Annotated in this window: 50 protein-coding genes and 1 pseudogene (1 of these 51 running past the window's edge); 16 read left to right on the forward strand and 35 right to left on the reverse strand. The window is 49.1% G+C overall.

The window, feature by feature from the left end; all coding sequences use genetic code 11:
• Positions 1-228 (forward strand): annotated as a pseudogene (locus JNC77_RS11180) (DDE-type integrase/transposase/recombinase); the annotation flags it as partial.
• Here the strand turns inward: JNC77_RS11180 and JNC77_RS11185 are convergent.
• On the reverse strand, positions 213-935 hold the full coding sequence (locus JNC77_RS11185) for an MFS transporter (protein WP_374832481.1): 723 nt from the start codon (positions 933-935) through the stop codon (positions 213-215). The pseudogene JNC77_RS11180 and the gene JNC77_RS11185 sit on opposite strands and share 16 nt — an antisense overlap.
• 132 nt (positions 936-1,067) lie before the next feature.
• Here JNC77_RS11185 and JNC77_RS11190 point away from each other — a divergent pair, with 132 nt between their 5' ends.
• Entirely contained in the window at positions 1,068-1,976 is a 909-nt protein-coding gene (locus tag JNC77_RS11190; protein ID WP_374832483.1) for a LysR family transcriptional regulator, read from the forward strand.
• Positions 1,977-1,993: 17 nt separating this feature from the next.
• On the opposite strand, the gene JNC77_RS11195 is transcribed toward JNC77_RS11190, so the two are convergent.
• The gene (locus tag JNC77_RS11195) at positions 1,994-2,383 is read right to left on the reverse strand and encodes an amino acid-binding ACT domain-containing protein (protein WP_374832725.1); all 390 of its coding nucleotides are present in this window, start codon (positions 2,381-2,383) and stop codon (positions 1,994-1,996) included.
• A gap of 1 nt (position 2,384) precedes the next feature.
• On the reverse strand, positions 2,385-2,738 hold the full coding sequence (locus JNC77_RS11200; RefSeq protein WP_374832485.1) for an antibiotic biosynthesis monooxygenase family protein: 354 nt from the start codon (positions 2,736-2,738) through the stop codon (positions 2,385-2,387).
• Between the two features lie 71 nt (positions 2,739-2,809).
• Between JNC77_RS11200 and JNC77_RS11205 the strand changes: the two genes are divergently transcribed.
• Positions 2,810-3,490 (forward strand): ArsR/SmtB family transcription factor, encoded by a 681-nt coding sequence (locus JNC77_RS11205; RefSeq protein ID WP_374832487.1) that lies wholly within the window; start codon positions 2,810-2,812, stop codon positions 3,488-3,490.
• 30 nt (positions 3,491-3,520) lie between these two features.
• Here JNC77_RS11205 and JNC77_RS11210 read toward each other — a convergent pair whose 3' ends face one another.
• The 11 genes from JNC77_RS11210 to JNC77_RS11260 all read right to left on the reverse strand — a co-directional run bounded on the left by JNC77_RS11210 (position 3,521) and on the right by JNC77_RS11260 (position 21,406).
• Complete coding sequence (locus tag JNC77_RS11210; RefSeq protein ID WP_374832489.1) at positions 3,521-7,006, reverse strand: AAA family ATPase; 3,486 nt, start codon at positions 7,004-7,006, stop codon at positions 3,521-3,523.
• A gap of 3 nt (positions 7,007-7,009) precedes the next feature.
• Positions 7,010-8,278, reverse strand: a complete 1,269-nt coding sequence (locus JNC77_RS11215) for a metallophosphoesterase family protein (RefSeq protein WP_374832491.1) — start codon at positions 8,276-8,278, stop codon at positions 7,010-7,012.
• Positions 8,279-8,509: 231 nt separating this feature from the next.
• Positions 8,510-9,637: an LLM class flavin-dependent oxidoreductase gene (locus JNC77_RS11220; protein WP_374832493.1), complete on the reverse strand. Its 1,128-nt coding sequence runs from the start codon at positions 9,635-9,637 to the stop codon at positions 8,510-8,512.
• 262 nt (positions 9,638-9,899) lie between these two features.
• Positions 9,900-12,236, reverse strand: a complete 2,337-nt coding sequence (locus JNC77_RS11225; protein ID WP_374832495.1) for a penicillin acylase family protein — start codon at positions 12,234-12,236, stop codon at positions 9,900-9,902.
• A gap of 93 nt (positions 12,237-12,329) precedes the next feature.
• Positions 12,330-13,463 carry a M20/M25/M40 family metallo-hydrolase gene (locus tag JNC77_RS11230; RefSeq protein WP_374832497.1) on the reverse strand — a complete coding sequence of 378 codons (1,134 nt, stop codon included), beginning with the start codon at positions 13,461-13,463 and terminating at the stop codon, positions 12,330-12,332.
• Positions 13,460-14,641 carry a M20 aminoacylase family protein gene (locus tag JNC77_RS11235; RefSeq protein ID WP_374832499.1) on the reverse strand — a complete coding sequence of 394 codons (1,182 nt, stop codon included), beginning with the start codon at positions 14,639-14,641 and terminating at the stop codon, positions 13,460-13,462. The genes JNC77_RS11230 and JNC77_RS11235 overlap by 4 nt, the downstream gene beginning before the upstream one ends.
• Before the next feature lie 68 nt (positions 14,642-14,709).
• Positions 14,710-16,356 (reverse strand): ABC transporter ATP-binding protein, encoded by a 1,647-nt coding sequence (locus JNC77_RS11240; RefSeq protein ID WP_374832501.1) that lies wholly within the window; start codon positions 16,354-16,356, stop codon positions 14,710-14,712.
• Position 16,357: 1 nt separating this feature from the next.
• Positions 16,358-17,239, reverse strand: a complete 882-nt coding sequence (locus JNC77_RS11245) for an ABC transporter permease (protein ID WP_374832503.1) — start codon at positions 17,237-17,239, stop codon at positions 16,358-16,360.
• Positions 17,239-18,180, reverse strand: a complete 942-nt coding sequence (locus JNC77_RS11250) for an ABC transporter permease (RefSeq protein WP_374832505.1) — start codon at positions 18,178-18,180, stop codon at positions 17,239-17,241. Before JNC77_RS11250 ends, JNC77_RS11245 begins: the two co-directional genes overlap by 1 nt.
• Positions 18,181-18,272: 92 nt before the next feature.
• Positions 18,273-19,880, reverse strand: a complete 1,608-nt coding sequence (locus JNC77_RS11255; RefSeq protein WP_374832507.1) for an ABC transporter substrate-binding protein — start codon at positions 19,878-19,880, stop codon at positions 18,273-18,275.
• Positions 19,881-19,906: 26 nt separating this feature from the next.
• A complete protein-coding gene (locus JNC77_RS11260) occupies positions 19,907-21,406 on the reverse strand; it encodes a M81 family metallopeptidase (protein ID WP_374832509.1) in 1,500 nt (499 codons plus the stop codon).
• Positions 21,407-21,542: 136 nt separating this feature from the next.
• Between JNC77_RS11260 and JNC77_RS11265 the strand changes: the two genes are divergently transcribed.
• Positions 21,543-22,364: an IclR family transcriptional regulator gene (locus JNC77_RS11265; RefSeq protein WP_374832511.1), complete on the forward strand. Its 822-nt coding sequence runs from the start codon at positions 21,543-21,545 to the stop codon at positions 22,362-22,364.
• A 65-nt stretch (positions 22,365-22,429) separates the two neighbouring features.
• Here JNC77_RS11265 and JNC77_RS11270 read toward each other — a convergent pair whose 3' ends face one another.
• The 11 genes from JNC77_RS11270 to JNC77_RS11320 form a co-directional block, all read right to left on the reverse strand.
• Positions 22,430-23,716, reverse strand: a complete 1,287-nt coding sequence (locus tag JNC77_RS11270; RefSeq protein ID WP_374832513.1) for an acyl-CoA thioesterase/bile acid-CoA:amino acid N-acyltransferase family protein — start codon at positions 23,714-23,716, stop codon at positions 22,430-22,432.
• Between the two features lie 11 nt (positions 23,717-23,727).
• On the reverse strand, positions 23,728-25,296 hold the full coding sequence (locus JNC77_RS11275) for an ABC transporter substrate-binding protein (protein WP_374832515.1): 1,569 nt from the start codon (positions 25,294-25,296) through the stop codon (positions 23,728-23,730).
• A complete protein-coding gene (locus JNC77_RS11280) occupies positions 25,293-26,351 on the reverse strand; it encodes an ABC transporter ATP-binding protein (protein WP_374832517.1) in 1,059 nt (352 codons plus the stop codon). The genes JNC77_RS11275 and JNC77_RS11280 overlap by 4 nt, the downstream gene beginning before the upstream one ends.
• The gene (locus JNC77_RS11285) at positions 26,348-27,352 is read right to left on the reverse strand and encodes an ABC transporter ATP-binding protein (protein WP_374832519.1); all 1,005 of its coding nucleotides are present in this window, start codon (positions 27,350-27,352) and stop codon (positions 26,348-26,350) included. Before JNC77_RS11285 ends, JNC77_RS11280 begins: the two co-directional genes overlap by 4 nt.
• The gene (locus tag JNC77_RS11290; protein WP_374832521.1) at positions 27,349-28,248 is read right to left on the reverse strand and encodes an ABC transporter permease; all 900 of its coding nucleotides are present in this window, start codon (positions 28,246-28,248) and stop codon (positions 27,349-27,351) included. The genes JNC77_RS11285 and JNC77_RS11290 overlap by 4 nt, the downstream gene beginning before the upstream one ends.
• On the reverse strand, positions 28,245-29,225 hold the full coding sequence (locus tag JNC77_RS11295) for an ABC transporter permease (protein ID WP_374832523.1): 981 nt from the start codon (positions 29,223-29,225) through the stop codon (positions 28,245-28,247). Before JNC77_RS11295 ends, JNC77_RS11290 begins: the two co-directional genes overlap by 4 nt.
• Positions 29,222-30,679, reverse strand: a complete 1,458-nt coding sequence (locus tag JNC77_RS11300) for an NAD(P)-binding domain-containing protein (RefSeq protein ID WP_374832525.1) — start codon at positions 30,677-30,679, stop codon at positions 29,222-29,224. The genes JNC77_RS11295 and JNC77_RS11300 overlap by 4 nt, the downstream gene beginning before the upstream one ends.
• Positions 30,680-30,681: 2 nt before the next feature.
• Positions 30,682-31,668 carry a LysR family transcriptional regulator gene (locus tag JNC77_RS11305; RefSeq protein WP_374832527.1) on the reverse strand — a complete coding sequence of 329 codons (987 nt, stop codon included), beginning with the start codon at positions 31,666-31,668 and terminating at the stop codon, positions 30,682-30,684.
• 63 nt (positions 31,669-31,731) lie between these two features.
• Positions 31,732-32,304 carry a peroxidase-related enzyme gene (locus JNC77_RS11310; RefSeq protein WP_374832529.1) on the reverse strand — a complete coding sequence of 191 codons (573 nt, stop codon included), beginning with the start codon at positions 32,302-32,304 and terminating at the stop codon, positions 31,732-31,734.
• Positions 32,304-32,798, reverse strand: a complete 495-nt coding sequence (locus tag JNC77_RS11315) for a hypothetical protein (RefSeq protein ID WP_374832531.1) — start codon at positions 32,796-32,798, stop codon at positions 32,304-32,306. The genes JNC77_RS11310 and JNC77_RS11315 overlap by 1 nt, the downstream gene beginning before the upstream one ends.
• A 469-nt stretch (positions 32,799-33,267) precedes the next feature.
• On the reverse strand, positions 33,268-34,161 hold the full coding sequence (locus tag JNC77_RS11320) for a LysR substrate-binding domain-containing protein (protein ID WP_374832533.1): 894 nt from the start codon (positions 34,159-34,161) through the stop codon (positions 33,268-33,270).
• A gap of 189 nt (positions 34,162-34,350) precedes the next feature.
• Here JNC77_RS11320 and JNC77_RS11325 point away from each other — a divergent pair, with 189 nt between their 5' ends.
• The 8 genes from JNC77_RS11325 to JNC77_RS11360 all read left to right on the forward strand — a co-directional run bounded on the left by JNC77_RS11325 (position 34,351) and on the right by JNC77_RS11360 (position 40,849).
• Positions 34,351-35,046 (forward strand): ABC transporter permease, encoded by a 696-nt coding sequence (locus JNC77_RS11325; RefSeq protein ID WP_374832727.1) that lies wholly within the window; start codon positions 34,351-34,353, stop codon positions 35,044-35,046.
• Positions 35,043-35,786 (forward strand): ABC transporter permease, encoded by a 744-nt coding sequence (locus tag JNC77_RS11330; protein WP_374832535.1) that lies wholly within the window; start codon positions 35,043-35,045, stop codon positions 35,784-35,786. The genes JNC77_RS11325 and JNC77_RS11330 overlap by 4 nt, the downstream gene beginning before the upstream one ends.
• Positions 35,776-36,558, forward strand: coding sequence for an ABC transporter ATP-binding protein (locus tag JNC77_RS11335; RefSeq protein WP_374832537.1), 783 nt, complete (start codon positions 35,776-35,778; stop codon positions 36,556-36,558). The genes JNC77_RS11330 and JNC77_RS11335 overlap by 11 nt, the downstream gene beginning before the upstream one ends.
• Before the next feature lie 61 nt (positions 36,559-36,619).
• Positions 36,620-37,459, forward strand: coding sequence for a lysine/arginine/ornithine ABC transporter substrate-binding protein (locus JNC77_RS11340; RefSeq protein ID WP_374832539.1), 840 nt, complete (start codon positions 36,620-36,622; stop codon positions 37,457-37,459).
• 114 nt (positions 37,460-37,573) lie between these two features.
• Positions 37,574-38,698 (forward strand): NAD(P)/FAD-dependent oxidoreductase, encoded by a 1,125-nt coding sequence (locus JNC77_RS11345; RefSeq protein WP_374832541.1) that lies wholly within the window; start codon positions 37,574-37,576, stop codon positions 38,696-38,698.
• Complete coding sequence (locus JNC77_RS11350; RefSeq protein ID WP_374832543.1) at positions 38,679-38,984, forward strand: (2Fe-2S)-binding protein; 306 nt, start codon at positions 38,679-38,681, stop codon at positions 38,982-38,984. The genes JNC77_RS11345 and JNC77_RS11350 overlap by 20 nt, the downstream gene beginning before the upstream one ends.
• The gene (locus JNC77_RS11355) at positions 38,981-40,486 is read left to right on the forward strand and encodes an FAD-dependent oxidoreductase (RefSeq protein WP_374832545.1); all 1,506 of its coding nucleotides are present in this window, start codon (positions 38,981-38,983) and stop codon (positions 40,484-40,486) included. Before JNC77_RS11350 ends, JNC77_RS11355 begins: the two co-directional genes overlap by 4 nt.
• 18 nt (positions 40,487-40,504) lie before the next feature.
• A complete protein-coding gene (locus JNC77_RS11360; RefSeq protein WP_374832547.1) occupies positions 40,505-40,849 on the forward strand; it encodes a RidA family protein in 345 nt (114 codons plus the stop codon).
• Between the two features lie 137 nt (positions 40,850-40,986).
• Here the strand turns inward: JNC77_RS11360 and phnN are convergent, their stop codons facing one another.
• Complete coding sequence (gene phnN, locus JNC77_RS11365; protein ID WP_374832549.1) at positions 40,987-41,559, reverse strand: phosphonate metabolism protein/1,5-bisphosphokinase (PRPP-forming) PhnN; 573 nt, start codon at positions 41,557-41,559, stop codon at positions 40,987-40,989.
• 439 nt (positions 41,560-41,998) lie between these two features.
• Between phnN and JNC77_RS11370 the strand changes: the two genes are divergently transcribed.
• The gene (locus JNC77_RS11370; protein ID WP_374832729.1) at positions 41,999-42,610 is read left to right on the forward strand and encodes a glycosyltransferase family 29 protein; all 612 of its coding nucleotides are present in this window, start codon (positions 41,999-42,001) and stop codon (positions 42,608-42,610) included.
• An 8-nt stretch (positions 42,611-42,618) separates the two neighbouring features.
• On the opposite strand, the gene JNC77_RS11375 is transcribed toward JNC77_RS11370, so the two are convergent.
• Entirely contained in the window at positions 42,619-44,040 is a 1,422-nt protein-coding gene (locus JNC77_RS11375; RefSeq protein ID WP_374832551.1) for a helix-turn-helix domain-containing protein, read from the reverse strand.
• A gap of 129 nt (positions 44,041-44,169) precedes the next feature.
• On the opposite strand from JNC77_RS11375, the gene JNC77_RS11380 reads away from it, so the two are divergent.
• The 3 genes from JNC77_RS11380 to scpA are packed head-to-tail and all read left to right on the forward strand — an operon-like array spanning position 44,170 to position 49,895.
• A complete protein-coding gene (locus JNC77_RS11380; protein WP_374832553.1) occupies positions 44,170-45,702 on the forward strand; it encodes an acyl-CoA carboxylase subunit beta in 1,533 nt (510 codons plus the stop codon).
• Between the two features lie 45 nt (positions 45,703-45,747).
• Positions 45,748-47,751, forward strand: coding sequence for an acetyl-CoA carboxylase biotin carboxylase subunit (locus JNC77_RS11385; RefSeq protein ID WP_374832555.1), 2,004 nt, complete (start codon positions 45,748-45,750; stop codon positions 47,749-47,751).
• The gene (gene scpA, locus JNC77_RS11390) at positions 47,751-49,895 is read left to right on the forward strand and encodes a methylmalonyl-CoA mutase (protein WP_374832557.1); all 2,145 of its coding nucleotides are present in this window, start codon (positions 47,751-47,753) and stop codon (positions 49,893-49,895) included. The genes JNC77_RS11385 and scpA overlap by 1 nt, the downstream gene beginning before the upstream one ends.
• Positions 49,896-49,942: 47 nt before the next feature.
• Here scpA and JNC77_RS11395 read toward each other — a convergent pair whose 3' ends face one another.
• The 8 genes from JNC77_RS11395 to dctP all read right to left on the reverse strand — a co-directional run.
• Positions 49,943-50,710, reverse strand: coding sequence for a TSUP family transporter (locus JNC77_RS11395; RefSeq protein ID WP_374832559.1), 768 nt, complete (start codon positions 50,708-50,710; stop codon positions 49,943-49,945).
• Between the two features lie 166 nt (positions 50,711-50,876).
• Complete coding sequence (locus tag JNC77_RS11400; RefSeq protein WP_374832561.1) at positions 50,877-52,505, reverse strand: NTP transferase domain-containing protein; 1,629 nt, start codon at positions 52,503-52,505, stop codon at positions 50,877-50,879.
• A 4-nt stretch (positions 52,506-52,509) separates the two neighbouring features.
• Entirely contained in the window at positions 52,510-53,514 is a 1,005-nt protein-coding gene (locus tag JNC77_RS11405) for an XdhC family protein (protein WP_374832563.1), read from the reverse strand.
• A gap of 32 nt (positions 53,515-53,546) precedes the next feature.
• Complete coding sequence (locus JNC77_RS11410; RefSeq protein ID WP_374832565.1) at positions 53,547-54,164, reverse strand: SRPBCC family protein; 618 nt, start codon at positions 54,162-54,164, stop codon at positions 53,547-53,549.
• A 13-nt stretch (positions 54,165-54,177) separates the two neighbouring features.
• On the reverse strand, positions 54,178-55,449 hold the full coding sequence (locus JNC77_RS11415) for an ArgE/DapE family deacylase (RefSeq protein WP_374832567.1): 1,272 nt from the start codon (positions 55,447-55,449) through the stop codon (positions 54,178-54,180).
• Positions 55,450-55,517: 68 nt separating this feature from the next.
• Complete coding sequence (locus JNC77_RS11420) at positions 55,518-56,831, reverse strand: TRAP transporter large permease (RefSeq protein ID WP_374832569.1); 1,314 nt, start codon at positions 56,829-56,831, stop codon at positions 55,518-55,520.
• Between the two features lies 1 nt (position 56,832).
• A complete protein-coding gene (locus tag JNC77_RS11425) occupies positions 56,833-57,345 on the reverse strand; it encodes a TRAP transporter small permease (RefSeq protein WP_374832571.1) in 513 nt (170 codons plus the stop codon).
• A gap of 71 nt (positions 57,346-57,416) precedes the next feature.
• On the reverse strand, positions 57,417-57,671 hold the final stretch of the coding sequence (gene dctP / locus JNC77_RS11430; protein ID WP_374832573.1) for a TRAP transporter substrate-binding protein DctP. The gene runs 756 nt beyond the window's last position; only the last 255 of its 1,011 coding nucleotides appear in the window; the start codon falls outside the window, past its right edge — the gene reads right to left on this strand; its stop codon occupies positions 57,417-57,419.

Raw genomic sequence — 57,671 nt, forward strand, 5'->3', positions numbered from 1 at the left:
TTATTCTCCAGACGTATTGTTGGATGGGCGACGAGTGACAGGCTCAAAAAAGATCTGGCGTTGACGGCTTTAAGCAGAGCAATTGCTCTTCGCAGACCACCTCCTGGCTTGATCCACCATTCGGATCGCGGCAGTCAATATTGCTCATATGACTATCAAACGTTATTGGGTAAGTACCACATCCTCATATCAATGAGCGGTAAAGGTAATTGTTATGACAATGTCATGGCAAGCGAATAGGCCGCCAAAGTTGCTGCAAGCAGAACAGTTCCTGTCCAGTCAAAATTGCGTAGTGATGCTGATTGCTTGGGCGCATCAACTGAGGCAGGCAGATAAGCATGCACCAGAAAATATGCCAGCACGCATAGCGGGATATTGATCCAGAACATCGCCTGCCAACCAATACTGGCCAGCAAAAATGCACCCAAAGAAGGCCCAAGCGCAATGCCGAATGAAACCATGGTTGATAAAACGCCCATCGCAAAACCAGTGCGGTTTTTCGGGAAAACCTCCCCGACAAAAGCGAAAGACAAAGCTATCAAAATGGCTCCGCCAACGCCTTGAAGTGCACGGCCGACAATCAGCATTGGCAAATTTACAGAGAGAGCACAAATGGCAGAAGCCATCATAAAAATACCAAGCCCCCAAAGGTAAAGGCGCTTTTTGCCAAGCTGATCACCAAAACGACCAACACCGACGATTAAGGCCGTCACGACCAGCAGATAACTGACCACCACCCATTGAATGGCACCGAAAGTTGTATCAAATTCACTGACCAACTGCGGCAATGCAACATTGATAATATTCGTGCCTAATTGCGACAAGAGAATTGCCAGAGAAAGCCCCGTCAGTACCATGCCTGAACGTATCGGCTGAATTGGTGACTCGCTTGGTGGCTCGCTTGGCAAAATTCCTGTTTGAGAAATTTGTGTCATTATATTTTTTCCGTTTCAAAAGCCTTGGGAGAAGGCTCTTCTGGGAAAAAACATAAACCTGCAATTGAATTGTTTACAGTGCAATGATGGAATTATATAATTGCACCAAATGCAATCTGGATTATAATTCACATGTCCGACAAACGCCTTTCGCAAATCGATATGAATCTGCTCATCACGCTCGATGCCCTGCTGTCTGAAGGCAGCGTCGCAGGTGCGGCACAACGCATGAATCTCAGCGCACCGGCAATGAGTCGCCAGCTGACACGTATCCGCGAATTATTTGACGATCCCATTCTTGTGCGAGCCGGCCGTGGCCTTGTGCCAACACCAAGGGCAGAAGAATTGCGTGAGCGTTTGCGCCAATTTGTGCTTAGCGCGGAAATGTTGGTGCGTGGTGAGCGCGACATTGACCCGCAGCAATTGGAGCGCACTTTTACAGTGCGTTCCAATGATGGTTTTGTCGGTGCTTATGGTGCCGCCATTGCCCAAGCCGTTTTTAAGGAAGCCGCCAAAGTCCGGCTTTATTTTGCCCCGCAGGGCAATGAAGATGTTGAAGCCTTGCGTGAAGGCAAGGTTGATCTTGATATTGGCGTTATTGGCGCAATGGGCCCTGAAGTGCGGTTGCAGGCTTTATTTCATGACCGGTTTATAGGTGTTGTGCGTCACGATCACCCAATAGCCAAGGCGGGCGCATCTTTAGAAAATTTTGTCGCTTATCCGCATGTATCCGTCTCGCGGCGCGGACGTTTTGATGGCCCAATCGACAAAGCACTGGCGACACATGGCATGAGCCGCACTGTCAGTCTGGCGGTTGCCAGCTTTTCCGAGAGTTTGGAGATTGTTCGCCGCAGTGATTATATCGCGGCGATGCCTGATCACCTCACTTATAATGCTAGACGCGATTTGTTTTCATTTCCTCTGCCGGTGGATGCGGATGCCCTTGCGATATCGCAAGCCTGGCATCCGCGCATTGACGCAGATCCGGCACATCGCTGGCTCAGAGCCCTCATCCGACGAATTTGCACGGTGCCGGTTTGAGAGAGTATCATTATACTTTAAACGGCAATCGCCCATTCGCGCGTGGCAATATCGGCCTTTTCAAAATCGTCACAAATGAGTATCAGGCGATTATAATGGTCTGAATATTGCGTTAAAATCTCAACGCTTTGTTGACGCAGCGCTCTGGCAATCGCACCTAACTGACCAGGCGTACCTTGTTTTAGCTTTCGGATTAACGGGCGTTTTATTGCAACAGCACGAATATTGGCAGCCTTTGCTGCTGCCCAGGCACCCTCACCGTCTTTAAACAGAAAATGAGCCGTTATTTTATCACCACTCTTAAAAACACCCCCACCCTCAAACGGAATAGCAGCACGTCCCATCGCTTCGCCAAGCCTTGCCAAACCATCGGGATCGTTGGTTAAATCAAACTCGATATCAAACACTTTATACAACCTTTTCATGAACTCTACGGCTGTCGGACGGCGCTTCATCCCGTTCATTCATGCCGTAATCACGCAAAACACATGCAACGCGTAGGCGGTAATGATTGAAAACATGATCACGCCCCGCTGCCTGCACCTGACGATGCAGCGAAAGGTTACGCCAGTTCTTAACCGCCTCTTCATCGCGCCAAAAAGACAAAGATAAAACCTTATCGGGTATAGTCAGACTCCGGAAACGCTCAATTGAAATAAAGCCCTCGATATCATTCAAAAGCGGGCGCAATTGTGCAGCCAAGTCCAGATATTCATTTTGTTTATCTTGCGACATCTCCACCTCAAAAATAACGGCAATCATGGATTTTCCTTTCTCGTTGTAAGTCAGTTTAGCCAATTGACCAATAAAGATGGTTCGATTAACGTCGAATTATGACCGAAGGCCCCAACATTGCCCGTATTGCTGCCCTTGTGGCTGATCCTGCCCGCAGTTCCATGCTGCTGGGGCTAATGGATGGGCGTGCGTTAACTGCGACAGAACTTGCGCACATTGCCGGCGTTACAAAGCAAACAGCAAGTAGCCATCTTGCCAAGTTGGTTGAAGGAGGCGTGGTCACTGTCGAAGCGCAAGGTCGCCATCGCTATTTCAGATTAATGGGTGAACATGTCGCTACTCTGCTTGAAGCTTTAATGGTTTTTACGCATGAAAATACTGCGCTAAAACCTGCTCGAACCATACGAACCGGCCCCAGTGATTTAAGTCTACGTAAGGCACGTATTTGTTATGATCACTTGGCTGGTGAAATGGGTGTCACACTCTATGATCATATGATTGCACAAAATTGGCTCAATGAAGATTTGACTATATCTCCAAAGGGCTGGGAAAAGCTTGCCCTCATAGGCATCCATGAAAGCGCCCTGCCTCCGAGTAACAGGTCGCTATGCCGTGCTTGTCTGGACTGGAGCCAGCGGCGCCATCATCTGGCCGGCCGGATCGGAAAAACAATATTGGAGCGTTTGATTGCCCAGACATGGGCAAGGCGTTTGCCTCAATCCCGCATCGTCAGCTTCTCGCCTGAAGGCGAAAGACGGTTTTTAGCTTGGTTACAATAAAACCTGCAAATACTGTTCACCAGATAATGCTCATCCTTGCAGATTATGCAAACTAACCGACGGACAAATATCTTTGGCTATTTCGCATAAATGACGGTGATGGGTCAGATATATTACCTGCCCCGCCTCAGCCATTTGGGAAAAAATTCGTAAAGTCTCTTCGGCGCGGAAATCATCAAAGCTTTCCATAATATCATCCGCAATAAATGGCAGCGCCGGACGCTCACGCACAAATTCATAGTAACCGGCCACTCGTAATGCCAGATAAAGCTGGAAGCGCGTACCTTTTGATAATTCCTGTGCTTCGCGTGAACTGCCATCGGCAGCGCGCGCGATCAAAATTTCACCCTCTTTACCCGGTTGAGTTGCAAGTCCTGAATAATCGCCACGGCTGATCGTACTGAAAGCTTCAGATGCACGCTCCATCATCGAAGAGCGATGCTTGTCACGATAAGCTTTCAAACCTTCTTCAGCAGCGGCTATACCAATACGCAATTGCAGATAATTGCGCGCCCCCTCTTCAATTTCCAATAAAATGGTGCGACGCCGCTCTTCAATGGCAGCAATCTTGTTATCGCCGCCAACAGCTGCAATTTTATCTTCTGCTTGATTTTTAGCGAGATAAAGTTCCTGACAACGCCCATCAATGTCTTCACTTTTTGCTCTTAATTCCGTCAATTCTGCTTCAACGATATCACGCACCAACAACTCAAGTTGTTGTTCAGCAGCTTGTGCATTTTCACAACCAAGCATCGAAATCAGCTCGGATTCAGCATCCTCAATATAGGATTTAAGCTCCGCACGCTCTTGCACTTGTGCAAGCTTTTCCAATAATGCTTCCAGCGTCTCGACATGAAAGACTTTTGTTTTTTCAACCTTGGTCGCCAATAGAATAGCTTGGGAGGACGAAATTTCCCTCTCTCGCTGCGCCGCTTCTTCTAATGCTTCCAACAATTTTCGCCGACGTTCATCGGCATTCACGGCCGTTTTATTGGCTTCTTGCAATTGGTGCGCGAGATCGAGCGGTTCAAAATTTTCATCGTCAAATCCAGCCTGAAGGCTCAAATTTTGTACCTGCAAGCGGAATTGTTTTTGATCTTCTTCCATCTTGTCGATGCGGTCAGCAAGCGAAGATTGCTTTTCCAGCACGGCTTCCAGATCACGCATCAGCGGCAGTATTTCACGCACAAATGCCAGTTCAACCGGGTCACCATTCTGCTCCAACCAACAGGATGCACATGTCTCAAGCCATTGTTTTTGCCACGCCTGATCATCTTGCTGCGCTAGATTTAATGCCTGCACGCGGCGGTGTAACTCTTCTTCCGATTTGCTGCGCGCAAGTTGCAGTTTTTGCCACTCACTTTCGCGTTCAATCAGAACGGAGGCGCGCGCAATCAAATTTTGCAATGACAGATTTTCAGCGCTATCGAAGGAAAGTCCAGCCTGTGCCAGGACGTTTTTCATCCGCTCAACAGCTTCGATTTCTTCGTCATTCACAGCCTTTAGCTTGCGCTCCGCAGTCAATAGCTGCGTGTGGGTTTCCAAAGCCTGTTCTCTCTTTGCCAACCAATCATCAAGATTATCAATCGTTAAATATCCAACAAGCTGTGGCGACATTTTTTCAAGCAGAACATCCATCCATTGCTGAAGCGAGCCAAACTCTTTTCCCGCTGTTTGAAGTGTACTTTCTGCGCGTTTTAATTCGTCATCGGTAAGTTTATGATCATGGGTTAATTGCTGTAGCCTCGTCAAATCGCTGATCTGCGAAATCCGGCTTGATTGAACCTGATCATCTTGGCGTAAAACATGCTCAAACTTGTCCGCAGAGACCTGATCCAATTGCCGGCGATGGTTTGCCCATGCCTCTTCTCTTTCGCGCCGGATTGCAAGTGCCACATGATCATCGACCAAGCCCTGTGCGAGCCTCAGCGCATCTTTTTCACTTTGCAACTGCGCCAAACGACTATTCAAGCGGGCAACATCCTGTTTACATTGCTTGATATGATCTTTTTGCGCCGATATTTCTGCTTTATGGCGCTGCACAACTGCCCTATCAGGCACAATCATAACCGCTAAGTGCTCGGCTCCCTCGTCATAAGGACGAAGCCGATCAAGACGCGATAGAAGCGCCGCTTGTAATTCGGCTAAATTTTCTTTTAAATTTTGCTGACGCACATGATGATCGGACAATCGTGATCGCGCCACCAAATCTTGCAATTCATGCAGCACCGAGCTATCAAATTCAAATGTCTGATCGTCATCCAAACCGTCTTTATGTTGTATCTTTAAAAGCTTTGCCTGCTGCTCGGCATTCACCAGTTCTGACTGTGCAGCTTTCAATGCAATATCAAGGCCGGAGCGCGCCTCAAGCAGAGTGCTGAATTGACCTGCGACACGAGCAGAAAGCACCAGATTTTGCGGGTTTTTCTCATTTTCACGATCTAAGCGTCGTAAAATTCCCTGCAATATGCCTTGCAATTCCCGCGCTTCCAAGCGTCGTTCAGGCAGATCTTTGACCGCGGTTAAAAAGCGCGCCCGTAAATCTTCCAGTGCCTCAAGGCGTCCTGTCAATTGCAGCGCATTCTCATCCACTTCGATTGCTTCGATCTGACTGCGCAAACGCTCCATTTCACCAGTTAAAGATTGCATCTGCACACGCAACTCAATCTCTTGCCGGTGCAATTGCTGCACATCTGCCGTCCAGTCTTGTGGTGGTTGCGGCAAATCTAGCAACGGTGCCAAACGTTCACGCAAACGTTTTAAGCTCGCCAATCGCGGCAAAGCATTAAGCTGTTTTTCGAGCGCTGCAATACGCAATCGGATCGTATTGCGCTCAGCATTCACCTCTTGATATTGATTGGTTGCCTGATCACGGTTTTTGATCAGTTGCGCAAAATCAGCAGCAAAAACATCAAATTGCTCACGCTCGGCTTTTAAATCAGCCAACTGTGCTTTCAATGCCTGCAATTGGCTGTTGCGACCACGAAATTTATAAAACAAATCCGCTTCACTGCGCAGTTCCGTCAGTCTATTGCTTAATTGTGCCAAGCCTGCACTGGCAGAGAAAAGCAACTCGCCCAGATCACCTTTACTGGCCAGAATATTCTCGCCGCCTTGCTCCAGCGTTTCATCATTCAATGAAAACATTGTACGGTAACTGTCGCGTTCAATTGCGCCAATATCAGCGCGTATCGCACTTTCCGGCAATGGCCGGCCTTGCGCGTCCAGCAAACTATTATTCGGCCGCTTGATACGGACAAACTCTTTTGTCTCACCATTAACCTCAAGCAACCCGCCAAGTTGCATCGTGTTATAGGGATGAATAAAATTATAAGAACTTTGCGCGCCTATACCGAAAATCAGATCCAGCAGACCGGAAAAAAGCGTTGATTTTCCTGCTTCATTCGGCCCGTAAATGATGTGAAAGTCCGGTTTTTTGTCTGTTTTTGTACCAAATTCAATCTGTTTATCAGTAAATTTGCCATAACGGGTGAGGTCAAAACGTTGTAATCGCATTTTTTAAGCCTCACTCTCATCAGATTGAAGCCGTGCGATAACATTTTCCGCACCCACTTTAACCAGACCATCAATGATGGCTTGAAACTCCCCCTCGTCCTGCCCGAATATGTCTCGACATTCCGGTGGCAATTGCGCTTTCAGTTCATCCGCCATTTTTTGTGCATTGAGCTGAAAAGAAGGCGTTGTTAAAATATCCTGCTTCACGAGTTGATAAAGATCATACAACGGGTCGCTATTATCCTTTGTATGATCTTTTAACGGCTGGCAGGCAACTTCCAGTTTTTCAACCCATGTCCTTCCAATAGAAGCCGCTTTCGCTTCCAATTCCGCCAACAGCAAATCCGCATCACGGCGTATGCGCCATGCTAAAGCCGTGTGGCCGGTCAAATACACACGAAACACGCCATGTTCAGCCTGTACTTGTGCCGTTTTTTTATGTAGCTCATCACCGATAAATTGAACCAGTTGTGGCCATTCAGACAAGTCACTAACATTGACATCTAACCGCTCAAACTGTGCAATACTGGTAACATGCTCAACAATTTCAACAGAGCGATCATTGTTGACGGTTACGAGGCTTACCGATTTTGCACCAGCCTCATTAATGTCACGTCCCTGCGGCATGCCGGGCATCACGATTGCACAAACACCTTCAACAAGACTGCGCTTATGAATATGCCCTAAAGCCCAATATTGAAAACCGCTTTCCTGCAAATCCTTGATACTGCATGGCGCATAAAGATCATGGCCTTCGCTTCCGGCCAAACTTGTATGTAAAAGCCCGATATTAAATGCGCCAATCTGCGGCTGCTTATATTTAGGAAGCAAACTATCCGGCGCATGAGCCTGCGCAAAACTCAAGCCATGAATGCAAATCGGAAAAGACGTTCCATCATGGTCAATTTCCACCATTTCCGCACGTCCGCCAAAGAGTTTTACACTCTCAGGCAGCACCAATTCTTTGGTGATACGCGACAAAGCATCATGATTGCCACGAATAATGAAAGTGCTGATTTGAGCATCATTCAGCCGTCTTAATTGTTCATGCAAAAAACGCGCGGTTTTCATCGATGTCTGATCTCCGTCATAAAGATCACCGGCAATCAGCAATGCATCTACTTGTTGTTCAAGACATAGATCAATTATGCGTACAAAAGCCTGCCGCGTTGCATTACCGATCAGTTCTGCCAATTCGCTATTGCGCAATGCAAGCGAGCGCAGCGGCGAATCCAAATGAATGTCGGCAGCATGTACAAAACGAAAAGTCACAACAATTCCAACACGTTCAAATTAATCAACGCCAGTGCAAAGATTGCGCCAGCGTCCCATTTTTTCTTATTCCTTTGGAGCAGAAAAAACACCATTTAGCAATGACGGCTTGTCGTTTGTCCAATCAGGCCAGCGGCTTTATTCCAAACCGCCAGCCTGACGGCTGAAATCACTTCAGACCTTTTCCTGCCCGTCACGATTAATATTGGAAGATTGATCTGTATCAGCCCATCAACCTGCTTTTTCGCTCGTTTCAACCGGAATAACCTTGCGGTGCTTTCCGTCAGGGCCTTGTGCCTTCAAACTGGCATGGCTTGGCGGATCACTTGGAATATGAGCCGGACGGCGCGCCTCAAACTCTTTACGGAGCACCGGCACCACTTCCGTTCCCAAAAGTTCGATTTGCTCCAGCACCATTTCTTCCGGCAAACCAGCATGGTCCACAAGAAAAAGCTGACGCTGATAATGACCGGCATAATCGGCAAAGCTCAATGTCCGCTCAATCACCTGCTCCGGTGAGCCGACGGTCAGCGGGGTCATTTGCGTGAACTCTTCCAGCGAAGGGCCATGGCCATAGACCGGAGCCTTATCAAAGTAAGGACGGAATTTCGCAACCGCGTCCTGACTGTTTTTCTGCATAAACACATGACCACCCAGACCAACAATCGCCTGATCGGCACTGCCGTGGCCGTAATGTTCAAAACGCGAGCGATAAAGATTGATCATCTGCTCGGTATGTTCTTTGTTCCAGAAGATATTATTGGCGAAAAATCCATCGCCATAGAATGCAGCCTGTTCGGCAATTTCGGTGCTGCGGATAGAACCATGCCAGACAAATGGCGGCGTATCATCAAGCGGTGCCGGTGCCAGTGTAAAACCACGCAATGGCGTACGGAACTGACCTTCCCAATCCACAATCCTTTCCCGCCATAAACGGCGCAGCAAATGATAATTTTCAATGGCCATCGGAATACCCTGACGGATATCTTTGCCGAACCACGGATAAACCGGCCCCGTATTGCCGCGTCCCATCATCAGATCTACACGGCCATCGGCCAGATGCTGGAGTACTGAAAAATCTTCGGCAATTTTCACCGGATCATTGGTGGTAATCAACGTTGTTGCGGTGGTCAGCTGAATCTTGCTGGTTTTAGCCGCAATCCAACCCAGCATCGTTGTCGGCGATGAAGGCACAAATGGCGGATTATGATGTTCGCCGGTAGCGAACACATCCAAACCAACCTCTTCTGCCTTCAAAGCATATTTCATCATGGCCTTAAGACGCTGATGCTCGGTTGGTGTATGATTGTTGGTTGGATCAGTTGTCAGATCACCGACAGTAAAAATTCCAAACTGCATAATAACACCCGTATAATGATAGCTGCGTCAACGCAGTCAAATATAAAGTGAGCGCCATAACGCTCTTGTCAGGTTCTATATAATGCAGTTGTCGGGGAATTAACCCATCAACGTTAGAGACAGATTGTCAACAAATCGGCATCGATGCAAAGCTTTTACAATAAACATCGCCAATTAAGCACCGCATCAACTATTCAAAGTCTCAGGGGCAGCCTGAAAGATCATTTCAGCTGCCTCTGAATATCCGGCAATTATCTTTAATTTACTTGGAAACCAGCTTGATTTGCGTAGCAGTTACCTTTTCGACCGCAATTTGCGAATAAACAAGCGGAACATGTTTTGCCTGATGCCAGTTTTGTAACAGATCACCATAATGATCCGACATCGGCACACCAGATTGCCCCGGATTGTTCACAAATAAGCTATTATCCCATTCACCGACATCAATAACCATCCGAACCGAAGGACCGGATGTAACCGAAAAATCGCTCAAACGATAATTTGCCAAATTCAGCGTTGAACTAGAACCGCCTACAGGCACAGTTGCCATCGACCAATCTTTATCAGTCAATGATTGCAACGGATGACGCAGGCTTAAATTGTGGATTTTACCCCAGTTCCATTCATTGAGATCATTGCCCAGCAATTGGCGGCATTCTATCATCGCATCCGCCAGACTTTGCGCCAATTGTGTTGTGAGCTCATGTGTTACTTCGGCATTTTCCAGCCAAGCCACGACATTTTGCGAGTCAAACGGCATCAGCATGGCCATAATTTGTTCAGTCGCACCTGACTTTTGTGCAACCAGCTTGCCCAAATGCTTGCTGAACCAAACTTCAAAAAGTGCGGCTGCGCCCGAAGAAGCAGCCAAATTACCATCAAAATCATGCAAGATTTGCCATGCTTCATTGGCATTTTCTTCATTGAAAAATACTTGCAGACGTTTAATTGCACGCGCAGCTATCGGTGAAAAAGTCGACACCTGCAAATTGACGCAATCAGCCAATGAGATTGGTTTAGTGCGTGATAATTCACGATATAATGTATCCTGACGGCTGCTATCTGCCCATTCATAACCGATAGCCGGATTGTTGGCCGTCCATTCTGGCGGAATATTCAAAGCATTGGCTGTGGCGACGAAACCGCAGGACGGATTAACCGCAACAGGGCCAGCATCAGGCGCCAGATAACCATTCCACTCATATTGACCATTGCCAAGAACCGGCAGAAGGCCATCCCAATTGTCACGAATTGGTGTTGCTCCTGATGGTTTCCAGACAATTGTATTCGCCGTATCAGCATAAATATGATTGACCGACGGACAGCCCCATCCTTCAAGCGCCTTAAAATAGTCCGGATAATTTTTGGCCTTCATCACCGAAAGGCTTGCCATATAAGGCGCCATACCGGCATCCATCCATACGGTTCGAAGGGCGAAGGCACGATTATTATCTTTATCCTGATAAAGAACTGGGCCATGACGGGTAAACTTAAATTCCACCTCCTGATCCGGATAACCCTTCACCGGAATAGTTTCTTTAATGGTGGTCATTTCTTCCCAACCATCAGCATATGCATATTGATCGGGCGCGTTTTCATGCGTGTCATAGACATAAATATCTTCTTGATCAGCACCGAAGATCGTCAGACCAAAGGCTGCGGTTCCGTTATGTCCCATGGAAATTCCAGGCACCATCGGTTCCCCTGCACCAATGACATCCAAGCCCGGCATAGTCAGATGAACCACATAACGGATCGACGGCAATACATGGGTGCGATGCGGATCAAGCGATAAAATCGGACGGCCAGTGCTGGTTTTATCCGCAGAAATTGCCCAATTGTTGGAGCCTTCTTCAAAAGGTGCACGATCAATTTCACCTGCAGGCGTCACAGCCGTCCAAAACCGTGCTTCATCAAGTGTTGCCTCAAGGCGCTCTTTGGAAAAATTAACCGGACTGACGGCCAGACGGAAATCACGTAATACCCTGTCTGTCACAACAGCCGGATCCAAGCCTTCAACCGGTTGCGGCACATTGCCAAGCACCAGTTGTTTGCGCAATAAATCAAGCTTCGCGCCAAGCTCTTTGCCGGCTGCGGCCATAATTTTTGCGCGCAATAATTCTGATGTCGCATTCATCACCAGCGAGTGACTGCGCACCCGCACGACATCTTCTGCTGCCCAATGATCGGGCTTGGTACCAAGCAGCTCAAATTCAGGCGGCAGCGCAATTTCACCGCTCAGACAGCCGTCAACATAAGCATTTATCCCTTTGGCAAAAGCTGTGCAGATTTCCTGTGAATCCTCACCGTAAGCCTGCCATTCAGGTTTCATATCTTCGCGATACAAAAACAAACGTGCGGCTTTATCCTGCTCCAGATAGCCGGGGCCAAAATCGCGCGCCAACAAACCAAGTCCGCGTTTTCGCGCCAGATCAACTTGCCATAAACGATCGCGTGCGGCATTCCATCCTTGTGCAAAAAACAAATCATGCAGATTTTCTGCTCTGATATGTGCAACACCCCAATGATCAATATTGATCGTGACGTCTTTTTCTAAACCCGTCACACGGGTTGCAGCTAAATTGATTGCCCCGGACATAGATATTCTCCAATTATTTCCAAGCAAGTCATTGTTCGGAAATAGTAAAAAAACGGTTCGGATTTTCATAATCCGAACCGTTGTTATCAGACTTTATTCGAGGTTTAAAAACAAGCCCGCATGGAGACGCGCGCGTTCAACCAGACTATCTTCGAAAATATGCTCGCCCAATGTGTGTAACCCGGCACCACGCACACCGATGGAATCCAGTGTCGGCACGCCCAAAGCACCGGTGAAATTACCATCTGAGCCGCCGCCAAAGCTTTGATGGCTCATGGTGAACCCGATTTCTTTGGCAATTTCATTGGCAAAATGGAATAGCTTCATGTCCTGCGGTTGATCCGGTTCCCAAACCGGTCTTGTCACACCACGCGTAACAATCAATTCCACATCGTTTCGGGTGCCCGCCAAAGCCATGATACGGGCAACACCGTCATCGAGACTTTGCTGGGTTTTGGACATGCTCAATGCTTCAGCCTTGCAATTGGAAGAAACGCAGTTGACCCATTGTCCGGCCTGAATAACCCCGACCGAAAATGTGCAGTCGTCATTGGTCAGGTCTTCAATCTCCACGATCTTTTCAGCCATCAAACGTATGGCAGAACGGCCATCTTTCAAATAAGCACCGGCATGGTTCGGGCGACCGATCGTCTCCAAATTATAGCGTGCAATGGCATAACGACCAACAACTGCGCCGCCATCTTCACGCGCTGGCTCCGGCACCAATACATATTTATTTTTCAATGCCTCCTGTTCAATGAGATCACGCGTTGAAGGTGTTCCGACCTCTTCATCGGGTGTCAGCAAAAACGTCACCGGCAATTTGGTTGTTAATCCGCTTCTTGCAATCTGACGCATAGCTTCAAGTGCTACAAAATTACCGCCCTTCATATCCTGAATACCGGGACCGTAAATTTTGCCGCCTTCACGGCGATATGGGTTGATATCAATCACACCCAACGGGTGAACCGTATCCAGATGACCGGAAACCATAATGCCGGGCTTACCTTGATCGGAATGCGGAAATTTAGCCCGCAAAGAGCCGCCATACCCCATCCTTCCGGGAATAAATTCAATAGCCGCACCAGCAGCGGCAAAATCATAAGCTGCCGCTTCAACCATGCGATTAACCGCACTTGCATCGAAAGTCGGGCTTTCTGTTTCAATCCAAACCCGCAATCGGGCAATCATATCATCGAGATCAAATGTTAACTTACCGGCACTCATGCTGCTAATTCCTTGATGACTGGCAAACGTGTTTCGACAATGCGTGCATAGATGGAAGAGCCGATCGGCAAGGTTGCCGGATCGAGCATAAAGGCGGGATTATGCAAGGCTGCTTGTCCGGCATGCATCACATTGATGTAAGCGCCCGGCACTTGTGCCAGCATATCGGCAAAGTCTTCACTGCCCATAAATGCCGGACAATCATCGCTGACATTTTCCTCACCCAACACATCGCGTGCTGCCGCCAGATAAGCATCCGACAATTCATGATCGTTACGCAAAACATCAAAAACATTGCGAAGATCAACATCCACTTTAATACCGTAGCTAATTGCAACACCTGCGCAAAGTTCACGCATACGCTGCTCGGCAAGCGCGCAAACCTGCTTGTCAAAATAGCGGATTGTGCCGGTAATGGTGGCAACTTCCGGCACAATATTATAGGCACTGCCGGTATGAAACTGGGTGCAGGAAAGCACGCAAGCGTCCGTTGCCGAAATGTTGCGTGAAACAATGGTCTGCAATTGACCAATCAGATCAGCACCAATCACCAATACGTCACGCGCATTATGGGGCTGTGCTGCATGGCTGCCCTTGCCGGTCAGTTTAATGTCAAAAAAGCTGGCGCCAGCCATAGCCGCACCTTTACGAAGGGCGGCTTTGCCGAGTTGCCCCATTGGCTGATTATGCATACCGTAAATTTCATCGCATGGAAAACGTTGAAACAACCCTTCATCAATCATACGACGCGCTCCGCCCAATCCCTCTTCGGCAGGTTGGAAAATAAAGACAACAGTACCTTCAAAATTGCGTGTTGCCGCCAAATATTGCGCAGCACCCAACAGCATTGTCGTGTGGCCATCATGGCCGCAAGCATGCATGCGCCCCGGATTTTGCGATGTATAAGAAACACCCGAAATTTCATCAATCGGCAATGCATCCATATCAGCACGCAAACCAATACGGCGATTGCTATGGTGACGGCCTTTCAAAATACCGACAACGCCTGTCGCGGCAATATCGGTATGAACTTCATCAAAACCCCATTCTTCCAACAGTTTTTTGACCACGCCTGCGGCATGTTGCTCTTCAAAACCGATTTGCGGATGGCGATGCAAATCCTCAAAAACCGCACGCATTTGGTCGGCTTTTTCTTCGATAAAAGGTATAATGCCCATAATTGCATTCCTGTCTGACAAAGGATGATAATTTCGATAAAGGCGCAGGCTCCCCCTACGTCTTTACATCAGGCTGCAGGTCGTCCTGCTGCAAAATCCCAGAAACGTCCGGGCGCTGCCTCAATGAGGGAGCGTGTATATTCATGAGATGGACGACCAAGCACATCGGCGGCTTTGCCCTGCTCAACCACTTGACCACGCTGCATCACCAGCACTTCATCACAAATTTGTGCGGCGACCCGCAAATCATGGGTAATGAAAATAATGGCAATGTCCGTTTCTTTTTGCAGCTCCGCCAGCAAATCCAAGACTTGCGCCTGCACTGAAACATCCAGCGCCGAAACTGCTTCATCCGCCACCAGAATATCCGGCCTCAAGGCTACCGCCCGGGCAATGGCAATACGTTGGCGCTGACCACCGGAAAACTGATGCGGATAGCGCTTCAATGAATCTTCCGGCAGTGACACAATTTTCAACAGGCGCTTGGCTTCGCGGACTGCTTCATCATAAGGAACCCCGTAATTGAGCGGCCCTTCCGTCAAGCTTTGCTCGATTGTCCAGCGCGGATTGAGCGAACGGAACGGATCTTGAAACACCACTTGAAGCTTTTGGCGAAACGGTTTCATTTCGCGCCGGCCAAGATGTGCAATATTACGGCCATCAATGATAATTTCGCCTTCTGTCGGCTCAATCAACCGCATGATAGAACGGGCAACTGTTGTTTTGCCGGAACCGGATTCACCAACAATACCAAGTGTTTTTCCCGGTTGCAGATCAAAGCTGACATCACGAGAAGCTCGCGTTCCCGCTTTCATGCGAAACAGACCGCCAACCTTATAGGTCATGCCGAGATCACGTACCTTAATAACAGCTTCGCTTGTCACCTCTTCACGTGCTTCCCGCGGATTGAGGCTTGGCACCGAGGCAAGCAGATCTTTGGTATATTGTTGCTGCGGATTTGTTAAAACATCACGGATTGTCCCGTATTCAACAATTTCACCGCTTCGCATCACACAAACCCGATCAGCAATTTCGGCGACCACTCCCATATCATGGGTAATAAACAACACCGCCGTTCCGTGCTTTTCCTGCAATTCGGCAATCAGTGCCAGAATTTGCTTTTGTGTTGTTACATCCAATGCGGTTGTCGGTTCATCGGCAATCAGCACAGCAGGCTCCAGAATGAGCGCCATCGCGATCATGATACGTTGACGCTGACCACCGGAAAGCTGATGTGGATAACTTTGATAAATACGCTCCACATCCGGCAGATGAACCTGCTCCATAATATTGATCACCTTCGCTCGCTTTTCGGCGGCCGAAAGATTGGTATGAACATCCAGCACTTCAGTGATCTGCTCACCTACCCTGATAACCGGATTAAGCGCTGTCATCGGCTCCTGAAAGATCATAGAAACACGGGTCGCGCGCATTTTCTTCATCTCGGCAACCGATAACTTCAAAAGATCGGTTCCATCCAGCTTGATCGAGCCACTTTTTACCAAAAGCGCGCCTTTCGGCAAAAGCCCCATCACGGTCAAGGATGTCACCGATTTGCCGGAACCGGATTCACCCACCAAACAAAGGGTTTCACCTTTACGGATATTAAAGCTCACACTGCCCAAAACAGGCGTGCCACTTGGAAGACCGATCATCAGATCTTCCACTTCCAGCACAACAGGCTCGCCGGAGAAATCACGATTTCTTAATTCCATGTCAGCCCTCCCGTTTTTTCAAACGCGGATCAAGCATATCGCGCGCGGTATCGCCCAACAGATTGATCGACAAAACACATAAAGTGAGCAGCAAACCCGGCCACAAAACAATAGATGGTTTGATGCGGAAAAACTGACGCCCTTCAGCCATAATATTGCCCCAGGTCGGAATTTCCGTGCTGATACCAGCGCCCAAAAAGGACAAAATCGCTTCAGTCAAAATCGCCGAGGCCACAATATAAGTGCCCTGTACAATCAGCGGTGCCATAGTGTTTGGCAACAAATGACGAAACAAGATTTTCGGTGTACTAGAGCCAAGAGCAAGGGCGGCTTCCACATATGGCTCTTCGCGCGCTGTCAAAATGACCGCGCGCACCAAACGCACCACGCGCGGCACTTCCGGTATGGTAATAGCGACAATCACCGAACCGATTGAAGGGCCATTAAGCGCCACCAATGCGATAGCAATCAAAATGGACGGCATTGCCATCAAAGCATCCATCATGCGCATGATGATTGCATCTGCGGGGCGGAAAAACCCTGCAATCAGGCCGATAAAGGCACCTGCAATAATTGAAGCAACAGCTGCCAGAACACCAATCAAGAGCGATATGCGCCCGCCTAAAATCATACGGGAGAAAAGATCACGACCGTAATTATCCGTGCCGAGAATATACTCATCCGATGGCGGCTTAAGCCGCATCAAAGGGTTCATCGCCAGCGGGTCATGCGGTGCGATCCACGGCGAAATCAATGTTACAAAGATAATTGCAGCTAATAAGAAAGCGGCAATCAGCGGCCCGATACCAACGCGTGCGACGCGTGGCAACGAGAAAAAGCGCAGCATCCAATGCATGCCGGCTGATGTCTGTTCTGTACGCATCAATAACGGATCCTCGGGTCAAACAATGTGTATGAAAGGTCAATCAGCAGATTGACAAAAACATAAAGCGCGCTGGTTAAAAGGATCATCGCCTGAATAACCGGATAATCGCGTGCCAAAACGGCATCTACAGTCAAACGCCCAATACCCGGAATATTGAAGATGCTCTCCGTTACCACTACACCGGAAATCAACAGTGCAAAGCCGGTACCAACGATTGTGACGACTGGAACGGCTGCATTTTTCAAAGCATGCACAAAAAGAAGCCTGCGATCGCTTACACCTTTTGCCCGTGCGGTGCGGATATAATCCTCCCCCAGCACATCAAGCATGGCGGCACGGGTCATACGTGCAATCAACGCAATGTAGATGGATGCAAGTGTCAGAGCCGGCAAAATAGCACGCTCCAGAAAACCACCCAGCCCCGACGAAATCGGCCTGAACCCTTGCACCGGCAACCAGCCAAGATTGACCGAGAAAATCAATAGCAAGACATAACCGACCAAGAAAACGGGTACAGAAAAACCAAGGACTGAAAAGCTCATCACCAGATAATCAACCCATGTGCGGTGACGCCATGCAGCAATCACGCCCATAGGTATTGCAACTAGAATAGCAATGATGATGGTGAGGATGGCGATTGATATTGTTGGGCCAATACGCGATGAAACCATATCCAATACGGGAATACCAGAAATCAACGATGTACCCAAATCACCCTGGAAAATCTTGCCCATCCATGTGAAATATTGCGTCAAAATCGGCTCATTCAGCCCCATCGCTTCACGAATACGATCAAGCTGTTCGGTCGTTGCGGCATCGCCTGCCAAAATAGCAGCCGGGTCACCTGGAGTGAGACGCAGGAGAAGGAATACAAAAATCGATACCAGCAACAATACCGGTATGAGAGAGAGAATTCTTTTTAACAGATAAACAGCCATATGCGGATCCCGCTTGAGGCGAAGCCGGTTTAATCCGGCTTCGCATGGAACTGGAAATTATCGTTTTAAGAAAAACGAAACGCTAAGGCAGCTTATTCTTCCGCTTTCTTTAAATTCCAGAAAACCGGAACCGGTGCGCCAATCATGTCGACCACATTGGAGCGACGTGCCTGTGGCGGGTTATATTCACCGAGCGGAATATAGAGAACATTCGCAAATGTGTGATCTTGAATTTTCTCGATAATTGCTTTCTGTTCTTCCGGTGTTTTTGCTGCAATATACTCTTTTTTCAGCGCTTCGATCTTGTCATCCTGCGGCCAGCCAAACCAGCCCTGATCACCACGGCCATTGAGCATCACCGAATTCAAAGGTGTAGCAATTTCCGGAATCTGCCAATTGGTGAAGAACATGTTCCAACCACCCTTTGACGGCTCATCTTTGGAAGCGCGACGCCCGACCAAAGTCTGCCAATCCATCGGTTGCATATCCACTTTGAAACCAGCAGCGCGCAATTGCTGCGCAGCTACGACCGGCTGCGGGCTCAAACTGCTCACATCAGTCGGCTGCATCAAAACAACAGGCGTTCCATCATAACCGGCTTTTTCAAGAAGCTTTTTGGCTTCTTCAACATTACCGGCACCAACAAGACTTTCAGAACCTATATCGGTTGCATTTGGTGTGCCGCATCCAAAAATTGCCCCGCATGTGTGGTAGTAATTAGGATCCGCCATCAAAGCAGCCAGAACAGGCTCTTGTGACATCGCCAATAAGGCTGCACGGCGAATATCGGGATTATCAAAAGGTGCATGTTTGAAATTCAAACGCCCCATTGTCTGATATCCAAGCGGATCACGCTGCTCGAGCACGACGCTGTCATCACCATCAAAGAGCGGCACCAGATCAACCGGCACCTGTTCGATATAATCGATCTCCCCGCTCATCAGTGCATTGGCCGCTGTTTGGGCGTCCGTCATTGTCACCCAACGTACCTTGTCGACATTGACAACTTTACCGCCTGCCATCCAGCTTGCCGGTTCTTCGCGCGGAACATAATCCTCAAACTTGGCATATGTGACACCGACGCCCGGCTGAAACTCTTCCGCCACAAATTTAAAAGGACCGGAACCGATATGTTCGGTAATGGCCGTATCGGCAGAGGTCGCAGCAATACGTGCAGGCATAATGAATGGCGGCAGTGCCGACTGCTTGGCCAATGTATCAAGGAAAGGTGCAAATGGTTCTTTCAGTGTCCAGACAATGGTTTTGTCATCACCAGCCTTCAAATTATCGGTGATATCCATCACCAGCTGACCACCGGAATCGCGCTTTGCCCAACGCTCCAAGGATGCAACCACATCTGCGGATGTCACCGGCGCACCATCATGGAACTTCAAACCGTCACGAAGGGTGAAAGTATAGACTTTCCCATCGTCTGAGACTTCCCAATCAGCCATCTGCGGCTGAGGTTTGAAGTTTTCATCGACAGCAACCAATACGTCATAAATCATATAGGCATGGTCGCGGGTAATATGCGCGGTCGTGATAACCGGATCAAGCATGCGCAAATCAGAATGCATAACAGCGGTCAGTGTTGTTTCCGACCATGCATGGCTCGCACTCAACGCAATAAAGGATGCGGCAAGACCATATTTAAACTTACGGAGAATAGGCCTAGATTGTGTTGGTTTAAAAAACTGCATCTATATGGTTCCCCTAAAGATTGTTATTATGACGTGAATTCTGCTCCCAGCGGCTCAAGGCGAAGGCCTGAACGTAGTTTTCTCCATGATAATTGTGCAGGACTGAGCGGCATGGCGCCCGGAGCTGTGCAAACCAGTAGTTTTTCTGCAATCGGCGCGAAATCTGCACGAAAATGCACCGAACTTTTATTGACCAAAATGGCCTGTTGTTCCGGCTCGATCCCGACCATGCGATAAAGTTCACGATCGGCCATCTGTGCCAGATTTGTGGTGACGACAATTCGGGTACCGCCCAGCCGCAAGCAGGCAGACAACCCCATATCCAGCCATGCCCCGCCGTAATAAGGGCCAGTTGCATGAGCTTTACCGTCTGATAATTTTTCGACAACAAAACGCGCTATGAAAGGCTCGTCACCTTCAATGCCCGATTTACCGCCGAGTGAAATTTCAATCTCTTCTCCTTCACCTGCTTCATGCGCAGCCTTTGCAGCAGCTGCATCATGAATACAGCCAATGGCTGCTCGTTCCGCTCCGCATTGAACAAGTGCCCGCAACATGCCGGTTGTATCAGAACTGCCGCCCGCGCCCGGATTATCTTGCGTATCAGCAATCACAATAGGACGGCTGGCATTTTGAGCCAGTTCCATGGCTTTTTTAACGCCTTCCACCGGCTTATAGGCTGTACCTGCAAAAGCAGACTCGGCATCGACCAGTGCCTTGGCGATAATGTCTGCTTGTTGTTTGACGACTTGCTCATTCCAGCCATAAGCAAAAACGGAAGAACCGCATTCCGCAAAATCGGCTGCCGGAAAGCCCATAAAAAGCGAGGCCGTTTCCACGTCGGCAGGCAAATTGTCCGTCATGTTATAAAGATTTTTAGCAGGCTGTTCATCCGTACACTGCCATGCAATGGGTATCAGATAGTCGCCTTGCCGCATTGTTTTATGCCAGTTATTTTTGCCCTTCAGCATCAGTGCATCAAGCGCTTTTGCCGAACGATAACCTGTCTCGGCCATATCAATATGCGGATAGGTACGAAACCCCACCATCACATCCGCATGTTCAAACATTTTTTTGGTAATATTGCCATGAAGATCAAGCGCAACTGCAAGCGGTTCATGCGGGCGCACCGCGCGTACACGCGCCAATAATTCGCCCTCACCATCATCAATATGCTCGGCAACCATTGCACCATGCAAATCAATGAAAATACCATCGAGATCGCCACAATCACGTAAGCCTTCGATAATTTCGGTCACGATCGTTTCATAGGCATCTTTTGTAACAGGCGCTGACGGAATAGCGCCCGCCCATAAAATCGGCACTACGTCCCAACTTGCCTCTTTGGCATATTTTAAAGCGCCAGCAATGCCGAGATTAATATCGACTGCATTTTTTAATATATCTTTCCCACGTGACAGCGGAATATATCCACCGCCCTGCTCAAACGCCGCCATATTTGCAGGATTAGCTGCAAATGTATTGGTTTCATGTAAGAAGCCGGCAACAGCAACGCGTTTGGACACGTATATTCCTCCGTTTTTTATAAGTGTCCCCTCAGACACATGGTGTATCTCTTAGCGATACACTTGTATTGTTTTTAATCCTAAGTGATAATTTTGATACTTGTCAATCAATGAATCTGCATTAATGGTTTTGCACATGAACAGATTTAGAGACCTACGCGGTATATCGACATTCAGCCCCGAAGATGCGGATGCTTTCAAAGATGACCCATTGTTTTTGCGCTCGGTTGCAAGAACAGTGGCCGTTATGATGGCGTTTCAAAATGCCCGCCATCCTTTGTCACTGTCTCAGGTGGCTGCTGAGGCAGGCATTGACCGCAGTGCAGCGCAACGCATTATTCACTCATTGATGAAACTCGACATGCTAAGCCGCGACCCTGAAGATCGCGGTTATCTGCCCGGCATGCGCGTGTTGGACATGACCCATGACCTCTTGCGCCTCAATCCCATGTTGCAACGGGCCAATCCGGTTCTATTGCAGCTTAGACGACGGGTCAGGGAGCGTGTGGATCTCTCACTTTTTGATGATGTACGGGTGATTTATGCCTTGCGTATGCCATCCAAACACGAAACATTCAATGCGACCATCGTCGGCAATACAGTGCCGACCTATTGCACCGCGGGCGGCATCGCCGTGCTTGCCCGCTTGCCCGATGAAAAGATTGCAGACATTGTCGGCCGCTCTGACTTAACACCTTTTACCCAACATACTTTGCGTGATCTCGACGGTGTCATGCAGTATGTGAACGCAACACGAAAACGCGGTCATTCCATTTTATTGCGACAACTTTTAAACCACGAAATTGCTATGGGTGCAGCAATTACCGATGCCAAAGGAATACCCGTTGGCGCCATCCATGTGGCTGGTAATTTGCAGGAATGGACAGAAGAGGAATTCAGCAATAATTTCGGGCTGCTGCTGCAAACAGCGGCCAAAACCATTTCCGAACACGCCTGAATGTCATGATTATTAACATTCAGGCCGTCTATAACTTAAAAAACGGCCTGAATGATTTTTTCCATTTAGTTTTTATCAGCCGTTGCTTGTTGCAGGAACTGTAATACTGCCTGCCATGAACCTTCATTGGCTTGTGCATTATGCTTGGCATCTCCGCCCATTGTCGTCAGATTGCCGTTGACCGGATGCGCGTGGACGATCTGTGTCGCAGGCACATAAGGAAACAGGATCGAATGGCCTGCTTCCGGCAGATTATACCATTCCACTGGAAAAGCATGTTGAGCGGCCAGCAAGCTCGATTGCACCAGCAGAGAATAATAATCTGACGGCCATGCGCCATCATCACCACCGGAAATCAGCATGACCGGGCCTGCAATTTTCTCAACCGGAATACGTGCAATACGCATTGCCTCCGGATCAGCCAATGCGGTGCGCATGGCAAGGCTGTTGCGGCGCGGCTGCTCGCCGTCATCATAAGGCTTCCAGCTGGCAAAACGGTTATTATCCCAGATATGGGTCAGCGGTTTGCCCTGATAAAGCCAGCATGGACCATCGCGCCCCAAAGCAGGATCAGCTGCGGCCTGTCCGCCATGCACAAAAGCACTTGGAACATAGCCAATAACGGCCGACACTTTTTCAGGAAAGGTTGCGCCCAGCAGCAAGACAAGTTCGCCGCCGCGTGACTGGCCGCTGATCGCAACAAAATCATCCTTCGGTTTGACGGCTTCACGCAGCCAATCAAGACCTTCTTCAAAATATTCCAACGGGGTGTTGGAAATATATTTCGGCAAGCCTTCCGCACCAAAATAACCAAGTGCCAAAGCATGATAACCACGAGACGCATAAAGAGCTGCGCGTGGTTCATTAATGCCGCCGCCCGAGCCATTCATGATCATGACAGCAGGAGCTGGTTTGTCACCGGCCGCACGGTAAAGCGTGCCGACAAGGCCATTGACCCGTACCTCTTCGCGCGTGACACCGTCCGCCATTAATGTTTGAATGAGACGCGCATCAGCGCTTTCACCACCATCATATGCGCTGATTTTGGTTTCGAGCGGCTGCGAAAGATCTTTATTGAACTGCGGCAGCATGCCTTCGCGGCCATGATGCTGCGACCAGATCAGCCCCATCGCCGACACGCCCTGATAATCACCCGTAAGCGGTGCATCACGGGTGAGATCAACAGTGCCTTGCGCATCCGCTTCAAAAACGGCTTCGCTTGTCCAGTCAAAGCCTGCACGATTGGTCAGGCTCTGAATCGTGATTTTGGCCAGAGGCGTTGCGCCGGATATAATAATCCGGCGCTCCACATCAATCAGCGCAACCTCTGGTTCAACTGATATTTTCAACATTATGCTTTTCCTTAGTCAGCTTTGATTTTGCTGACCTGCATGGCAACGGTGCGGTCACTGTTCCAAGGCACAACATTGAGATCATCGCGCGCTGCCCAGATGTTTTTGTAGTGGAACAGCGGAATGATGCCGACATCTTTGGCCACGATTTTAACGGCGTCGCGAATGATTTCCTCACGTTTGGCATTGTCAAACTCTGAAGTGACATCAGCCAGTGCTTTGTCAAATTCAGCGCTGCTATAGTTACCCCAATTGGAAGCGCCTAAGCCTTTTTCTTTATCAGGTGTTGCCAGAATGGAGGTCATCGCATAGGTACCTTCACCGGTACCATTGCCCCAACCAATCATGGTCATGGCATATTCGCCTTTATTGGCGCTGCCCGAGTAAACTGAAAAGGGTACAACTTCGACCTTTGTTTCAACGCCGACGCGTGTCCAGAACTGCGCCAAAGCCTGCGCGGTTTCAGGACCTTGCGGATAACGGTCGCTTGGCACGTGAATGGTCAGTTTGAAACCATCCGGATAGCCGGCTTCTGCCAATAATTCTTTGGCTTTTGCGGCATCGAACGGGATGTCTTTGGTGTCCGGATCATAGCCGAATGTACCTTCAGGCATCCACTGATTAGCCGCCGTTGCACCATTTTGCATGATGCGGCTGATGAGGCCATCACGATTGATTGCCACATTCAGTGCTTCACGCACTTTCTGGTTCAAAAGCGGATTTTCCTTCAAAGGATTTCCGGCTTTGTCGGTGATATATTTTGAAGGCTCCGGATTAAAGCTTGGCTGCATGATCAGCGCGCGCAAGCCCGGATAAGCATAAACCTTAACGCCGTCTGATTTTTCCAGCTTGGCAATATCGGCAACTGATACTTTATCAATCACGTCCACATCTTTAGCAAGCAATGCAGCAGTACGTGCAGGGCCATTATTGATGAAGCGATAAGTGACATTTTCCCATTCAGGCTTGTCGCCCCAATAGGCATCATTGCGTTTCATCAACACGCGGTCACCCGGTGTGTAGCCTGCATAATTGTATGGCCCATTGGTCACCATCGCCTTGCCGCTGTTGTAATCTTCGGTGGTTGATTTTTCACCGACATGCTTACTGACGATATAAAGGCTGGAGAGTGTCACCGGTAGCAAAGGATCAGGCACAGTGGTCTTGATGATAAGGTGATGATCATCGACAATTTCCACTTTATCAACGGTGCGGATAAAACCTTTAACGGTTGCAACACTGCCCGGAACATCACGGGCGCGTTCATAGGAAAAAGCCACATCTTCCGCAACAATCGGCTGACCATCCGACCAAACGGCATTTTCATGCAATGTAAATTCCCATGTCAGCGGGTCGACATTGCGCCACGATTTAGCAACGCCTGGCTGCATATTGACCACGTCTTTACCGGTCAACGGATGCCAGAAATGCTGGGCAACAGAGTGATCACCCGCATGGTTGTTCAATTGCGGGTCAATTGAAGAAAGCGGATCGGCAAAACCGATGCGCAAATCTTCTGCCATTGCACTGGCAGAAAATAAAAAGGTCGTCATTGCAAGGGCACTGAACAAATTTTTCATGCGTTTAACTCCAGTTGAGCCATAGGACTAGGGGATTGGGGGGTATCATTGAGATGACAGGCGCTGACGTGCTTTTCGCCCACTGTTTGCAGTGCAGGACGCTCAACACGGCAACGGTCAAAAGCCATCGGACAGCGCGGATGGAAATGGCAGCCTTTCGGCGGGTTGATCGGGCTTGGAATTTCGCCCTTGATCGCCGAATAGGATTTGCTGCGCTGCGCCAGATCAGGCACTTCGGAAAGCAACATTTTGGTATAAGGATGGTTGGGACGGGCAAAGAATTCCTTCGCTGGTGCATCTTCCACCACCCGGCCCAGATACATTATCAATACACGGTCGCAAACATGGCGCACTGCACGCAAATCATGGCTGATAAATAGATAGGTCAAATCCAGTTCTTTGCGCAAATCCATAAACAGATTGAGGATTTGTGCCTGAATGGAAACGTCCAGTGCAGCAATGGATTCATCACAAACCAAAAAACGCGGATTGAGCGACAATGCGCGCGCAATACTGATACGCTGACGCTGCCCGCCGGAAAACTGATGCGGAAAGCGCGTGCGAATAGCTGGATCAAGCCCGACACGCTGCAATTGCCGGCTGACATAATCATCAAATTCCGCGCGGCTGGTCAGACCATGCACCAGTGGTGCTTCGCCGATTGCTTTATCAATACGCTTGCGCGGATTGAGGCTTGCCTGCGGATCCTGAAAGATCATCTGCACATCAAGATGCGTTTTATTCTCGCGTGATGGTTCTTTGCCATAGACTTTGACCTCGCCGCTGCTCGGCCTCATCAAACCCGCAGCAATACGGCCAAGAGTGGATTTTCCAGAACCGGACTCACCCACCAGTCCAACAAATTCACCGGCGCGAATGGTTACATTCACCCCGTCCAACGCATGCACAACAGGACGCGGACGTGTGAGCCCCATCCGATCAGTCAAAGCAGAACCACCACCGCCAAAGCGTTTTTCAATATTCTGCATTTGCAGAACGATTGGTTGCTCGCTGCTGGAGATTTCAGGCGTTTTTGCATTCATGTTTTCACTCATGGCCGCAACTCCTGCATGCTGTTATTCATCGCAGGCACGCCACCAACCGGATGGAAGCAACGATAACGATGATGATCCGAGCCGGTAAATTCCGGCTGCACTTGGCAAGCCTCTGTCGCGTAGCCGCAACGTGCCGCAAATGCGCAACCCTTTGGCGGCTGGAACATATTCGGTGCCAAGCCCGGAATTTGCTGCAATCGTGTGCCCGGCTCCGCATTGCCCGGCAGACTACCGATCAGCCCGTGGGTATAAGGATGGCGCGGATCATCCAGCACATCGCCAACATTGCCGGTTTCAACAATGCGCCCAGCATACATGACAGATAATGTATCCGCTATGCCTGCAACGACAGACAAATCATGGGTAATCCAGATCAGCGCCATATTGGTGGCTTTAACGAGCCCTTGCACTTCAGCCAAAATTTGCGACTGGATCGACACATCAAGAGCCGTTGTCGGCTCATCGGCAATAATCAAATCCGGCTTGTTGAGCATCGCAATAGCAAGTGCCACACGCTGGCGCATACCGCCCGACAATTGATGCGGATAGGCATCCAGACGGCTTTCAGGGCTTGGAACCCCTGTAGCACCCAACACATCACGCGCACGAATACGGGCATCGGCATAAGAGATTTTCTCATGCGCCTGTAAGGCTTCGATCATTTGCTCCGAGATACGCAACACCGGATTGAGCGTCATCATCGGATCCTGAAACACCATCGCAATGCGGTTTCCCTGCAAATGCCGAAGTTGTTTTTTGGAATATTTGGTAATGTCTTCGCCTTTAAAGCGCACTTCACCCGAAACAATACGTCCCGGACGATCAACCAATCCCAGCACGGAAAAACCAGTGACAGACTTACCTGAACCCGATTCACCCACCAGCCCCATAGTTTGACCTGCGCGCAAGGTGAAAGAAACATCTTCCACTGCATGAAGAACACCGGTTTGTGTGTAAAATCGCGTGCACAGATTGCGTACATCCAGCAAGAGATCACTCATGATAAAGCCCTCGGATTAAACACATCACGCAGGCGGTCGGCCACGAGATTGATCGCCACAATAGAGATCAGCAATGCCAAACCTGGGAAAAAACTGATCCAGTAATCACCCGACAGCATATATTGAAAACCATTGGAAACGAGAAGACCAAGTGACGGCTCCGTCACCGGCACACCAAGCCCCAAAAAGCTTAGTGTTGCTTCCAAGGTAATGGCGCGCGCAATCTGCAATGTGCCAATAACCAGCAAGGGCGGCATGCAGTTTGGCAAAATATGACCAAGCAAAATTCTGATCGGCGAAAGACCGAGACCACGGGCAGATTCCACATAATCGCGCTGGCTTTCGACCATCGCCTGACCACGGGCGGTACGGGCATAATAAGCCCATTCAAGCAATACCAATGTGATCACCACATTGCCGACACCACGCCCAAAAAAGGCCAGCATCAACAGTGCCACCAAAATGGACGGAAGCGACATGACCAGATCAACAAGACGCATCAAAAGCGCATCGGTTTTGCCACCGGCATAGGCTGCAATCAGCCCGAGCACGATACCAATGACGCCGGCGATGGTAGCAGATCCGATGCCAACCACCAGACTGGTACGTAAGCCATATAGGATGGCGGAAAACAGATCGCGCCCCTGCCCGTCCGTGCCGAGCAGATAGGTGTAACCTTCATTCATGTTGGTTTCACCCGGCGCAAGACGCGCATCCATGACGTCGATTGCCATCATGTCATATGGGTCTTGCGGCGCGATAAAGGGCGCAAAAATAGCAGCCAGTGCAATCAGCACACAAAGCACAAGACCAAAGACTGCCAGCGGCGAGCGCAAGAACATCCGGATATTTTCCGCAACCGGAGAGCGTGGGGGTTTTGCGAGAGCCAAGGTCATGCCGCAGCCTCCGTTCTAACGCGAGGATCAAGCACACGGTAAAGAATATCGACTACAAGGTTGATCGTCACAAACAGCGTCACCACCACCATCAGATAGGCAACAACCACAGGGCGGTCGAGCGCATTGATACTGTCGAGAATGAGTTTACCGGCACCAGGCCACGAGAAAATATTTTCAGTTACCACTGCAAAAGCAACGGTCGAACCAAATTCAATGCCAAGCACAGTAACGAGAGGGATCATCACATTGCGCAAAATATGACGGCGCACGATACGAAAAGGCGACAGACCTTTGGCACGGGCAAACCGCACATAATCAAGCGATTTCACCTCGCGCACACCGGCATTGGTCAGGCGGATCACCAGCGACACTTTAAACATCGCCAGATTGATGGCAGGCAACAACATATGACGCAGACCATCAAGGGTCAGAAATGACCACTCAACACCGAAAAAGCGCACTGTTGTACCGCGTCCGCTGGCAGGCAACAGCCCAAGCGAAACACTGAATGTCATAATCAGCAGCAAGCCAACCCAAAACGTTGGCAAAGAAAAGCCTAAAATACTTCCCGTAGTGATTAATTTGGCAAATGGATTTTCAGGTTTCATTCCTGCGAAAAGACCAAGCGGAATACCGATGAACACCGCAAAAATCATGGCCAATACGGCCAGTTCCAAGGTGGCAGGCATGCGTTGCAAGATGAGGATCACGGCAGGCGTATTATAGACAAAACTATTGCCCAGATCGCCCTGCAACGCGCTTTTCAAAAACAGCCAATATTGCTGCCAGACCGGCAGGTCGAGGCCGAGACGTTCAATGAGCTCTGCACGATCAACTTGGGTTGCATCCGGTGCCAACAGAATATCTGCCGGATTACCGACCATATGCAGCCCAAGAAAAACAACTACCGACATAATCAGCAGCACAACAGCGGCCTGAGCTAATCGTTTGATGAGCCAGACAGTAAAATTCATGCCAGCTCCTCAAGATCAGTTTGATTATAATTATCTGCTTCCGTCCATTCGTCGCCGAAAACCTCCGGTTCGTCATAGCTGCGCGCATTGGCAAAATGCTGCTCAATATCCTCATGATAAAGCGTTGCAACAATGCCTTGTGACAAACGCTGCGCCCCTTCACTGATCGACGGAATATCGCCCGACACGCCGCCATGAGACATCATCGCCGGATAGCAGAAGCAATGAATGCGCGAGAGACCTTCGGCTTCAACACCCGATTTCGGCAAAAATTCGAATGCAGGCCCCAAATCAGGCGCTTCGATTAGCGAGCGGTCTTCATTGCCGCTGAGCGGCGCCAAGCGCTCTTCCCAAGTGCGGGCTTTGCTGGCAATTTCCGACAAAAACGCTTTTTGACGCCAATCAATCTGGAAACCGGTTGAAGCAATGACAAAATCAAACTGGCGACGGCCTTTCGGCGTGGTAATTTCAATCTTGTCACCTTCGACGGTAATTTTATCAAGCGATGCGCCTAGCTGGAAAAATGCGTTTTTATGACGGCTGACACGCAAAACACTGGCGCGCGGAGGCGGTACTTGTTCGGCACCGACATAGCTGTAAATGGCTAATTTTGCGCGGCCATCCAGATTCTGCATACCATAGACAGAGCCCGGATTACCCATACCCTTGCCGCGGTTGATGCGCGGAATATCCTTGCGGCGAATAAGCAGATCAACGCGTGCAGCGCCCGCCTCCAGCGCTGTTCCTGCACTATCCATTGCAGAGGCACCAGCACCGATCACGGCAATGTTTTTGCCTCTCAAAGTGCTATAATCATATTCATCCGAAGAATGAGCCCAAAAATGACGTGGCAGATTGCGGATAATGTCCGGCACATAAGGCCCGCCCAAACCATCACGCCCTGTGGCAAGCACCACATGACGCGCGAATATGGTGCGGCTGCCTTCCGGTGTTTCCATTTCCAAAACTGTGTAATCGACCTGCGGTTTGATGAGTGTAATGCGGTGACCATTACGCACCTCCACATCAAGTACATCACGAAACCAGCGCAGATAGTCCATCCATTGCAGACGCGGAATTTTATCCAGTTCTTCCCATTTGGTCTCGCCAAACTGCGCAGTAAACCAAGCACGGAAAGTAAGGGACGGAATGCCAAGAGCAGGGCCAGTCAGGCTTTTAGGCGAGCGCAAAGTTTCCATGCGGGCTGTTGTTGCCCAAGGACCTTCAAAACCTTTTGGCCGCGCGTCAAAAATAACAGCGCGGATGCCTAAATGTTTGAGCGATGCCGCCGCAGACAAACCCGCCATGCCGCCGCCAATCACCGCCACATCCAGCAATGTCTGACCTTCAACTTGTTTGACCGGCACCCACTCTTTGGCAGGGATCGTCAGATATTCGAGATCGCGGGCAACCAGTTGATCTAATTCTTCAAGGGATGATGGAAAATTTTTCATAATCAGTCCTCCAGCAATGCAAGCTGGGTAATCAGCGATTGATGTTCTTCAGGCGAATAATTTTTGAAACCGGGAACAAGTTTATGTGCGGCTTGTTCGAGGGCAGAAATCAGCTCCAAAGCCGTTTCACCCAGTTGCACGCCATTATGGCTGATGACGCCAAAGCAATAAGGAATATCAAGCTCCAACGGCAGCAATGTAATCCCGTCCATCGGTGTCCCCGCAGAGGTCACTGGCTCAACAATACCAACTGTGCCGCAAGGCCCGCCCGCACCGGCACGGATCAGTGCCAATGCATTCATGGTCGAGTTGGTACGAATACGACCACCCGTTTCAATTTTATGGCTTTTCAATGTCTGACGGATGCGAGCCGGAAGCCCCCGCACATTCGACATTTCCACCAATGTGCGGCTTTTAATAACCGAAAGTGGCAAGCCGCCGGTTTCTTTGGCCAACGGATCATCCGAACGCACAGCCAAAACGCAAGGCGCGCAGCCAAACCAATGGGTGGTCTGGTCACGATGTTGTAATGGCAATGATGTCGCGCCGATATCGGCATCATGGGACAGCACAAAGCTGCGTACCCGTTCCGGTGTATCGGTTTGAATAGTGATGCGTTTACCACCTTCAACACCAATGGTCTGGTTCAACGACGCCCAAGCATGGGGCACCAAACCAAAAGCCAAAGCTGAAATGCAGGAAATACGCACCGGACGGGTTCTTAAATTCGCCACCTCCTGCGCCCGTTCCCAAACTTCGGCAACACCTGCCAATGCGCGTTCCACATCATCGCGCAACAACATGCCTTGTTGCGTCAGTACCAGACGCTGGCCAACACGGACAAAAAGCTTTTGTCCCAGCTCGCGCTCCAGATCCTGAATGATGCGGCTGACGGAAGGCTGTGAAAGTTGCAATCTTTTGGCTGCAGCCGTTACGCTGCCCAAAGTTGCCACTTCCAGATAGGCCTCCAAAGCCTTTAAATTACGCATAAATTCTCCCTGTCTGCCGGTTTAGGGGCAGCGAATGCTCGAATAAAAACAGCGTTTAAATGTTTATTTGACCGGATCGCCCAACACATGCATCAGGCGGTTTGCCCAACCAAACATGGCTGTCGAGAGCACCAGATCAACGGCTTCTTCTTTGTTCAGGCCAGCATCCTGCAAACGCTGTGCGTCAGCACCATCTGTTTTGGGCGGGAATTGCGAAAGTTTCAGCGCAAAATCAAAAATCGCTTGGTTTTTCGGATCAAGCTTCGCTTTTTCACCTTCCAGGAAAAGCTTATCAGTCACGCTTTCATCACGGCTGAGCTGTGCATGACGTTGCGCATGAACGGCGGCACAATAAATGCACTGGTTGACGACAGAGGCACCAAGTGCGCCTAATTCACGTTCCGCGCGGCCCAAACCACCTTTGCCATACATCACCGTGTTAAAAAGCGGCGAGCGAACATTGAGGCTTTCCGGATCATGCGCAAGAACCAGCACATAATCTGAAACTTTGGTGTTGGAAGGCGTTACTTTCAATGCATCAAGCTGTTCGGGCGAAGCTTCTGCCAGCACAACCGGCTTCACACGCGGACGCCATTCCGGCACGGTCTTGGTAAATTTATGAATAACTTCGCTCATTATGCCTGCTCCCCTTCGATCAATGATGCAAGACCTGCAGCCACACGGATCTGATAGGCAAGGAAAGCATTCAATTCACATAAGCGCACAATATCCGCATCCGCTATGCCGGCTTGTTGCAGCACGGAAATATCTTCGGCAGCAATAGCTTTGGTGTTATTGGCCACCTTATCCATGAAGGCCACGACCTTCTGCTCAACCAGCTCAGACGGCACATAATCAACCGCTGCAAGAGCGGCATGAGGTGAGCCAGCAGCAGCTTTGGCGTAAATATTGGCCAGATAAGGATTATTGTTTGCGGTGGCGATACGGGCTGCAAGCGCTGCGCGCAAAGCGTGCGACCATGCACCGCCATCGGCCGGTGTCAGCACAGCTAGCTGCGCCTGACGTGTCATTTCAAACACATCTTTACGCGCAGTCAGCGCCTCAAAAGGCGGTGTTTCAGCATCACCCGCAAGCCATAAGCTCACGATATCCAAAGCAGATTTGTTCATTTTATTCCCCTGACAGTGTTTTCGTATCCGTTTGCAAACCAATTACCAGCACTGCGTCCCGCTGCATGGTATTAGTTGTTTTATGGATAAAGCAACACTGTTTATTCATTTTTCAAATAACCTGTCATCGTCATAACCGACTGTCAACTATTTTTAAAATTGACAGTTGATTTCATATATTCCTCAGACCTCAAACTGGCGGGGGAACGCTGGTGCGTACATTCATCCAAAAACGCACGGCAGCACAAATTGAACTTAACCGACAATCAGCAAAAAAGAGGGGTATGCACGCCTAAATATTGGGTGTGAAGCAAATCTTTTTCTCATAAAAACGTAATTTTAAGCAAAAAAATTCTCATATAGCATTTACTCATATCGGAATCAGCTATGAATAAAGCAGGGGGACAAGCGTTTAATGCGCCCGAAAACTAATCTTTTCCCATCATATAATAACAATTTCAAAGGCCGATCAAATATTCTGTCCTGCTATAATTTTGTCATGATAAGCTGCAAATTCCTGTTTAAAAGTTGCGCTCAAAGCGGAGGCGGTCTTATCTTCCGGCTCCAACACAAGAAAACCAGCTTCAATAAACTCGCTGAACGGACGCAGCACCACGCCGCGATCCTTAAACTCGCTTGCGGATGTCGGATCAATAATAGTGATACCTGCATCGGACGCCACAAGATTAAGTGCCGTATGAGAAAGCCGCGTTTCAATTGAAGCAGAACGCGGAATACTGGCAAGCGCCACCTCCACACGCATGGCAAATATAGTTCCTGGCTCCAGCGTTATCATACGTTCATAGGCCAGATCGGCAGGTTCGATAATCGCTTTTTCAGCCAGTCTGTGATGGGCCGGCATTGCCACAACAGCCGGATAGGAATAGTTGTCAATCGAAAAACCGGGGCGCTCAAGCGGACTGTCGGCATAGCCGATATCGGCCTGACCTGATGCCACTGCTTCAATCACCATCGACGACGGGATGGCATTAAGAGACGCTTGCACATTAGGTTTGTCACGTAAAAAACCCGCCAGAAAACGTGGCAAAATCCCGTTACCAAGCGCTGGCATGGCTGCTATACGCAAGCGACCTGCCGAATGCCGGCTGATTTCTTCTGCCACATGCGCAATACGTGACAAGCCGATAAAAGCACGTTCCACTTCTTTCATCAGTGTCACAGCTTCTTGTGTCGGTGTAATCTGATTGCCGCGGCGCTCAAATAATTTGAGCGCAGTCGCGCGTTCGAAATCTTTGATCAAACGGCTGACAGCAGGCTGCGTGATCGACATCAACTCAGCTGCAACTGTCATCTGTCCGGTTTTCATAACTGCTCTGAATGCTTCAACCTGACGTAAATTCACAGCCTGCCCCATAATATCTTGTTATTCTTGAGCATATATTTCGAATTTGACGCTATACTCTCTTCTATGCATTTTCTATAAAAAAGATAAAGCGAAGGGTATTTATCCAATTTGCTACCCAATTCGCTGATTGGGAGCCGTCGAAAAGGCATCTTAAGGGTGAACGGAATAGAAAATTATGTCCAGCTTATGGGCTTTGGTGAGAATGGCTGGGGTTTTGACATGCTCAAAGCTACAGGCGTCACTATAGCTGTTGCTTTAAGCGGGTTTTTTATCGGCAGTATTTTGGGATGTCTGGGTGCCGCGGCCAAATTTTCCGGTTTTCGCGCACTGCGTTATAGTGGCGAATTTTATACAACCGTTTTACGCGGCATTCCCGATCTTCTGGTGATTTATCTTTTCTATTTTGGCTCCAGTGCACTAATCACCAGTATCGGTTCTTTATTTGCCGTCGAAGGTTTTATCAGCGCGCCGATTTTTCTCATTGGTGCACTTGCAATCGGCATTGTTTCCGGAGCTTATCAAACAGAAGTTTTCCGCGGTGCCATTCTGGCGCTCAATAAGGGAGAAATCGAAGCCGCCAAAGCCTATGGTATGTCGTCTTTCTTGTGCTTCCGCCGCATTATTTTGCCGCAAGCCGCTCGTTTTGCCATTCCAGGTATCGGCAATGTCTGGCAGCTTGTTTTGAAAGAATCCGCACTCATATCAGTCATCGGCCTTGTCGAACTGATGCGCCAGGCGCAAATCGGCTCCGGTTCAACGCGTCAACCATTCAGCTTCTTTCTCACCGCTGCGGCTCTTTATCTGCTGATTACATTTGTCTCCGGCCTTATCTTTCGCTCTGCTGAAAAACGCGCCATGCGCGGCATAAGGAGAGCAGCATGACACTGCTTGACATCCCTTTTCTGTGGAACTCGTTCAAAACCCTTTTAACCGGTTTGCCTCTGACCTTGCAGCTCACGGTCTTGTCGGTAACGGCAGGTGCTGTTTTTGCCTTTTTGCTGGCAGTCATGCGTATCAGCGGCCAATGGTGGCTTGATCTGCCGGCACGCGCTTATATTTTTGTCTTTCGCGGCACACCTCTTTTGGTGCAAATTTATATCATTTATTATGGCATGAGCCAGTTTCCAGCATTGCGCCAAAGCTTTCTCTGGCCATATTTACGGGAAGCTTACTGGTGTGCCGTTCTAGCATTGGCGCTCAATACCGCCGCCTATAGTGCTGAAATTATCCGCGGCGGTCTGCTTTCCGTACCTGCCGGACAAATTGAAGCCGGACGCGCTTATGGCATGTCGCATTGGCAAGTTTTCCGCCGTATTATCTGGCCGCAAAGCTTGCGCCAGATGCTGCCCGGATATTCCAATGAAGTGATCCTGATGATTAAATCCACCGCTCTTGCCTCGACTATCACCATGATGGAAGTGACAGGGCTTGCCGCCAAACTTATCTCTGCAAGTTATCGTCCGGTGGAAATCTTCATTTGTGCAGGTATTATCTATCTGACATTGAATTTCGTGGTCGCACGTATTTTTGCCGTCGTGGAATATATGACCTCTCCGGAACGTCGCACCCCTCGTTCACGTCCCTCCACCTTGCAAAACAACGGTGAACAACATGCTCAATAACACGTCTGTACCCGCCGTTGAGTTGAATGCCATTCGCAAAAACTATGGTGATCAGGAAGTTCTGCACGGGATTTCACTCAAAGCCTATGAAGGCGATGTCATCTCGATTTTAGGTTCATCGGGTTCAGGAAAATCGACCCTGTTACGTTGCATCAATATGCTGGAAATCCCGTCTGCCGGCAGTGTCTCCATCAATGGTGAAGCCTATAAGTTGCATCATGAAATAGGCAAACCATCCCGCTTGAGCGATGCCAACCAATTGCGTCGTTTGCGTGCAGAAGCAGCAATGGTGTTTCAGTCCTTCAATCTCTGGTCACATTTAACCATTTTAGAAAATCTGATCGAAGCACCCGTTCACGTTCAAAAACGCAACCGTAAAGAGTGTATTGCCGAGGCTGAAAGCCTGCTTGAAAGGGTTGGCATTGCTGATAAGCGCAATCATTATCCGGCACATTTGTCGGGCGGTCAGCAACAACGTGCCGCCATTGCCCGCGCACTGGCTATGCGTCCGCATATTATGTTGTTTGACGAGCCCACGTCAGCGCTTGATCCTGAACTGGTTGGTGAAGTTTTGAAAGTCATGCGTGATCTGGCAGCCGAAGGGCGCACCATGTTGGTTGTAACCCATGAAATGAGCTTTGCACGCGAGGTTTCCAACCGCGTTGTATTCCTTCATCAAGGCGTCATTGAAGAAGAAGGCTCCTCGCAGGAAGTCTTCAGCAATCCGCACTCTGAGCGTCTGCGCCAGTTTATCTCCCGCAGCGAATTATAAAATACGCATATCGTCTTCTTAACGTGCATATCATCATTAAGGGTCAATTTAGGGGTAAAAAATGAATATGAAATCACTGGTCACAGCTTTTGCAGTATCCATGATTGCGCTGGGCGGTGCCAATGCTCAGGAAAAAACCGTGCGTATTGCTACTGAGGGCGCATATGCGCCGTGGAGCTTTTCCGGGCCAAACGGCACATTGATGGGTTTTGAAATGGATCTTATCAAAGATCTTTGCGCCCGCATGGACGTCAAATGTGAAGTCACCGCACAGAACTGGGATGGTCTTATTCCATCGCTGACCGCCGGAAAATATGATGCCATCATGGCTGCAATGAGCATTACGCCAAAGCGTGAAGAAGTTATTGCTTTCTCGGCACCTTATGCAGCGGCCATCAATAGTTTTGCAGCGCTTTCCGATAGCGACCTGGCCAAATTGCCGGGCACCGGAGAATCCATTTCCATCGATAGTGAACCGGAAAAAGCCAAAGCCCTGATTGAAGAAATCGGCTCCAAGCTCAATGGCAAACCAGTCGGTGTTCAGGGTTCAACAACCGCCTCATCTTTCATGGAAACCTACCTGAAAGATAAAGCGGATGTGCGCGAATATAAAACAACCGAAGAGCATAATTTTGATCTGATGAGCGGTCGTATTGATGCCGTGCTGGCCAATGCCACTGTTTTGGCCGCAGCACTTGAAAAAGACGACATGAAAGGTGCCGAGCTTTCCGGCCCGCTTTTCTCAGGCAAAATCTTCGGCATGATCGGTATTGGTCTGCGTAAAGATGATAGCGAACTTAAAGGTCAGTTTGATGAGGCCATCAAAGCAGCAATTGCTGACGGCACCATTAAAAACCTCTCCGAAAAATGGTTCAAAGTGGACGTCAGCCCACGCGAATAATTCAATAAAATAACCGGTACAGCAATAGCTGCACCGGTGCTCTGCCCTATGTCTTTAAAGCACGATTGCAGCATTGAACAATAAAGATCAGGCAGGCACGACGGGAAAATAAACATGGCATCAATTTCAGAACAAGAGGCCGTTGTCATTGGCGGCGGACTTGTCGGGGCATCTATTGCCTGGGGTTTGACACGTGCAAGTGTGCAAACTGTCGTGCTTGATGGCGAAGATCTGGCACTTCGTGCCTCCCGTGCCAATTTTGCACTTATCTGGGTGCAGGGCAAAGGTGTCGGCAAGCCTGATTATGCCCGCTGGTCACAACAAGCGGCCCAAAATTGGCCGCAACTTGCTTCCGATCTTTTGGCCACTACCGGCATTGATGTCAGTTTGAGCCAGAAAGGCGGTTTTTCTTTTGCTTTGTCCGATGCCGAACTTCAGCAATGGCACGATGAAGCCGCAAGAGTGGCGCGTGAAGTAGGCGAAGGTGCTCCTGATTATCAGGTTCTTGATCATGCGGCAACCCGCGCCATGTTACCGGCAATCGGGCCCGATGTTGTCGGTTCTGTTTATTCAACTGCCGATGGTCACGTCAATTCACTGCGCCTCTTGCGTGCACTTCATACTGCATTGCTCAAATCAGGTGTTGATTATCGTTCGCATCACGATGTTACGCAAATTACCCCCGACAAAAACGGGTTTATCCTCACCGGTATATGGGGGCAAATGCGAACGCGCAAACTCATATTAGCTGCTGGTGTCAACAATACCATGCTTGCACCGATGGTCGGCCTGCATGTGCCGCTTGTTCGCAGCAAAGGCCAAATTCTGGTTACAGAAAAATGTGCACCTTTTTTTGATTATACTGCAGCAACCATCCGGCAAGCTGATGAAGGCGGAGTGATGATCGGCGACAGTGAAGAAACCCACTCAGCCGCCCTCATGACCAATCAGGACATTTCTGCCGTTTTAGCCAATCGGGCAATCCGCATTTTTCCGCACTTGGCTGATGTCAATATTGTCAGAAGCTGGGCGGGCTTTCGGGTGAAATCCAAGGATGGCATGCCGATTTATCAACAATCAGAAACCTGCCCCGGTGCATTTGTCGTCACCTGCCATTCCGGCGTCACGCTAGCTTCCAATCATACATTGATCGTCGCGCCCCAAATTGCTGCCGGACGTCTGGATGATAATCTCAAACCATTTTCTGCACGGAGGTTTCATGTTTCAGTCACTGATTAAATCTGATGAAACCGTTTCCATTCAATTTGACGGCCAAATATTAAAAGTCACAAAGGGCATTAGTGTCGCAGCCGCATTGTTAAGCCAAGGCGTCAACCGCTTTCGTACCAGTGTTGTGGGCGGTGAACCGCGCGCTCCCTATTGCATGATGGGCGTTTGCTTTGAATGTCTGGTCACTATTGACGATGTGCAAAACCGTCAAAGCTGCATGACAGAAGTTTACGACGGCATGGTTGTCAAAAGCCAGCAAGGTGCACGTCGCATCGGGAGCGACACCCCATTATGAGCATCATCTCTTTAGATTCAGCAACTGATTTTCTGCCACTTTATGATCTGGTCATCATTGGCGCCGGCCCTGCGGGCATGAGTGCCGCGATTGAAGCCGGACACAGCGGTGCGCGCATTTTGGTGCTCGATGAAAATAATGCCGTCGGCGGCCAGATTTACCGCTCCATCACCAAAATCTCTGAAAAGACTCATCATTTCTTAGGCAAAGATTACTGGTCCGGACGCGAAATCGCCCATGAGTTTGCCAAAAGCTCGGTTCATTATGCAGCCGGTGCCACAGTATGGAGTTTGGAGCCTTACGGCAACGATGACGTTCGCTCAACAGCCATGATCGGTGTCTCATTTAAAGCTCAGGCACAGATGATCAATGCCAAGAAAGTTATTCTGGCAACCGGTGCGATTGAAAGGCCTATGCCAATTACAGGCTGGACATTACCCGGTGTCATGACAATTGGCGCAGGACAGATCGCTTTAAAATCCGCAGGCATTGCCCCGAAAGGGCGAGTGGTTCTGGCCGGTTCAGGGCCTTTGCTTTATCTTTTCGCCGCACAATTGCTTGATGCAGGCGTCAAGATTACTGCCATTCTGGATACCACACCGCGCAGTAATCTTAAAACTGCCCTGCCCTATATCGGCGGATTTTTAGCCTCGCCTTATTTCGCCAAAGGGCTGTCGCTGCTTTTGAAAGTGCGCCGCAATATCCGCGTGGTCAACCATGTTGCAGCTTTACGCATTGAAGGCAAAGACAAAGCCGAACGCATCCGTTTTACCCACCATAAAACGCAAGAAACACTTGATATCGACTATGTGCTTTTGCACCACGGCGTTATCCCTAATATCAATCTGACCAGTGCTGCCGGTTGTGATTTGGAATGGAACGAAGATCAGCGCAGTTTTCAGCCAATGCTTGATGCCTTTCAACGCACCACAAAACCTGGTCTATTAATGGCCGGAGATGGTGCAGGTATTGGCGGCGCGCAAGCTTCAAGTGTGGCAGGTCGTCTTGCTGCCATCACAATACTGGAAGACCTCGAACTTATCTCTCCGGAACAGGCAAAAGCCAAGAGATCGCTTTTACAAAAACAGCGCCAGAAATATCTGCGCGGACGCAAATTCCTTGATCTTTTTTATAAACCCGCCCAAGCTTTCCGCGTACCGGCCGACAATGACACGATTGTCTGTCGTTGCGAAGAAGTGAGCGCCGGAAAACTGCGTGATTTAATCGCGTTTGATATTGCAGGCCCAAACCAGCTCAAAACATTCGTGCGTTGCGGTATGGGGCCTTGTCAGGGACGTTTATGCGGCCAGACCGTCAGCGAAATGATCGCTGATGCACGCGATATCAGCCCTGCCGAGGTTGGCACTTATCGGCTGCGCGCCCCTATCAAACCAGTAAGTCTAAGAGAAATTGCAGCATTGCCCCAGCGCAGTGCTGCGGTGGTTGCCGTCACAGGCCACGAGCCCGACGAACAACACCATCCCACCCCCTTACCACAGTAATTTGAAAGGACTATTTCAATGGCAACACGTCATTTACAAACACCAATCATGCATCGCGTTGTCGAGCATAACGGAATTGTTTATCTTGGTGGCACCACTTGCGATGATGAAAGCCTCGATATGGCTGGTCAGACCCGCGAAACGCTGGCAAAGATCGACAAATATCTGGCCGAAGCCGGTACCGACAAAACCAAACTTTTGTCTGCAACTATTTTCGTAACCGACCTTAATCTGAAACCTGAAATGGATAAGGTCTGGAAAGAATGGGTTGCACCGGAAAACCTACCAACCCGCGCCACAGTCGGCGTTGCTGATCTGGGCGATACCTGCCTGATCGAAATCGTTGTCACAGCGTATAAATAAGTTTTAAAAAAAATATGTGACGCCCGTGAGATCATAGGCGTCACATATTTTTCGGTTATCGCACTTCAAATTTTCACGGCCATATCAATCAAGCTGATAAGGCGGAGTCATCGATAATTTAACCATTAAAACGCATTTTATGATTTGTGTTTGACGTCTCTCAAATGACGTAAAAAAGCTTCAATAGCTGTCGTGACATCGTCTGAATTGTCGATTTTCACAACATCATCCGCAGCATTATCAAAAACAACTTCGCGCGACAGGCGCGCCGCTATTTCCTGCTCCGTTTCACGACCACGGCTGGCTAAACGATTAGCCAACACATCAGGCCGCGCCGTTATCATCACAATCGAACGACGTGGATAAGCTGCACGAATATTATCAAGAACACGGCGTGAAACATTGGCAATCACAATGGCTCCCTCACCAATTTCCTGTTCCAGCGAGCGCGGCAAAGCATAATGCAAACCATGCGCCTGCCAATGCAACGCAAAAGCACCTTTTTCAAGTGCCTTTGCAAAGGCTGTTTCATCCATGCTGTCGTGATCTTCGGTCCCGGCCATTTGTGGACGCGTAATAATACGACGAACAAAATGAAAGCGATCATCATCTTTCAGCTCTTCACGGGCAGCATCCATAATGGTATCTTTGCCGGCACCGCTTGGACCTATAACCGCAATGAAACAACCTTTGGGATTCTCATTCTGCATTATTAATACAGGCCTCTTCTGCAACACAGCGCGGGAAATTTAGTTCTGCCAATTCGTGCGTGAATAGGTTTAATAGGTGGCAGTTTGAAAGTCGACCGGTGCAAGGATGATAAAAGCTTATTTCATTCATCATGGTTTAAATGCTGTATCAAAGCTTTTGCGTTAACGCGTTTGCATGCCTTACTAAAACCGTCTCAATAGCTAGGTCGCGGAAATCATCGGGCGCTTTATATTACTGCTGCTGATTATAATCAGACCTAATTAGCCTACAAATGTAATCAGCTCATGACACCAGCATGACAAATTCATGCAAAGCACTCACTTAATATTACATTAATAACTGTTAATGACAAAAAAGTGATTTCAAACTTCGTCTTACCGTCATATTGTTTTGTTTTCATAAAACACATTGAATTATGAAATAAGAAGCAAAACAATAATGAAAAAAACTATGGTTCTCGTTGGCAATGCTCCGCTTGTCACGGGTCTATCCGATATGATCGACAGAACGAATTACGTAGTGCGCTTCAATGACGCTGCACATCCTGTCAATCTAGGGGGGACAAAAACTGACCTCTTGATGGTTGCAGCCACCAGCAAACCCATGCAAAAGCGTTTGCAGGAACCTCATTTCATTCAATCGCCGATTTTCAAAGCGGCAAAAGAAATACTGTTACCTTATCATCCAAGCATTATTGAAAAATATCATCCGCAGCCAAATATCCTATCACGCCTGAAAGGCAGACGTGAGGATTGGACACATCAAACTATTGATATTATTGGCCTTTATAAAGACATCCGTATCATGTCTCCACAATTTTACATGCAAGCTTGTGCGGAGCTCGGTATTGCTGAAAAAGATATGAAGAAACTTTTTCCTAGCACCGGATTTTTAGGCATATGGTATATGCTGCAAACTCATGATGCGAACGAATGGGACATCCGTATTTGCGGCTTCACATGGGAAGGCTGGAAGCGCCATGCATGGGATGCCGAGCGCCATTGGATTGAACAGAAAATGCAACAAGGGCGTCTTAGTTTTCTCCGCTGAAGCACCGCTCAAGATTTTGCAATCGAATATGGCAATGTCGCTCTACTATTATGATCGACATGAATTTTTTGCATCAAAGGCGGCACAGCCCGTTGCGGGCATTGCGTACGTTCACAAATGCGGCATGAAACGCCGATCGGTGTAAAGCTCGCACGCGCCGATAAATCCAGATCATCCGAATAAATAAATGTATGCGCGTAAGAAATCTCGCAACCAAAAGCCAAAGCATAACGCTGCTGCGGGCGGCTGAAACCGCCTGTACCCTTCGAAATTTGTGTCGCCAAGCAAAGATAACGCGCACCATCCGGCGTTTCCGCTAATTGGCGAATAATACGGTCATGGGTTTCAAAAGCTTCATGCACATTCCACAACGGACAGGCCGAACCAAAACGGGCAAATTGCAAACGCGCCGCGCTGTGGCGCTTGGTAATATTACCGGCGCGGTCCACACGGGCAAAAAACACCGGCACACCTTTTAAACCCGGCCGCTGCAAAGTGCTCAACCGATGGCAAATTTGCTCGAGACTGGCGCCAAAGCGCACTGACAATAATTCCAGATCATGGCGCAACTCTGCTGCCATACTATGAAAAAAACTATAGGGCAGCAAAAGCGCACCAGCGAAATAGTTCTGTAAGCCAATTTTGCAAATTTCAAAAGCTTCATGCGTGCGAAAATTTGCATTTTTTGCAATATTGTCGATCAGCTCGCTGGCATGAACCTGCGCAATCTGAAGCCCAAGCTGAAAGTCACGGGTTGAAGGGGCGGCATAAGGGTTCATACACAAAGTGGAAGTCAGCGGATCAAACTGGCGCAGCACCTCCCCGCTATCCTTGTCACTCACCACATGAATTTGATGTTTTTGTTCTAAGAATTGGCAAAGCTGCGTATACCGGCGATCACTATTTTCAAGCTGCAATTCTTGCGATAATTTTTCAGCCTCAATATCGAGTGCATGAATATAATTATCGACGAAATGAAAAAAGTCGCGCACTTCTTCAAAAGGCGTGGTTTCAGCCAATGAAGCACTGCGTCCCAAACTGTCGCTCAAAGATGCCAACTGCTCACTATTGCGACGAAATCCCTGATGCGCACGGATCAACGCATGGGCCATATTGGGCGCACTTTGGCTGACGAGTTTTAATTCCTGTGCCGTCATATTGAGATTGTCAAAAATCGGATCATTCAGCGCTTCAGACAAAGCCGAAAGCAAACGATCACCTTCGCCAGAAGACAATTCAGAAATATTGATTTCGAATTTTTCAGCCAATGCTACCAAGACTGACGCCGAAACAGGACGCTGATTATTCTCAATCTGATTGAGATAGCTGGTTGAAATGCCAATACGCTCGGCAAACTTACTCTGCGTGGATTTATGCGCATCGCGCAATTCACGAATTTTACGCCCGATATAGAGTTTACCAATAGCCATTTGCAATTTCGCAATTTTGAGTTTGCATTTTTATAATTTACACATTGCCACATGTTTACCGGTTCTGTGAAGTCCTTTCTTGGGCTAATACATTCAAAGAAGTGCAATATTTTGCAATTGGGAGATGAAATGCGATCGATTTTAGAGCAACTCGAAACACGCCGTGCGCAAGCAAGGCTTGGCGGCGGGCAGAAGCGAATTGATGCCCAACATTCAAAAGGTAAGCTGACCGCCCGTGAGCGTATCGAAGTGCTGCTGGATGAAGGATCGTTTGAAGAATACGACATGTATGTCACCCACCGCGCGGTGGATTTCGGCATGGCCTCCCAGAAAATTGCAGGCGACGGCGTTGTTACCGGCTGGGGCACCATCAATGGTCGTCAGGTTTATGTCTTCAGTCAGGATTTTACCGTCCTGGGCGGCTCTTTGTCTGAAACCCACGCGCAGAAAATTTGCAAAATTATGGATATGGCGTTGCAAAATGGCGCACCGGTCATTGGATTAAACGATTCCGGCGGCGCTCGTATTCAAGAAGGCGTTGCTTCACTGGCAGGCTATGCCGAAGTGTTCAAGCGCAATGTTGATGCTTCCGGCGTTGTACCGCAAATATCCGTCATCATGGGGCCATGTGCCGGTGGTGCAGTTTATTCCCCTGCCATGACCGACTTTATCTTCATGGTGCGTGACAGTTCTTATATGTTTGTCACCGGCCCTGATGTGGTAAAGACCGTTACCAACGAAATTGTTACCGCTGAAGAGCTGGGCGGCGCACGCACCCACACCAGCAAATCCTCCGTTGCCGACGGCGCTTATGAAAACGACATCGAAGCACTAGAACAAGTGCGCATATTGTTTGACTATCTGCCACTCAATAATCTTGAAAGCACACCAAAGCGCCCGAGCTTTGATGATCCGGCACGTCTTGAACAACGCTTGGATACCCTCATTCCTGATGCTTCCAACAAGCCATATGATATGTGCGAGTTGATTTACTCAATCGCGGATGAAGGAGCGTTCTTCCAAATTCAGGAAGCTTTCGCCAAAAACATTCTCACCGGTTTTGTGCGCATTGATGGTCAAACCGTCGGCGTAGTTGCCAACCAACCGATGGTACTGGCAGGCTGCCTTGATATTGATGCCTCGCGCAAAGCGGCACGTTTTGTGCGCTTCTGCGATGCGTTCAATATTCCAATCCTCACCCTTGTGGACGTGCCGGGCTTCTTGCCGGGCACCGCACAGGAATATGGCGGCGTGATCAAGCATGGCGCAAAATTGCTTTTTGCTTATTCACAAGCAACCGTCCCAATGGTCACGCTTATCACCCGCAAAGCCTATGGCGGTGCTTATGACGTGATGGCTTCCAAACATATCGGTGCCGACATCAATTACGCATGGCCAACGGCAGAAATTGCTGTGATGGGTGCAAAAGGCGCCACCGAAATTCTCTATCGCTCGGAACTGAATGATCCGGAAAAAATCAGTGAACGGACAGCGGAATATGAAACCCGTTTCGCCAATCCGTTTGTGGCAGCAGAACGCGGCTTTATTGATGAGGTGATTATGCCTCACTCATCGCGCCGCCGTATCGCCCGTGCCTTTGCTTCACTGCGTAATAAACGCACTGAGCAGCGCTGGCGCAAGCACGATACTATTCCGCTGTGATTTTTTCCCTCGGGCTTAAACCGTTCAACCGAAGCTGGATTTAATATGTTTAAAAAAATTCTTATTGCTAACCGAGGTGAAATTGCCTGCCGCGTGATCAAAACCGCGAAGAAAATGGGCATTGCCACAGTTGCTGTTTATTCTGATGCCGACCGTAACGCGCTTCATGTCAGCATGGCTGATGAAGCTGTCCATATCGGCCCTGCACCATCCAACCAGTCTTATATTGTCATCGACAAAATTCTCGATGCCATCCGTCAAACCGGCGCTGATGCGGTGCATCCGGGCTATGGCTTTTTGTCGGAAAATCCGGCTTTTGCCGCAGCTTTAGATAAGCTCGGCGTTGCTTTCATCGGCCCGCCAGAAGGCGCAATTTTAGCGATGGGTGATAAAATCACCTCGAAAAAACTGGCCGCTGAAGCTGGCGTTTCCACAGTTCCGGGGCATATGGGTTTGATTGAAAGCGCTGATGAAGCGGTGAAAATTGCCTCCAATATCGGCTATCCGGTGATGATCAAGGCCTCCGCCGGTGGTGGCGGCAAGGGCATGCGTATTGCCGAAAATGAAACGGAAGCACGTGAAGGCTTTCAGGCTGCCAAGAATGAGGCCAAAAACTCATTCGGTGACGACCGTATTTTCATTGAAAAATTTGTCACCCAGCCGCGCCATATCGAAATTCAGGTACTTGGCGACAAACACGGCAATATTATTTATTTGGGCGAACGTGAATGCTCCATTCAACGCCGCAACCAAAAAGTGGTGGAAGAAGCCCCGTCTCCTTTCTTGGATGAAGCAACACGCCGCGCCATGGGCGAACAGGCTGTAGCACTTGCCGCGGCCGTAGGTTATACTTCAGCCGGTACGGTTGAATTTATCGTTGATGGTTCACGTAATTTCTATTTCCTCGAAATGAACACCCGCTTGCAGGTGGAACATCCGGTCACGGAACTCATCACCGGCATTGACCTTGTCGAGCAAATGATCCGTGTTGCCGCCGGTGAAAAACTGGCAATTGCACAAAGCGAAGTCAAACTGAACGGCTGGGCGATTGAAAGCCGCCTTTACGCCGAAGATCCATATCGCAATTTCTTGCCGTCCATTGGCCGCCTCACACGTTATCGCCCGCCAGCGGAAGGTGAAAACACTGACGGCACCATTGTGCGCAATGATACCGGCGTTTATGAAGGTGGCGAAATTTCCATGTATTACGACCCGATGGTCGCAAAACTTTGTACATGGGCACCGGATCGTATCACCGCAATTGATGCGATGAGCGCTGCTTTAGACGAGTTTGAATTGGAAGGCATTGGCCACAATCTGCCGTTCCTGTCAGCCGTTATGCAGCATCCGCGCTTCCGTGACGGCAATATCACCACGGCTTTCATCGCCGAAGAATTTCCGGAAGGGTTCCAAGGTGTTAATGCGGATGTGAAAACCGCACAAAAACTGGCAGCTGTTGCCGCATTCATCAATAAAATCATGCAGGAACGCGCTGCCCAAATCAGCGGTCGTTTAAGCGACCACATCGCACCATTGGCCAAAGAATGGGTTGTCAGCTTAGGCCATCAATGCCTTGCTCTGACCATGGAAGATTATGAAGCCGGTTTGCGTGTTCTGATCGGTGCCAATACTGTGTTGCATGTGGCAAGCGAATGGAAACCAGGCGATCAGCTTGACATATTCAATGTAGACGGCGAAACAATGGGCGTTAAAGTTGACATTAACGGCAATGCTTTGCGTCTGCGCTATCGCGGCATTGATGTTAAATGTTTTGTCCGTCGTCCGCGAGTGGCGGAGCTTGCCGAGCTGATGCCGGTCAAGCAAGCGCCGGATACATCCAAGATGCTATTGTGCCCGATGCCGGGTGTGATAACCTCCATTGCAGTCGCGGAGGGCGATCACGTAGAGGCAGGACAAGCATTGGCAATTGTTGAAGCAATGAAAATGGAAAATACCTTGCGCGCAGAAAAAAGCGGCGTGGTGAAGCGCATACTGGCATCTGCCGGCCAAAGTCTTGCTGTCGATGAGCTTATTCTGGAGTTCATTTAATGGCGGCGAAAGTAACAATGGCCGATTGGCAGAAACTGGCAGAAAAGGAGGTCAAACGATCTCCCGACACACTGACATGGCAGACACCGGAAGGCATTCCGGTGAAACCGCTTTATACCGCTGATGACCTGGAGCGTGTGCAACATCTGGATACACTGCCCGGTTTTGCGCCTTTTGTACGCGGCCCCCGCGCCACCATGTATGCCGGTCGTCCATGGACAATCCGCCAATATGCCGGTTTTTCCACCGCTGAAGCCTCCAATGCTTTTTACAAACGCAATCTTGCTGCCGGACAAAAAGGCTTGTCCGTTGCTTTCGATCTGGCAACCCATCGCGGCTATGACAGCGACCATCCCCGCGTTGTCGGCGATGTCGGTAAAGCAGGTGTGGCGATTGACAGTGTCGAGGATATGAAAATTCTCTTTGACGGTATTCCGCTCAAAGATATGTCTGTTTCCATGACCATGAATGGCGCGGTTATTCCGATTTTGGCCAATTTCATTGTCGCTGGCGAAGAACAAGGCTGCTCGCGCGCCGAGCTTTCCGGCACGATTCAGAATGATATTCTGAAAGAGTTTATGGTGCGCAACACCTATATCTATCCGCCGGAACCATCCATGCGGATTATTGCCGATATTATCGAATACACAGCCAAAGAAATGCCGCGCTTCAATTCGATCTCCATTTCCGGCTATCATATGCAGGAAGCGGGTTCGACACTGGTGCAGGAACTCGCTTTCACATTGGCCGACGGGCGCGAATATGTGCGCGCAGCCTTGAGAAAAGGCCTGAATGTCGATGATTTCGCGGGGCGCTTGTCGTTCTTCTTCGCCATCGGCATGAATTTCTTTATGGAAGCAGCCAAGCTTCGCGCCGCGCGCTTGCTGTGGACACGCATCATGGAAGAATTCGAGCCGAAAAAAGCCTCATCTATGATGCTGCGCACCCACTGCCAGACCTCCGGCGTGTCGTTGCAGGAACAAGACCCTTATAATAACGTTATCCGCACTGCTTATGAGGCGATGTCGGCAGCACTTGGCGGCACACAGTCGCTGCACACCAACGCGCTTGATGAAGCGATTGCCCTGCCAACGGAGTTTTCGGCTCGTATTGCGCGTAATACGCAGTTGATTTTGCAGCATGAAACCGGCGTCACCAATGTGGTGGATCCGCTGGCCGGTTCTTATTATGTCGAAAGCCTCACCCATGATCTGGCTGAAAAAGCTTGGGCGCTGATTGAAGAAGTGGAAGAGCTTGGCGGCATGACCAAAGCGGTTGCCACCGGCATGCCGAAACGCCTGATCGAAGAAGCGGCAACGCGGCGTCAAGCTGCTGTTGACCGCGGCGATGAAGTGATCGTCGGCGTCAATAAATACCGCCTCGAAAACGAAGACCAACTCGATATTCTCGAAATCGACAATACGGCAGTGCGTCTGGCGCAGATCGAGCGCATTGAAAAAATGAAACGCAATCGCGATGCCGCCAAGGTGGCAGCAGCCCTTACGGCATTAACGGAAGTTGCCCGCACCAAACAGGGTAATATTCTGGAAGCCGCGGTGGAAGCCGCGCGTGCGCGTGCCACAGTCGGCGAAATTTCCGATGCATTGCGTGTTGTTTATGGTGACCATGCCGCCATTCCGGAAGTTGTCAGCGATGTTTATGGGGATGCCTATGACGGCGATCCGGAATATCAAACACTTATCGAGCGCCTTGGCGAATTTTCCATAGTTTTAAGCCAAAAGCCTAAAATTATGGTCGCGAAACTTGGTCAGGATGGCCATGACCGTGGCGCCAAAATCATTGCTTCTGCCTTTGGCGATATGGGTTTTGATGTGCTTGCTGGCCCACTCTTCCAAACACCGGAAGAAGCGGCAGATATGGCCGTGCAGCAGAAGGTGCATGTGGTTGGCATGTCGTCACTGGCAGCCGGTCACAAAACACTGGCGCCGCAACTCATTAAAGCGTTGAAAGAACGCGGTGCTGGTCAGGTGATTGTCGTGGTTGGCGGTGTTATTCCACGCCAAGACTATGATTACCTTTATGAAAATGGTGTTTCAGCCGTTTTTGGCCCCGGCACCAATGTGATGGAAGCAGCACGTACGGTGCTTGATCTTCTGGAAGGCAAACGTCCTAATACGCTGTAAGATCAAAAAGGCTCCCAGATAAATACGGGAGCCTTTTTCTATACGCACTAAATATCTGCAACAAGCGTGAAAATTGCCGGTATTGCCAATGATGCGCCGGACAAAAACAACAAAACAAATGCCAATCGTCGCAAGGCAACAGCCGAAAGCGGTGGGGGAAAACGACGCGCCAAAAATGTAAATAAGATCACGACCGGTATGGCCAAAAGGCTCCACCAAAAATCAATTGATGGCATTTCTCCTGCCGCCATTACAGTGCCAAGTCGCACCAGCGCATTCAGTCCAAAAACTGCCACCAGCGTTTCGCGGATAACCGCAAGTCTTAAAGGCTGTCGATATAGATGATAAACTAATGGTGGTCCTGCGGTTGAAAATAAACCGCCCATTAATCCGGCTAATGAACCAAAGAAAATAAACGATCCCGCTGCAGACGGCTTTTCCAAAGGCGTTGGTTTCATAAGCAGCTGGATACTCGAAATAATAATAAAAATGCCAAGCACCAATTTCAGCCAAACAACCGAACTATCAAGTAAAAGCCCAAGCAGCCAGTAACCGATCAACAAAAACAAAAGGCTTGGGATTATAATCAGCGTAAATTCACGCTTGGCGATATTGCGCCAACCTTTTGCCAAAACTTGTGCAGCATTCACGACCGTTAAAAAACTCACCAATATCGCCGCTTCATTTATCGGCATTATGGCAGCCAATGCTATGCCGCCCATCATGATCAACCCCAACGCAAAGCCAGTGAGCGTCTGCATATAGGCCGCAAGACCTGCCAGCAGCAAAAGCGCTGCCATATTAGCCGGTTCCATAATGATATTGCTTTCAGATTATTATATATAAAGGTGAGTGAATTAAGCGACGCAAATAGCATCTCTCAAGCAGCACCAATATGCAATAAAAAGCAATCATTTAGCAAATAAACAATGGCTTCTTGGCGCATCTGACCTTAAAATAAACTTCAGCAAGGAAATCATTTCAAATAGTTGAAATCAATCGGTCAGCCCAATATCCACCGGCTTTTGCCAAAGCTTCCGCGGTATCGACATCACTCAAAGCGGCTTCGCCAATTTCGACATCAATCACTTCAACGGCACTTTTTTCAATCAGAGTTCGCGCACCACGATCCCCTTGCAATTGTGCAAGTTCTGCAAAAAGGCTGGAAGGAATAACCACCGGATTACCAGCCTCCCCATTACAAGTTGCGCGAACGACCGCACGATGACGGCTTTTGTCGAATGCCGCCAGTATTTCCCTTATATGCGTAGCTTTGATCTGCGGCATATCACCAAGCTGGATCATTAATCCCGTTGCAGAAGGCGGCAGATGATCAAGTGCTGCTTTGATTGAAGTTGATAGCCCTTGACTGTAATCGGAATTTATAATGGTTTTGATGGTTAGATGATGCAGCGCCATATCAATTTCTTCAGCCATATGGCCAAGCACAACAATGACCGGTCGCCCGCCACCGGCAATTGCCGCTTCTGCCGAGCGCCTGATAAGCGGCACACCATCAAAATGTGCCAGCAATTTATTGCGCATACCCATCCGGCTGGAGCGTCCGGCAGCCAAAACAGCAATTGCCACATCACCTTTAAAATCTGCTTTCAGCATTTCCCGCGGTGAAGGCCGGCTTGGAATTTCAGACAAAATACCGCCCACCCCCATTCTGGAGACCATTTGATGATCAACTTTTAAATCAGCCATCAAACGATCCAAAATCCAATCAAAACCATTTTCTTTCGGACTTCTGGAACATCCGGGAGCCCCCAGTACAGGTTTGCCATCCAGACTTGCCAATATCAGCAAATTACCAGGATCAACCGGCATACCGATGCGTTCGATCTTGCCTCCGGCAAGGCGAATAGCCTGCGGTACGATATCATCTGGATCACATACCGCGGAAGCCCCGAAAATAACGGCCATATCGGCATTTTTCAATGTGCCTTTGATCGCCTCTGCAACGAACGGCACTTGATGCTCAACGCGCATCTCGCTTACCAAATCGCTGCCATTAAGCTCCAGGCGCCTGGCGGTAACTTTGGCTGTTTTGTCAAGAATACTGATTTTGAGATTTGGCAATGTGGTTTGGATCAAGCCGACTTTTTTAGGAGAAAATGGTTTAACCGCAAATGCTCGCTGTCTGATGGCCAGACTTTGCACTTTTTGCATATGTAACTGATCGACTGCAAAGGGAATGATTTTAACCGTTGCAACCAGCATGTCGACAGTTGTGCGGGTAAAAGGCGCTAATGTTGCCAAGGTTATCGAGCTGTCAACGCGATTAATGGCATGAACCAGTTCTTCCGAAACGCAAAAAAGACCGGCTTTTTCCGCATAGAAATTAACCCGTCCCGTGGTTGCAAGTCCTGCACGGATATTTTCAAAAGACAAGCAATCTGCAATGCGTCGTGCCGCATCATCTTCACCAATATCAAGGGCTTCCAATTTGGCAGCCAGCACATCTGCATGCCCTGCCAATCTGATATGTTCAATATCGCTGCGCGTTAAAATCGAGCCTTTTTTGATCACCTTTTCATCGGCAATGATCGTATGAGCGAGAATAGCTCCCAATGCATCCTTTAATGACAAGCGACCAAACTGCATGGATTTATTCCGTTGAACGGTTGCGATAGGCGGCAATCACCTGCGCCAAAACTGCAATGGCAATTTCAGCAGGACCTTGCGCCTTGATATCAAGCCCGATCGGCGCATGGATCAATCCACAATCATTTTCCGAAAAGCCGGCCTGATAAAGTCGCTCAAGCCGTTTTACATGGGTTTTTCGGCTACCCAGAGCCCCAATATAAAATGCTTTCGCCTGTAATGCAGCGATCAATGCAGGGTCATCTATTTTCGGATCATGCGTCAAGGCAGCCACAGCCGTATGTTTATCTAATGCGTGTTTGCCGAAATAATCTTGCGGCCACTCCACATGCAAATCCGCATCGCCAAAACGTTGCTCTGTCGCAAAGGCCGATCTTGGATCAATGATAGTGACATCGAAATTGGTCAATTTGGCTGCGACCAGCAGGTTCTGGCTGATATGCACCGCACCGACCAAAACAAGTCGCGGATGTGGCGCATAAATATTGAGAAAATAATCCTGCCCCTCAAGGCTAAGTATACCGGACTTGCCAATGTTCACATTTTCCATCAAAGGCAGCAATGAAACATCACCATCAAAAATATGCTGCTGAGCGCCATTTTGAATATTGGTCAGCAAATAACTTGCACGCCGGTTTTCCAATGCTTGAGAAATATCAGTAAAGACAGCCGTTAACGGTGTCACCAGAATTTTAATACGTCCGCCACATGAAAGGCCGACACGCCATGCGGTTTCATCGGCAATGCCAAATTCCAGCACACGAGATTTTCCATCTGTGATGACATCCAGTGCTTGACCGATGACTTCTGTCTCCACGCAACCACCAGAAACAGAACCATAGAAATTAGCGTGATTATCAATCAACAAGTGACTACCGACGGGACACGGCGCCGAGCCCCATGTTTCAATGACAGTGGCAATGGCGGCAGGTCGGTTTTCCTTTAACCATTTCACAGCCATCAGAAGGGGCTGAAACAACACATCCTGTTGCGTCAGTTTTAAGTTCATTTAGCCCCTCCTCCCTTTTTATCGACACATTTTCAGGCACGCCCGAAAAGTGCGCCTAGCTTGTTTTTAAACACGGCCCATAAAACACTCAGCATATTCAGCTCTTTTGCCGGTGCAGGTTTGCGTGGTGCAGCCGGCTTTGGTGACGGTGCAGCAACGCCCTCAGCGGCATCAAAACTTTCTGCTACCGGTTCTGCTCCGGCAGACAATTCACCTTCCAAATTATTGGCAAATTCTTTGCAGATTTGACCGGCAACCGCCTCAACAATGCCACCACGTGCAACCTGCGCCAAGGAGCCAGAGAGTGAATAATTTACATCCACCGAAACAACGGTGGTGTTTTCTCCCTCTTCAGTCAGCGCATAAGTCACCTCGCCTTTAGCGCGCGAAGAATGATTTTTATCAATCCCCACCCCAGTGATAACGCCAGTGAACCTTGCCTCATCCGGTACCACCTTGGCCTCGCCACCAAAATCTGCCTTCACAGGGCCAAGTTTCACCGTAATGCGCCCTTTGGCAACACCATCCACCGGTGGCTCGGTTAGTTGTGCTCCCGGAATACAGGCCACTACCGCTGCCAAATCCTGAAACTTCTCCCACACAACTTTGCGGTTATGGTTGACTTTAAAAACCTGTTTAATCTCAGCCATGATACTCCCCTTTTTAGTTTTCTGCCCCGCACCAATCATAAATGCAAAGCGCCATCACCTTGATAGATGTGATGTAATCCTCAATCGATACATATTCGTCATTAGCATGCATAACCGCCGTTGAACCCGGTCCGAAGATTACTGTTGGTGTATCTGCATAAAGGTTGAGGAAACGTGTATCGGCAGCACCCTGACGCCCACTGATAACCGGCTGTTTTCCGGTCAGTTCAGTATAGTTTTTGCTCACCAGATCAACAATCGGATGATCGACCGGAATTTCGGATGCCTGCGCATCATAGCCGACAAAACGCACCACCGGCGGATGGTCTTTCATCCAAGGATCTTGTGCGGCCATTTCGTTGATTTTATCAACAAGACTTTGCTTGACCCCTTCATGATCTTCACCCGGAACCGTTCCGATACTACCTTTTAGCAATGCGGTGTCTGGAAAAGCGCTTGGATAGTTACCGGCCTGAAAGCTGCCAATAATGCATGGCAGAGAATCCAGCGCATTCGGGTAAAGCGGATGGCGCACGGTTGCCACGCGGTAATCTTCCAGCTCTTTAACGGCCTGCACAACTTTATTGCCCAGATCAATGCCGGAAATGCCTTCATAGCGCTTTTGAATTCCCGCCGGTTTGCCCTGCACAGCAATTTCAAACCAGATGCGACCGATGCAAGCCGGCTGCACTGCCAGATCACTGGTTTCTCCCGAAATACCGGCATCCGCTTTATAGCCGCGCATTACCGTATCAAGCGTACCGTGGCCGGAAACCTCTTCATCAATCACCACGTTGATATAGACATCGCCTTTCAGTTTTACGCCCGCTTGTTTCAGATATTCGACAGCCAGAATATGGCTTGCCACACCGCTTTTCATGTCAGCGGCACCACGACCATAAATAAGTCCATTGTCGATTTTTGCCGACCAAGGATTATCTGACCAGCCTTCACCATTGCCGACCGGAATAACATCCGTATGGCCATTGAGAAGCAATGAACGGCCTCCGCCGGTGCCTTTGAATGTCGCCACAATATTCGGACGGCCCTCGTAACCCATCGCGACAGGGCGATAACCGGGATGTTTTTTCAATTCCTCCCAATCGGTTTCCCACATATCGACCTCAAGGCCGATCTTGTTCATATAATCGGCGACATAAGCCTGAATAGCAGCCTCATCACCGGTAACAGAGGGGATCGCGATCATTTCTTGCAAGAATTTGACCGAGGCATCCTGATTATTTTCAATGGTTTCCAGAATTTTCTGACGGGTCGCAGAACTCATTTTATTCTCCGGTTGTTGAAGGCTTCACGCCCTTAAAAGACAAGATTTCCGATTTTATTTGATGATCATCAGTCCATCAGGCTTGGCAGCCAGAGCGCTATGTCAGGGATAAAGATAAGCAAAGCCATCAGGCTGATATTAATGAGAATGAACGGTACTGCCGCCATATAAATCTCGCCCATTGTGGTGCCTTCGGGCGCCACACCTTTCATAACGAAAAGCGATAATCCTGCTGGCGGAGTAATGGTGGCAAGTTCCAGATTGACCATCATCACCACAGCAAACCAAATCGGTTCCCAGCCCATGGCATGGATGATTGGCAGAAAAATCGGCATGGTGACCAGAACAATCGATGTCTGTTCAATAAACATACCGATCACCATAACAATCAGCATCATGATCAGCATCAGCACCAGCGGTGCGACCGGTAAAGTTGTTGCCCATTCGGTGATGGCCGTAGTTGCGCCGGAAAAACTCAATAACTGACTGAAGGCTGCCGAACCGGTCAAAATGATCAGGATCATCACTGTCAGCTGCAAAGCTGACGAAAGAGCGTTGCGGACGGTCTGCCAATTCAGTTTTCCATACATGAAAGACAGAATGAACGTCAGGAATGTTCCGATTGCAGCCGATTCAGTCGGTGTAGCGATACCGGTGAAGATAAAAACGATCGTCAGCACCACAATCGAAACCGGCGGAACGAGATAGAACAGCGTGTTTTTCATTTTTACACGAAAAGGCACGATTTCTATTTCATAAGTCGGCGCATCTTGCGGACGTAAAGTAGCGCGCAAGACGATATAAAGGATATAAGCAATCGCCAGCAAAATGCCCGGCACAATGATGGCAACCAGCGTTTTGGCAATCGAAAATCCGCCAACACTCGCCAAAACAATCGCCAAAGTGCTTGGTGGAATGAGAATAGCTAAAGCACCACTGCCAAGCACCGGACCGATTGCTAGAGTACGCGCATAACCGCGGCGTTCCATTTCCGGTGTCAAGGTTGAGCCAAGCATTGCAACTGAACCCATCGCCACGCCAGTCAGTGTCGCCAGCACAGTTCCCGCACCAATAGTCAGCACTGCCAAACGACCGGCAATAAAGCCTAGCCACTGATCAAGCACCTCGATCATACGCGGTGCAATGCCTGAATGAAACATCACCGAGCCCATCAAAATGAACATCGGTACCGGCACCAGCATGAAGGTCGAGATTGAACTATCAATACTCAAAACTAACTGACTGAAGCCGGTTGTTCCGCCCCACATGAAAAACACGCCCAGCATATTGACGGTCATGAAGGCAAAAGCCACCGGCACACCCAGCATCATCAAGCCGGTGAGCCCCGCGAAAAAATATAACAGAAAAGTCCACCACTCCATTTTAGTGCTCCGCAGGTTTGGATGGTTGAATATTATCGGCGCGGATAAAACGGAGTGTGCGCAGGATAAATTCTACGCCCAGCAGGAAACATCCAACCGGAATGACCGCCAGATTGATGGCGCGCGGGATTTCAAGCTCAGCTGCCACCATAATACCGCGCTGAATGGAGCGGATAATGGCGTGATAGCCGTAATAAGCCATGATCAGACAGACGATGGCGCTAATGACCGAAGAAATGACCAGCATGGCACGACGCACCGGCGGCGAGACAATCGTCATCAGAATATCGACCGTAACATGACCGTCTTTGCGCAACACCCATGCAGCGCCTAAGAAGGTGATATAGACCATCATGATGCCACTGATCTGGTCGATGCCGTGGATGCCGTAATTAAAGAAGACACGCATCGCCACTTTGATAACCGTTGCCAGCATCATAGCAATCAATGTGAGACATGCGAGAAAGGCAAACAAATTCAAAATGAAGTCGTAGAATTTCTCAATTGTTTTCATAACAAACCTGCATTCGTTCGAATGGAGCTTTGCTCTTGGAAGGTCACTTCCAAGAGCAAAAACCTCAGACATCATTGTTCGAAGAGCTCTTTGACTTCAGAGATTTGTTTCTCGCTTAGAATAGAAGCGTAATAAGCCCAGAGCGAATCAACAGCGACCTTGTTCCAGCGCTCGGCTTCTTCGGGTGAAAGCTTCACCACTTCCATGCCGGCTTTTTGCATCAGGTCCGTTTGTTCCTCGAGATTTTGTTGAAACCAGCCTTGTGTCCATTCTTGTGTTTCGGACATTGCCTGATCGAGAATGGCTTGAATTTCAGGCGACAATGC

The sequence above is a fragment of the Paenochrobactrum pullorum genome (assembly GCF_041929845.1).
Taxonomy (GTDB): Bacteria; Pseudomonadota; Alphaproteobacteria; order Rhizobiales; family Rhizobiaceae; genus Paenochrobactrum; species Paenochrobactrum pullorum.

Bases quoted from the DNA above. Each gene is read 5' to 3' on its own strand.
- JNC77_RS11185 (WP_374832481.1), bottom strand. From the start codon at position 935: ATGACACAAATTTCTCAAACAGGAATTTTGCCAAGCGAGCCACCAAGC.
- JNC77_RS11190 (WP_374832483.1), top strand. From the start codon at position 1,068: ATGTCCGACAAACGCCTTTCGCAAATCGATATGAATCTGCTCATCACG.
- JNC77_RS11200 (WP_374832485.1), bottom strand. From the start codon at position 2,738: ATGATTGCCGTTATTTTTGAGGTGGAGATGTCGCAAGATAAACAAAAT.
- JNC77_RS11205 (WP_374832487.1), top strand. From the start codon at position 2,810: ATGACCGAAGGCCCCAACATTGCCCGTATTGCTGCCCTTGTGGCTGAT.
- JNC77_RS11210 (WP_374832489.1), bottom strand. From the start codon at position 7,006: ATGCGATTACAACGTTTTGACCTCACCCGTTATGGCAAATTTACTGAT.
- JNC77_RS11220 (WP_374832493.1), bottom strand. From the start codon at position 9,637: ATGCAGTTTGGAATTTTTACTGTCGGTGATCTGACAACTGATCCAACC.
- JNC77_RS11225 (WP_374832495.1), bottom strand. From the start codon at position 12,236: ATGTCCGGGGCAATCAATTTAGCTGCAACCCGTGTGACGGGTTTAGAA.
- JNC77_RS11230 (WP_374832497.1), bottom strand. From the start codon at position 13,463: ATGAGTGCCGGTAAGTTAACATTTGATCTCGATGATATGATTGCCCGA.
- JNC77_RS11235 (WP_374832499.1), bottom strand. From the start codon at position 14,641: ATGGGCATTATACCTTTTATCGAAGAAAAAGCCGACCAAATGCGTGCG.
- JNC77_RS11240 (WP_374832501.1), bottom strand. From the start codon at position 16,356: ATGGAATTAAGAAATCGTGATTTCTCCGGCGAGCCTGTTGTGCTGGAA.
- JNC77_RS11245 (WP_374832503.1), bottom strand. From the start codon at position 17,239: ATGCGTACAGAACAGACATCAGCCGGCATGCATTGGATGCTGCGCTTT.
- JNC77_RS11250 (WP_374832505.1), bottom strand. From the start codon at position 18,180: ATGGCTGTTTATCTGTTAAAAAGAATTCTCTCTCTCATACCGGTATTG.
- JNC77_RS11255 (WP_374832507.1), bottom strand. From the start codon at position 19,880: ATGCAGTTTTTTAAACCAACACAATCTAGGCCTATTCTCCGTAAGTTT.
- JNC77_RS11265 (WP_374832511.1), top strand. From the start codon at position 21,543: ATGAACAGATTTAGAGACCTACGCGGTATATCGACATTCAGCCCCGAA.
- JNC77_RS11270 (WP_374832513.1), bottom strand. From the start codon at position 23,716: ATGTTGAAAATATCAGTTGAACCAGAGGTTGCGCTGATTGATGTGGAG.
- JNC77_RS11275 (WP_374832515.1), bottom strand. From the start codon at position 25,296: ATGAAAAATTTGTTCAGTGCCCTTGCAATGACGACCTTTTTATTTTCT.
- JNC77_RS11280 (WP_374832517.1), bottom strand. From the start codon at position 26,351: ATGAGTGAAAACATGAATGCAAAAACGCCTGAAATCTCCAGCAGCGAG.
- JNC77_RS11285 (WP_374832519.1), bottom strand. From the start codon at position 27,352: ATGAGTGATCTCTTGCTGGATGTACGCAATCTGTGCACGCGATTTTAC.
- JNC77_RS11290 (WP_374832521.1), bottom strand. From the start codon at position 28,248: ATGACCTTGGCTCTCGCAAAACCCCCACGCTCTCCGGTTGCGGAAAAT.
- JNC77_RS11295 (WP_374832523.1), bottom strand. From the start codon at position 29,225: ATGAATTTTACTGTCTGGCTCATCAAACGATTAGCTCAGGCCGCTGTT.
- JNC77_RS11300 (WP_374832525.1), bottom strand. From the start codon at position 30,679: ATGAAAAATTTTCCATCATCCCTTGAAGAATTAGATCAACTGGTTGCC.
- JNC77_RS11305 (WP_374832527.1), bottom strand. From the start codon at position 31,668: ATGCGTAATTTAAAGGCTTTGGAGGCCTATCTGGAAGTGGCAACTTTG.
- JNC77_RS11310 (WP_374832529.1), bottom strand. From the start codon at position 32,304: ATGAGCGAAGTTATTCATAAATTTACCAAGACCGTGCCGGAATGGCGT.
- JNC77_RS11315 (WP_374832531.1), bottom strand. From the start codon at position 32,798: ATGAACAAATCTGCTTTGGATATCGTGAGCTTATGGCTTGCGGGTGAT.
- JNC77_RS11325 (WP_374832727.1), top strand. From the start codon at position 34,351: ATGGGCTTTGGTGAGAATGGCTGGGGTTTTGACATGCTCAAAGCTACA.
- JNC77_RS11330 (WP_374832535.1), top strand. From the start codon at position 35,043: ATGACACTGCTTGACATCCCTTTTCTGTGGAACTCGTTCAAAACCCTT.
- JNC77_RS11335 (WP_374832537.1), top strand. From the start codon at position 35,776: ATGCTCAATAACACGTCTGTACCCGCCGTTGAGTTGAATGCCATTCGC.
- JNC77_RS11340 (WP_374832539.1), top strand. From the start codon at position 36,620: ATGAATATGAAATCACTGGTCACAGCTTTTGCAGTATCCATGATTGCG.
- JNC77_RS11345 (WP_374832541.1), top strand. From the start codon at position 37,574: ATGGCATCAATTTCAGAACAAGAGGCCGTTGTCATTGGCGGCGGACTT.
- JNC77_RS11350 (WP_374832543.1), top strand. From the start codon at position 38,679: ATGTTTCAGTCACTGATTAAATCTGATGAAACCGTTTCCATTCAATTT.
- JNC77_RS11355 (WP_374832545.1), top strand. From the start codon at position 38,981: ATGAGCATCATCTCTTTAGATTCAGCAACTGATTTTCTGCCACTTTAT.
- JNC77_RS11360 (WP_374832547.1), top strand. From the start codon at position 40,505: ATGGCAACACGTCATTTACAAACACCAATCATGCATCGCGTTGTCGAG.
- phnN (WP_374832549.1), bottom strand. From the start codon at position 41,559: ATGCAGAATGAGAATCCCAAAGGTTGTTTCATTGCGGTTATAGGTCCA.
- JNC77_RS11370 (WP_374832729.1), top strand. From the start codon at position 41,999: ATGAAAAAAACTATGGTTCTCGTTGGCAATGCTCCGCTTGTCACGGGT.
- JNC77_RS11375 (WP_374832551.1), bottom strand. From the start codon at position 44,040: ATGGCTATTGGTAAACTCTATATCGGGCGTAAAATTCGTGAATTGCGC.
- JNC77_RS11380 (WP_374832553.1), top strand. From the start codon at position 44,170: ATGCGATCGATTTTAGAGCAACTCGAAACACGCCGTGCGCAAGCAAGG.
- JNC77_RS11385 (WP_374832555.1), top strand. From the start codon at position 45,748: ATGTTTAAAAAAATTCTTATTGCTAACCGAGGTGAAATTGCCTGCCGC.
- scpA (WP_374832557.1), top strand. From the start codon at position 47,751: ATGGCGGCGAAAGTAACAATGGCCGATTGGCAGAAACTGGCAGAAAAG.
- JNC77_RS11395 (WP_374832559.1), bottom strand. From the start codon at position 50,710: ATGGAACCGGCTAATATGGCAGCGCTTTTGCTGCTGGCAGGTCTTGCG.
- JNC77_RS11400 (WP_374832561.1), bottom strand. From the start codon at position 52,505: ATGCAGTTTGGTCGCTTGTCATTAAAGGATGCATTGGGAGCTATTCTC.
- JNC77_RS11405 (WP_374832563.1), bottom strand. From the start codon at position 53,514: ATGAACTTAAAACTGACGCAACAGGATGTGTTGTTTCAGCCCCTTCTG.
- JNC77_RS11410 (WP_374832565.1), bottom strand. From the start codon at position 54,164: ATGGCTGAGATTAAACAGGTTTTTAAAGTCAACCATAACCGCAAAGTT.
- JNC77_RS11415 (WP_374832567.1), bottom strand. From the start codon at position 55,449: ATGAGTTCTGCGACCCGTCAGAAAATTCTGGAAACCATTGAAAATAAT.
- JNC77_RS11420 (WP_374832569.1), bottom strand. From the start codon at position 56,831: ATGGAGTGGTGGACTTTTCTGTTATATTTTTTCGCGGGGCTCACCGGC.
- JNC77_RS11425 (WP_374832571.1), bottom strand. From the start codon at position 57,345: ATGAAAACAATTGAGAAATTCTACGACTTCATTTTGAATTTGTTTGCC.